Raw genomic sequence first — 57,671 nt, forward strand, 5'->3', positions numbered from 1 at the left:
GGTCGTTGGCTCATCGGCAATCAGTAGTTTTGGACGGCACAACAGCGCCATCGCAATCATCACTCGCTGACGCATACCACCAGAAAACTCATGGGGATACATGGTAATCCGATTACGGGCTTCGGGGATTTTTACTGCATCGAGCATACGCACAGACTCTTCAAAGGCTTGAGCCTTACTCATGCCTTTATGCAGCATTAACACTTCCATCAACTGATCGCTGACTTTCATGTATGGGTTGAGCGACGTCATGGGATCTTGGAAAATCATCGCAATTTGTTCTGCGCGAACTTTGTTCAATTCACGCTCGGGCAAGTTTAAAATTTCTCGCCCTTCAAATTTAGCACTGCCACTGATCTTTCCATTTTTGGCCAGCAAGCCCATTAAAGCAAACACAGTTTGCGATTTGCCAGAACCAGACTCACCGACAATGCCTAAGGTCTCACCTTGTCGCAAAGAGAAAGTCAAATCATTGACCGCAGTGACCACGCCATCCCGAGTCGAGAACTCAACTCGCAGGTCTTGAACATCTAATAAGTTCATTATCTATTCCTTAGCTAAGTTGGGTTATCGGTCTTTAGGATCGAGCGCATCACGCAGCCCATCACCGACGTAGTTAAAACAAAACAGAGTGACGATCATAAAAGTAGCCGGGAAGATAAGTTGCCATATCGCGACTTCCATCGTGTTAGCCCCCTCTTGCAATAATGCCCCCCAACTGGTCATCGGCTCTTGAACCCCTAAACCAAGGAAAGAAAGAAATGACTCGGTTAAAATCATACTCGGGATCAGTAGCGTTGAGTAGACTGCAACAATACCCAGTACGTTCGGCACAATATGACGAGTAATGATTCGCCATTGACTGACACCACAAACATGTGCGGCTTCAATAAACTCTTTACTACGTAAACTTAACGTTTGCCCGCGAACAATCCGTGCCATATCCAGCCAAGCAATCGCACCAATAGCAACAAAGATCAGCACAATGTTACGACCAAAAAAGGTGACGAGAACGATAACCAGAAACATAAAAGGAATCGCGTATAAAATTTCCAAAACACGCATCATCACTCGGTCGGTACGACCACCAATAAAACCAGAAGCCGCGCCATATAAAGTACCAATCAGTACCGCAACAAACGCGCCCATAATGCCGACCATTAAGGAGATCCGGCCACCAATTAAGGTCCGGACAAACAGATCTCGCCCTAAGGCATCAGTGCCAAACCAGTGAGTTGCCGAAGGGGCAGCATGCATGGCATACCAATCCGTTTCATCGTAACTAAAATTAGCTAGCATCGGCCCAAACACCACCAGTAAGGTGATGAAGCATAAAACGCACAGACTCGCCATTGCTGCTTTGTTGCGCATAAAACGCACACGAGCGTCTTGCCATAAACTACGACCTTCAATCTCAAGATTTTCGGTAAATTTCTCTATGGCTTGTAAATGTTCTTGTTTCTTTAACATGCTTTCGCCCTCAAACTAGTAGCGAATTTTCGGGTCGATATAAGCCAGAAGAATATCGACAATCGCGTTAAATAAGATAAATAAGAAACCAATCAAAATGGTGATTCCCATCACTAAGGAATAATCTCGGTTAAATGCCGCGTTAACAAACAAACGACCAATCCCGGGTAAACCAAAAATAGTTTCAATGACCACCGAACCGGTGATGATGCCAACGAAAGCAGGCCCCATATAAGAGACAACCGGCAGTAAAGCGGGTTTTAACGCATGTTTAAACACGATATAGCGATAACTTAATCCTTTGGCTCGAGCGGTACGAATAAAATTACTGTTTAGGGTTTCAATCATCGAACCACGGGTGATTCGAGCAAAAGTCGCCACGTACAACAGCGACATACCAATCACTGGTAACGCCATATATTTAAAGGATCCATCGAGCCAGCCACCAGCCGGAAACCAACCTAATTTGATGGAAAAGACATAAATTAATACCGGCGCTAATACAAAGGAAGGCATGACGACCCCCAGCATTGCGGTCGACATAATCGTATAGTCTATCCAAGTATTGTGCTTTAACGCCGCAATCGTACCAATCGAGACACCGATAATAATGGTAAAGATAAACGCCGCGGCACCAATTTTTGCCGACACGGGCAGTGAACTCGCGACCAACTCATTCACGGTATAATCTTTATATTTAAACGAGGGACCTAAGTCACCACGCAAAATATTACCGAGATAAGTGATGTACTGCACCGAAACAGGCTTATCTAGACCATATTTAGCATTGATATTGGCCATAACTTCTGGTGGTAAGGGGCGCTCACTAGAAAACGGATTTCCCGGTGCAAAACGCATGAGAAAGAAAGACAGGGTGATCAATACCAACATGGTTGGTATTGCCTCAAATATCCTTTTTACGATGAATTTAAACATAAACTCACTCTTTCCAATCTGTGATAATAAAAAATACAAACGACACTGCATGCACTATTACGTACATGCAGAGTCGAACAACAGGTGGTTTAACCACTCAATTATTATTTCGCTATGAGGTAAAGATCTTTAGTGTAGATTTTTTCTTCAGCGTTATTACTCGGGAAGCCACCGACCTGTGGTGATAACAAACGAGATTTAACATATTGATAGATAGGGGCAATCGGCATATCACGTGCAAGCAGTTTTTCTGCCTGAGCATAAATCGCCTGACGCTCTTTTTCTGAGGTTGTCGCCATGGCTTTGGCCATTAAAGCATCGTACTCTTCGTTATGGTATCTTGGGTCATTCGAGCTGTTGCTTGACTTCATCAAGGTCAAGAAAGATGACGCTTCATTGTAGTCACCACACCAACCAGCACGAGTTACGTCAAAGTTACCTTCACGGCGTGAATCAAGATAGGTTTTCCACTCTTGGTTCTCTAAAGTGACATTAACGCCAAGACCTGAACGCCACATCGATTGAATCGCAGTAGCAACTTTACGGTGGTTTTCTGAAGTGTTGTACAGCAAGTTAAAGCGCAGTGGATTGCTGCGATTATAACCCGCTTCTTCTAGTAATTTTTTCGCTTCGGCCAAACGTTGCTGTTGAGTCATTTTGCCGTACGCTGGCATCTCTGGTTGGAATCCAGCGGTAATTTCTGGCGTTAAGAAATAAGCTGGCTTTTCACCTTGCCCCATAATCGCATTGGCGATGACATCACGATCAATAGCAAAAGAGAGTGCTTTACGAACTCGCACATCATCCAAAGGCGGTTTTTGGTTATTGAAACCATAGTAGTAAGTGCATAAGCTTCCTACGACTGAAACCGAATCAGCGTGATCACGTTGTAGGCGGCGGAAATGTTCAATCGGCACTTCGTTGGTAATGTGAATCTCGCCAGATAAGAAGCGATTCATCTCTGCGACTTGGTTTTCAATCGGTAAAAACGTGACTTTGTTAATCACTGTTTTTGCATCATCCCAGTAATTGGGATTGCGTTTTAGCTCTAAACGCTCATTGACCACCCAGCGGTCCAACATATAAGCGCCATTGCTGACATAATTACCCGCGCGAGTCCACTCATCACCATGTTTCTCTACCGTCCCTTTGTGGACAGGTTTCATTGTGGTATGGCCAGTCATCATCACGAAATAAGGCAGTGGCGTATCCAATTCAACCACCAAAGTATGATCGTCTAATGCTTTAACGCCTAGTGTAGAGCTGGCTTTTTCTCCGGCAATGATCTCTTTCGCGTTTTTCATCTTGGTGTATTCCATATACCAAGAATAAGGCGAGGCGGTAGCAGGATCGACCGCTCGCTGCCAGCTGTAAACGAAATCTTGCGCAGTGACAGGGTCGCCATTCGACCATTTCGCATCTTTACGTAGATAAAACGTATAAGTTTGGTTATCGGAGGTTTCCCAACGCTCGGCAACACCAGGAATGGTATTACCATCAGCATCTTGGTTAACTAAACCTTCGAGCAAGTCACGAATCACGTGCGATTCTGGTACGCCTTCGGTTTTATGCGGATCGAGAGAAGCAACTTCAGTGCCATTACCACGGATAAGCTCTTGAACAGGAGCAAGTTTAGTCCCTGCTGGAACATCAGCAGCGAGCGCAGAGAAAGAGGCCGTAGCGACAGTTAAACCTGCGCCAAGTAACAAGGCTTGTGTGATTTTATTTTTGTACATGCATAAACTCCAAGTTTTTATTTTGCATCCATGACTCTTTATTAAGCCTTCAGAACGGCCTGAATGAGGTGGCTTAGCGCAAAAACCAAGCAATATAACCTAGACCTAATAAAGAATTTCGCACATTAGCAATCATCGAAGTAATTTGCCAATAAAATGTAAAGCTAACCAATGATATCCTTAACCCACATCAATTATTAGGCAATTACTCCAATATAACGCCGTACCGCTGCGCGTTTGCGGTTACGCCCTAGTGACTAATAAACGACCACTTACTTAACCGGACGCTTTTTAATCGACAAGGGAAACAATCTTTAGATAAGTCGGGCATAAGCACTGCTTGAAACCCGATTAGCAGTATCTTTCGCCGTCAATTTAGCAAAAAATTAACATTTAAACAGTAGAACGTCTAACTTATTGTAATAATCCCCTGTTAAAGCCCTGCGTTCTGTGAAGAGGGTCACTACCTTGCACTAAGCTGATCATATTGCCCCATCACATTGCATTCACGGCAAGAATTATTACTACAAAATCGATTGGTTGGAACCACTGTGGCGATACTCAGATCACAAGCAGTTAACCCATCGTACGGGTTAGTATTTCAAGTATTTGGGGGCGAAAAATAAAAAATACCGCGCCAAGTAAGCACAGTCCTGCCCAGACAAAATCCAAGCGGAAAGGCTCTTTCATATAAATCAGCGCAAAAGGCACAAACACCGATAAGGTAATCACCTCTTGTAATATCTTCAGCTGGCCTAAATTCATCACCGTGTAACCAATACGATTGGCGGGTACTTGAAACATATATTCAAATAGGGCGATTCCCCAACTGATCAATGCAGCAATGATCCAAGGTTTATGGGCTAAATCTTTTAGGTGGGCATACCAAGCGAAGGTCATAAAAACATTACTGATCAATAACAGACCAATAGTGACCAGCATCGGTGGTAGAGCAAACATGATGAACTCTCCGGATCAAGTAGAAAAACCAGCGCAGTTTGCGCTGAGATTTTATTCTCGTCAATCTGTTCAAGCGTAATTTCGAACCAACTGGGAACGATACCGAAATGTAAACTAAAAATCTTAACTTTACCTCGTATATTTATAGATGATCACATTTCAAGAAGCGAAATATTCTACTATTCAGTTGCCTCTTTTTACTCCCTAGCCCATCAGCTAAACTGGAACAAACCATTATCTGGAGAAATAACAATGAATAAAATTTGGGTTACAGGGGATGCTGTCGTTGATTTAATTCCCGAAGGCGACAAGCATTACTTAAAATGCCCCGGAGGAGCCCCTGCCAATGTTGCCGTGGCTATTGCAAGATTAGGTGGCCAAAGCGCTTTTTTTGGTCGAGTCGGGAACGATCCCTTTGGTCGATTTATCCAACAAACGTTAACAACGGAACAAGTCGATTGCCAACATCTTATTCTCGATGAGCAGCAACGAACCTCAACCGTGGTGGTTGATCTGGACGACTCTGGTGAGCGTAGTTTCACTTTTATGGTCAAACCGAGTGCCGATCAATTCCTACAGCCAAGAGATATCCCAAACTTTAAACAAGGTGACTGGTTACACGCTTGCTCTATTGCTCTGGCTAACGAACCAAGTCGCAGTAGCACATTTGCAGCTATAGAACGAATTAAACAAGCTGGCGGTTATGTCAGTTTTGACCCTAATTTGCGCGAAGAAGTCTGGCAGAATCCGGATCAAATTATCGAGGTCGTGATGCAAGCGGTCAGTAAGGCTGACGTGGTGAAATTTTCTGAAGAAGAGCTGACATTTTTAACTCAAACCAACACCATTGAACAAGGATTAAATGTCTTAGCTCCCCTCTCCCTACCGTTGGTGGTTATAACACAGGGGGCCAAAGGGGCTCTCGTGGTAAGAAACCAACAGCAAGAGATCGTCACTGGTAAAGTCGTACAACCTATCGACACCACAGGAGCAGGCGATGCATTTGTCGGTGGTTTGTTATACCAATTAGCCACAAGCCATCACTGGCAAGAAAATATTACTCAAGCCATCCAATGGGCACATGGCTGCGGGGCATTAGCCACCACTCAAAAAGGAGCGATGACGGCTTTGCCTAACCAGCAAGCATTACTTGAGTTTATTAACTGCTAGGGTCTGTTTATCTTTCGAGCTGATTTTTGCCGCCATCGCGGAGCCTAAAATAACGGCTGTTGAACCAACAGCCGTTAAATTTAGTGGGCAAAAGGACTAATGGTTGCCTGAAGAGGAAAATAATCCGCTTCAACCTCAGCGCCGAATAAAGCGATTTGCGTAGCATCCGGCGCGGTAAACACGCGGCTACTCATCACTTGCTCTCCTTGATTGATAAAGATTTCAATCGACGAATGATCAACCAGAATGTGTAAATCAACCCGCTGAGTGGTCAGACTGATTTCTCGTATCGTATCCCCTTGACGGATCTCAGTGTGACTGCGATCTAAGCGTAAAGTGTGGCTCTGTTCATCTAGGGATAACACCACTTGCTGATGACGATTTTTCATCAGATGTAGCTCACTCCCCCAAGGTAAAATAACCTGTAGCTCATAACTTTTACCGCCAATGTCGATACCCTGCTCGGTCAAATGTAGTGAGCGTTTTTCGCCACGTAACTGAGTGAGTTCACGAATCGGGCTCTGTATCACGCAACCATTTATCCACCGTAACTCACGTAACGCGGTTAATTGGTGGATCCAGCCATCAGCACAACTAGGATGATCAATCTCGTCTGGTAACCCCATCCAGCCACAGAGAATACGTCGTCCATCTGGTGTCAGTGCCGTTTGCGGCGCATAAAAATCAAAACCGCTATCCAGCTCCCAACCCTGTAAAAACTGTAACTGTCCTTGCTGATTGTCGGCAACGGTGAAAATTCGATTGTGGTGTTCAATGGTGTGATGAGGATTGGATGAGCGGATACCTTGTGGACCAAAAACAACCAAGCTTTGGCCATCCAGTTCAAACATATCTGGGCATTCCCACATATAACCATAAGGCGCTAATTCTTGACCATACAATCCATCAAATTGCCAATCGTGTAAGTTATCCGAATGATAAACGGCCAAACAACCCGATAATTGCTGAGTTTGCGCGCCGAGCAGCATCTGCCAGCGACCCTGTTTATACACCACTTTAGGATCGCGAATATGCTCAGTAACTCCATCTGGTAGTGTGCGGATAACCGGGCCTAGTTTAGTGAAACCACCTTCAGAGTCAGCTTTGGCAATACACTGCATGGTCTGCCGCTGTCTATCCTGTCCTAATCGAGTATTTCCGGTATAAAACAGCCACAAATCGTCACCATCACTGACTGCATGACCGGAAAATACACCGTGACTGTCAAACCAGTCAGATGGCGTTAAAGCAATCGAATGCCAACGCCAGTTGATAAGATCTTGGCTTTTAAGTAGCACCCAATACTTATCTTTATGCTGGCAAGCAAACGGGTGCCATTGATAAAACAGATAATATTCACCCTGATGATAAACAAAACCGTTGGGATCATTAAGTAAACCTTGCGGGGGAGAAATGTGCCACTGCGGACGATAGTGACTTGCTATCGCCAAGGAGCAAGCTTGAGCACGCTTAAGCTGGCGCTCTGCAATAGAGCGTCCAACAACCACTAACTCTTGCTCAGAAATAACCGCTGGATCCATTTGATTGGTAGTAGAAAGTTGCCACTCTCCTAATACCTCTTCCAGTACAACAGTGGTAGGCAGCGGCTGCTTAACAAGTTGTCGATTATCTACCGCAACCGTGACCCAGCCTTGAGGGGCTAAAATACGGGTAACATTGGTGATTCCGCCAGCGAGCTCAATCAGAGTATCAAGATTCATTGCCTTTCCTAACCTTATTCGGGAACGTTCTCAAAATATAAGAGATAAACGCTTAAAGCAAGTTTTTACCTTAGATAGCTGGCATTATAAATTATCAATGTGAGATATAGCGCGATCGAATATAATCGCCATTTAACAAGTCTCACGCTCAACGTTTTGGAACGTCAGCACCACTTTACTCATTTCTAAACCTTGACCAGCGATGCGATCAAGCAGCATCTTCGCGGCATTTTCTCCTGCTTTATCAAAAGCATAATTAAAGGTAGATAGACTTGGAGTACTGACATAAGCCAACTCATCATTACCGACCCCCAATATTTTCACCTGCTGACCCGCAATTCGACCGCTCTCATGCAGGGCCTTAATGGCCCCAATCGCTAAACGATCAGTTGCACAAAATAGCCCATCAAGTTGTGGGAAATCTTTTAGTTGCTGCTGAGCTAACCGATAGCCAGACTCAATCGAAAAATCGCCTCGTGCATGAAACAATAACTGACGTTGATGAAGGGCTAATGACTGCTCAAGCCCTTGCGAACGAAGGACATCTACCGCCACATCATCACTTTGCACACCAATAAAGCCAATATGCTGACACCCAGCGGCAACTAATCGGTTACCAGCTTCAAAGCCAACACGTAAATCATCATGCACGACACTCGGAATATTGTATAAAGAGCCATCCTGCCCCACTAAAACGACCGGAACCACCGATTGCTGAATAGCTTGAACTAAGCTTTGATCAAGGTGAGTCGCATAGAAGATGATTCCCTCTACCCGCTTCTGATTAAAAATTTGTATATATTCTAATTCTTTAGCATGAATTTGATGAGTGTTAGCCAGCAACACATGCTTGCCTGCTTGTTCAAAAATGGCGGTCAAACCATCAACACCTTGCGCGGTAGCATGAGAAGAAACTCGAGGCACAATCACGCCAATTAAATTGGTCTTTTGTGATTTAAGATCTTTAGCGACCTGATTGACCATATAACCACATTCAGCAACAGCTTTTAACACCTTGATTTTTGTAGATTCTTTTACACCATACTCGTCATTCATCACTCTTGACACGGTCGATTTTGATACCCCAGCCAAACGAGCTACATCATGCAAACTTGCCATTTTTTCTTATTCCATCATTACATTGGGATTGATTGCAAAATCACTGCGCTATTATCGCTTTTATTACGTGATTCTGCCTTTGTTTTATTCATTATCACGGTAGATTTTGGCGATCCTATTCACAGATCTATTGATTTCCTTTTGACCTCTAGCCAATTGTTGATGATTATTACACTTGCAAACGTTCCCAACAAATAAAACATAACGATTGAAACTACGCACTACCCAAACAACTTGAAATTACAGACAAATAACATCGCCGTCGCTTCAAGTCGCAAGGGATACCTATTATTCACAATAACCGGGGTGAGTTATGAACTATCCAGTCATAGCAAAACAACTTATTGAGCTGTTGGGTGGCAAAGCCAACATTCAAGCACTCGCACACTGTGCCACTCGACTTCGCTTAGCGATCAATGATGAATCACTGATTGACGAAAAAGCCATTGAAGATCTCGATGGTGTAAAAGGTCAATTTAAGGTTGCAGGTCAGTACCAAATTATTTTCGGTTCAGGCATTGTTAACCAAGTTTATGCTGAAATGGCCAAGTTGACGGGCCTTGCTGAGATGTCCACCAATGATGTGGCTTCAGCTGGTGCACAAAAGCAGAATATTGTCCAACGTGCAGTGAAAGGCTTATCGGATATTTTCGTTCCCATCATCCCAGCGATTGTCGCGGGGGGCTTATTAATGGGTCTTTATAACCTATTAACGGCACAGGGTTTATTTATCGAAGGGCAATCACTGATTGACGCCAATCCCGGTCTGGCTGATTTAGCGAGTATGATCAATACCTTCGCCAACGCCCCTTTTGTTTATTTACCGGTTTTATTGGCTTTTTCTGCCTCACGTAAATTTGGCGGTAATCCTTTCCTTGGCGCAGCTTTAGGCATGCTCATGGTTCACCCTGATCTTCTCAATGGCTGGGGATTTGGTAGCGCTTCATTAACTGGTGATATTCCTACTTGGAATATTTTAGGCTTAGAAATCCAAAAAGTCGGCTATCAGGGCTCGGTATTGCCCGTCTTAGTCGCTACCTTTATTCTGGCTAAAGTAGAAAATGGGTTAAGAAAAATCATCCCTTCAGTACTTGATAACCTATTAACGCCAATGCTAGCCATTTTTATCACTGGTTTTCTGACCTTTACTGTCGTCGGTCCTTTAACTCGTGATGTCGGATTCCTGTTAGGCGATGGCTTAAACTGGATGTATGAATCAGCGGGCTTTATCGGTGGCGCATTATTTGGCTTCGTCTATGCACCATTTGTAATCACAGGCATGCACCATAGCTTTATTGCCATTGAAACTCAGTTGCTTGCTGATATCGCTATCACCGGTGGTACGTTTATTTTCCCTATCGCAGCCATGTCTAATGTGGCGCAAGGTGCTGCTGCTTTAGCCGTAGGATTGACCACCAAAGAGACTAAAATGAAAGGGATAGCGGTCCCCTCTGGCGTCACCGCGTTATTAGGTATTACTGAACCAGCGATGTTCGGGGTTAACTTAAAACTGCGTTATCCGTTTATCGCAGCGATTTGCGGAGCCGCTATCGCCAGTGCCTTTATTACTTTATTTACCGTAAAAGCACACGCTCTAGGCGCAGCGGGTTTACCGGGGATTATCTCCATCAGTCCTGATAAAATTGGCTACTACGTGGTCGGTATGGTCATCGCCTTTGTTGCGTCATTTGCTCTCACCTTGTTGCTCGGTATGCGTGAAAAAGCCAAACTAGGTGCTCGTGCTAACGCGTAAGGTATCCCCCTTAACTGCAAAAAAGATTAAGACGCTTGAAATACCCAAGCGACAAATAGAGAACAGTTAATCTTACGCTTTGCCCGCTCTTTGAGTGGGTATTTTTTATCGATTGATTGTTATTTTAATGCTTGCTATAACACCCGTTAGCACTTACACACGACTTAATGTGACAGATAGACGACAACGTTAAGTATGCAAGATTGCACCCATATAGTCGGGGAGCCTTAAGGCTGAGATCGCATTGCGAGACCCGTTGAACCTGATTCAGTTAGCACTGACGTAGGGAACTATTAACACCAATAACGATGTTACTTACAAAGACAACGGGGCGCACACTCGATTGCTCTTAGGTGACATTGACCATTTTGGTCCCATTGGTCAGTTCCTATGCGTCATCTGTAGGAGCCTGTCATGACCAACACCTTATCTGCTCTTTCATCCATCCCAATCGTATTAACTATTGCTGGCTCAGATAGCGGCGGCGGTGCGGGGATCCAAGCCGATATCAAGGCCATTTCCGCCACGGGTAGCTATGCTTGTAGCGCCATTACTGCCATCACCTCACAAAATACCCTTGGGGTAACGGCAATTTTACCGATTGCCATTGAACACATTGCCAGTCAACTGGATGCGATTTTTAGTGACTTTACCGTGGCAGCGGTAAAAATTGGTATGCTGGCTGACAGCCAAATTATCCATATCGTCGCTGAAAAACTCCGCCACTATCAACCCAATATTATTGTGATTGATCCTGTGATGGTCGCCACAAGCGGTGATGCATTACTTGCCGATCAAGCCGTCAACGACTTAAAGCAGCAGTTATTACCACTAGCCACTGTTATCACGCCTAACTTACCTGAAGCTGCGGTATTAACTGGCTGTACGATACCAAAACACGACCAGCAACTTGATGAGATCATCGCAGCATTACAGACTTTGCCAAGCCAAGCGGTGCTGCTTAAAGGTGGCCACTTTATTGCATCAGCAAATAGTCACGATTGGCTGATCTGCGGCTCGCGGGTGACGTGTTTTTCAGGGCGAAGAATCCACACCAGCAATACTCATGGTACAGGTTGTACCCTTTCGGCGGCGCTTGCTTCTTACCTCGCGCAAGGCTTAAGCCTTGAGCAAGCCGTAACGCGAGCAAAACATTATATCTCGCAAGCCATCTTACATGCTGACCAGTTGCACGTAGGTAAAGGCCATGGGCCAGTACATCATTTCTATGCGCTTCACAGCAAAAATGGTATCGATAATAAAAAATTGGAACCGGTTACAGAAACCGGTTTCAATTGAGTAAAAAACGATCTAGACTAGCCACAGATTAAGCCTATTTCTGGTAAAATTATTAAGGGGTAACCTATGACACAGTACAGTTTTCCGAAAGATTTTCTCTGGGGCGGCGCAGTAGCGGCTCACCAAGTAGAAGGTGGCTGGAATAAAGACGGTAAAGGCGTGAGTGTGGTTGATGTGCTTACTAAAGGGGCGCATGAAGTACCGCGAGTGATCACCGATAGCGTAGAATCCGATCAGTTTTATCCTAACCATGAAGCGATTGATTTTTATGGACGTTATAAAGAGGATATCGCGCTATTTGCTGAGATGGGCTTTAAATGCTTTCGCACATCGATTGCTTGGACACGAATTTTTCCGAACGGCGATGAAGCCACACCTAACGAAGCTGGGCTGCAATTTTATGATGATTTGTTTGATGAGCTATTGAAATACGGCATTGAACCCGTCATTACCCTCTCGCATTTCGAAATGCCGAATCACTTAGTGAAACAGTATGGAAGTTGGGCGAATCGCCAAGTGATCGACTTTTTTGTGAAATTTAGCCAGACCGTGATGGAACGCTATCAACACAAAGTTAAATACTGGATCACTTTTAATGAAATCAATAATCAGCGTAACTGGAAGCTGCCGATTTGGGGATATTGCAACTCAGGGATGATCTACACCGATTACCCAAACCCTGAACAGATGATGTACCAAGTGCTGCACCATCAATTTGTTGCCAGTGCACAAGTGGTCAAATTAGGTCATCAAATAAACCCTGATTTTAAAATCGGTAGCATGATCCACATCATGCCGCTCTACCCTGCCACTTGTCGTCCAGAAGACGTATTACTCGCACAAGAGCTCATGCGCGAAAAGTATCTATTTAGTGATGTTCAAGTGCGTGGCTACTACCCAAGTTATCTGATTAAAGAATGGCAACGTAAAAATATCCAAATCGATATTGCCCCTGGGGATGAGCAAATTTTACGTGAAGGCTGCGCTGATTACCTCGCGATCAGCTACTACATGACCAATATTGTCTCAACCCAGAAAGAGGAAGGACAAACCACCTCCTTATTTGAAAATAGCCGTCTCAATCCATATCTACCTGCTTCTGATTGGGGTTGGCAAATCGATCCCGACGGTTTACGCGTTGCCCTATCTGAACTGTATGAGCGTTACCAAAAGCCGATTTTTATTGTCGAAAATGGCCTTGGCGCGATTGATGAAGTACAAGCGGATGGTTCAATTAATGATGATTATCGAATTAACTATCTCAGCGAGCACATCAAAGCGGTGGCTACCGCCATTAACTACGATGGTGTTGACGTGATGGGCTACACGCCTTGGGGCTGTATTGATTGCGTGTCGTTTACCACTGGTGAATACAAGAAACGTTATGGTTTCATCTATGTCGATAAGCACGATGACGGTACGGGAACCATGGCGCGCTCGAAGAAGAAAAGCTTTTACTGGTATCAGCAAGTGATTGCCAGTAACGGACAAATTATTTAATTACATCTATACCCAAACCACTTACCGTTGCCGCTAGGCGGCAAGTGAGTAAGTCCCCATGAGCATAAATAGACTATGTGATTGGGGCGAACGAACGTAGCCAACACCCCTGCAGCTTCAAGTCGGAAGGGTATACACTCACCAGCCCTTTGCACGCTCAAGTGACAAAGGGCTGGATCAGTTAGGAGTAATCGTTGTCATGGCCACCATTAATGATGTATGCAAAGCCGCCGGAGTTTCTAAAGCAACCGTATCACGAGTGCTGAACGGCAATGGCCAAGTAAAAGAATCTACCCGCCAAGCGGTTCTTGCTACCATGCAACAACTCGGTTATCAACCCAATACCTTGGCGCAAGCGCTGGCCACCAATACCTCTCATGCGATTGGTTTAAGCTTACCGCATTTTCAAAGCAGCTATTTTGGTAGCATTCTGCATCATGCCGAACAAGGGGCTCAGCAAGCGGGCAAAAAATTGCTGGTAGTGAATGGTAAAAATAGTGCTCAAGGTGAGCGAGAAGCGCTGCAAACATTGGCGAATCAACGCTGTGACACGATTATGATCTATAGCCGCCATTTAACGGAAAGCGAGCTAAGTCAGTGGCAACAAACGCATGCCATACCGCTCGTGGTATTAAATCGACACTTTTCTACTTCAACAATAGCAAGCTTTGGCTTAGATCAAACTCAATTAGCGACCCTTGCTATGCAGCACTTATTAACCCTTAACCATCGAGCGATTGCTTGTATTACTTCACCGCTCAACAGTGAAACAGGACAGCTCCGCTTCGCCGCTTATCAGCAGCAGCTCGCGCAATCTGATATTGACCCCAAGCCTGATTTGATCGCCGAAGGCGATAATAGCCTTAACTCGGGCTACCATGCTACCCAGCAGCTACTCACTCGAGGTGTCCACTTTAGTGCGATTTTTGCCTGTAATGATGATATGGCGATTGGCGCCATTCGCGCTTTACATGAGCACGGCCTGCACGTACCACGGGATATTGCCGTTGTTGGTATTGATAATGAACCTGCAGCGGCCTACGGCATTCCAAGTTTATCAACCGTAGCGCTGCCGATTGTCGAGTTAACTCAGGCTGCCACACAATGCGCGGTGATGCTTGCTAATAAGCAGCCAGTGACCTCATTGCATCATACTTATCTTGGCCAGTTAATCGTGCGTGAGTCGTCACTGTCCGCTTAATTTTCAGCGTAAAACGATCACATTGCGCCGATTAAATGATATAACCGAGACTGCCTTTTGCACTATTGTTGATAAAACGCAAAGCAACACCTTGCAGGTCAGTCAATGATGGTCTTTTCACACTTGATCCGCTCTCCTAGCGGTTAAGTTTTCTCTAAAGTAAGGAATATGTATGTCTGATATCGCAACCAGTATTGATGCCATTCAACCTATGGTGGAATCTTCTTCTGGCTCTATCTGGGGTTATGTGGTCGGTGGGCTAGTTCTTGTCGTGGCCGCTGGTTATTTTGGCTTTAAAAAGATCAATCAGCCTGCCTTTGTGATTAAACAAATTCGCAAACGCAACCGCAAAGAAATGCAAAAACAAGGGATAGAAAGCACCGAAGCGCTGGCCGATTTGGATCATTTGTTGGATGTCGTTCAGCAACACGCTATCGAGAATGGCATGAGTGGCACGGCTATGGTTCAACTGCTGGCACCACTCAACGATAAAGCCAAAATCAACTCTGCTGCTGGGTTTTATCAAGCGATGGCTTATATTGCCAAAAACATCAATCAGCCACAGCTAGTGAAAAGCTTACAAAACAAATCTAAACAAGTGAAATCCAGCTCGCCACTGATGGCCGGGCTACTGAAACGCGCTGGGGTTTAATTCTCGATTTCTGTGGCTTGCTATAATCACCAGCAGGCCATAGCAACAACCATTCCGTTCATTCGTATAGCTTAACCTAGCTCACACTTTTTCACTCTCCCTTCGATCTACGCCCTAAATTGCTGAGTAAGGGATGAGTTGCATTATCTAACCATTGTCTACCCTAAAGCGGTTTCTTATTGATAGCAGTTAGGTTTTAGACGATGCATCCAGAATATTCCTCTTCAAAAATAAACGTTTATCAAGTCTTTACTCGTCTATTTGGTAATACGCAAACCGCCAACATCCCCTGGGGCACAAAAGCGCAAAACGGAGTGGGTAAGTTTAATGATTTTACGCTTAAAGCCTTGCAAGAAATTGCTCAATTAGGGACAACGCATATTTGGTATACCGGTGTTCATCATCATGCTTTAGTGGCCGACTACCGCCAGTTTGGCATCAGTGATGATCACCCAAGCGTAGTCAAAGGACGCGCAGGTTCGCCTTACGCGGTGAAAGATTATTACTCAGTCAATCCCGATTTGGCCGATAACCCCGCGCAACGTAACCAAGAGTTTTTGGCCTTAATTAACCGCTCACATCAGGCTGGCTTAAAAGTCATTATTGATATTGTTCCGAACCATGTGGCGCGACACTATCAAGGATTAAACAATCCTCCCGGCGTCGAAGACTTCGGACAAAGTGATAATACTCAACTTGAGTATGCCAGAGACAATAATTTTTATTACCTACCCAATCAGGCGTTTCAAATGCCCGATCTGCCCGATCACTTAGCACCATTAGGGGGTGAAAATCATCCGCTCCTGGCTGAGCCTTATCAAGAGTTTCCAGCCAAATGGACCGGCAATGGCTCGCGGCAGGCCAAACCGGATGTGGACGATTGGTATGAAACGGTAAAGATTAATTACGGCATTACTCCTAGTGGAGAGAAAGACTTCGCCGAACTGCCAGAATCTTATCGCTGGCTTTCTCATCAAGCGCATTTTACTTTTTGGCAGCAGCAGTCAGTGCCGAACTCGTGGCTTAAGTTTCGTGATATTGCGCTCTACTGGTTAGAACAAGGGGTTGATGGGTTTCGTTATGACATGGCGGAGATGGTACCGATTGAGTTTTGGAGTTTTATGAACTCAGCGATCAAGCACGTTAAACCTAATACCTTTTTAATGGCCGAAATCTATCAACCTGAGCTTTACCGTGATTATATTCAGTTAGGCAAAATGGATTATTTGTACGATAAAGTCGATTTATACGATGGGTTAAAAGCCATCATGCAGGGCAAAGCATCAACCGCGATCATTGGCAGTATTGAGCATCAAATGCGTGATATTGAACATCATATGTTGCATTTTTTAGAAAATCACGATGAACAACGCATTGCCTCGGCTGACTTTGCTGGTGATGCTGAACAAGGGCGACCAGCGATGCTGATCTCTACCTGTTTATCCAGTGCGCCGACCTTGATTTATTTTGGTCAAGAGGTGGGTGAACCAGGGGCGGAACATGCTGGATTTGGTCAGCCGTCACGCACCTCTATTTTTGACTATATTGGCGTACCTGAGCATCAAAAATGGCTGAATCACGGTCGATTTGATGGTGGGCAATTAAGTGATAAGCAGCGCCAGCTACGTCAATTTTACTGCCAGCTACTCAACTTAGCGAAAAGCAGTCCTGCGCTGATGGGCGATTATCACGATTTATACGCTGAAAATTGGCCACATTTTGCAGAGCAACAACATACGCTGTTTGCCTTTGCCCGCTCTTGCCCTGAGCAAAAATTGATTATTGCGGCTAACTTTAGCACCACGGCAAGTAAAACCGTGCCACTGCATTTACCCCAAGAGCTGATTAAACATTGGCAATTGAGCGAGGGAGAATATGCCTTAATCGATCATCTCAATCAGCAACCACTCACACTGGTGGTAACGAAGCAGCGCAGTTATGTCGAGATAAATTTTCAGCCGCTTTCCACGCATTTTATTGAAATTGACCCTGAACACTTAGCTTTGTAAGCCAGTTGCTGATCTGCTCCCTGCTGAGAAAAACAGCAGGGAAATTGTACGATGATGAAGGAGTATAATATGCGCGCCCCGTTTCTTTTTCACGGCCAAACTGAATCATGGGTTACTCGCCACCAAGATTCATTAACCTTAACCATAGCTATTGAACGCTCATTTCCATGCCGCCAAATTCTCGTGCGTCATGAGCCTGATAATGAAGAACATTTAGTCGAGATGGTCAATATAACCACTCATGAACGGCTCACTTATTGGCAAGCAACTATCCCGCTAAATCAAGATCGCGCGGTGACTCACTATGTTTTTAAGGTACTCTCTGAACAAGGTCAGTGGTGGCTAGATGCGAAATCTGTCTCCGCGCGAATCCCGAGCCGTGAGTACCACTTCAAGTACAATGCACAACATCAGCCGCCATCTTGGGTTAGTCGACAGGTTTTTTATCAGATTTTTCCGGATCGCTTTGCTAATGGCAAACCGGAAATCAGCGTCAAAAGCGGAGAATACTGTGTCAGTGGCGGCAGCAAACCGGTGATTGCTAAAGCATGGGGGGAGCCCGTTGATAATCATCAAGGCAATGGCGGCTGTGAATTTTATGGCGGCGACCTATATGGGGTAGAAGAAAAGCTTGATTACTTACAAGATCTTGGCGTTACTGCGCTGTACCTCAACCCGATCTTTCATGCCCCTAGTAATCATAAATACGATTGCATGGATTACTATCATGTCGACCCACATTTAGGTACCAATCAACACTTTGCGCAGCTGTGTGATAATCTTCATCAGCGAGGGATGAAAATTGTGCTCGACGCGGTTTTTAACCATACTTCTACCGAGCATCCGTGGTTTAATTTACAGGGTTGGCATCAAGAAGTAGGCGCTTATCAATCGGTCCAATCCGCTTATCGTGATTACTATTTTTTCCAAGGCGACACTCAAGAATATATCGGTTGGAAAGGAGTCGCTAGCTTACCGGTGTTGAACTTTCAGCATCCTGACGTCAGAGCGGCTATTTATCAATCTGATCAAGCGGTAATTAAACATTGGCTAAAGCCTCCGTATCAAATTGATGGCTGGCGCTTTGATGTTATCCATATGCTCGGTGAAGGTGAAGGTGCCAAAAATAATGCTCATTACGTGCAAGCCTTTCGTGATGCGGCAAAACAGATCAACCCGGATTGCTATGTATTGGGTGAACATTTTTTTGAAGCGACTCAATGGCTACAAGGCGATCAAGAAGATGGCGCGATGAATTATTATGGTTTTGCGCATCCTTTACGGGCCTTGCTCACGCATTTAGATATTGCTTTTCACCCTATCGATATCCAAGTAGCGCAGTTTCTCGATTGGCTAGCAGAAGCCAGAGCCAAAATCCCGTGGGCGAATCAGTTAGCGCAACTCAATCAATTAGATAGCCATGATACCGCACGATTTATGGAGCTGATCGATGGCGATCAACCGTTATTTCATATCGCCAGCACTCTACTTTTCACCTATGTGGGTACGCCTTGTATTTATTATGGGACGGAGGTTGGATTAAGAGGCAGCCATGACCCCGACAACCGTCGTTGTATGCCTTGGCAGCAAGTGACAACATCACCTTATTTTGCTTTCTTTCAACGACTGATTGCGCTACGAAAACAATATGTCGCTTTGCAGATAGGCGATTTTCAACTGCTGTATCAAGATGAGAGCAGTTTTGTCTTTGCACGCTGCTATGCGGAGCAAAGCGTTCTGGTTGCGATTAATCTTGGTCATGCCCGTGACGTATGTTTGCCCCTCTGGCAGTTGGGGTTAACCAGTGGGGAGTTTAGCAATGCGCTAAGCGCACAACATTATGAGTATCGACATGGAGAAATGCTCATCACGCTTGAGGCCAAAAGCGCGATGATTTTAAGCTAGCCAGTACCAAGCAAGCCAGTTGTTAATTCCGGCTTGCTTGGGTTCAGTTACTCCGCTTTACTAAGTACAATCTGGCACTCGGTTACCGTTTCTGCTTCACTTTGGCTGGGTAAAATGCCTAACGTATGTAAAAAGCCTTTCAACATAATGGCATAGATAAACATCATCGGCAGACCGGCAACCACACACAGTGATTTAATGGTCTCTATACCGCCGCCTGCTAAAAATACACTGAGACTGATCAAACCAATGGCCGCCGCCCAAAGTAGCTTCACTCGATTATCAGGATCGCCATTCAGTTCAAGTTGATTGGTGGTTAACATCGCCGTGGCGACACTGGCGCTCGACATGGTGGTCAACATTAAGAAAAACTGGATGATTAAAAACAAACCGAGGATCCAACCACCGCCGGGTAAAGTTTTGATCAAAGCGACCACAGCGTAGGTTAATCCCCCTTCCGCCATCCACGCTTGAACGGGTAAGCCACCTAGCATTTGCGCCCATACTGCATAACCACCGAAAATAGAGATGAAAAATGCGCAGCCTAAAGCGCCCATCGAAAGGGTATAAAGGATCACCTCTTGAATAGTACGACCGCGTGAAATACGGGTGATAAAGAGCCCCATCATGATCAAATACGCGTAATACCAAAACCAGTAGTATTGCGTCCAACCTTCAGCAAAGCCACTTTGCTGAACCGGATCGGTCCACAAAGACATTCTAAAAAAGCTATCTAGCATCACGCCTAATGAATCAGTAAAATTATTAATTATAAAAGCAGGCTGAGTGACCAGCAGAACAAACAGCGCAAACACAATCGCCAAGGTCACTGTCCAATTTGAAATTTGATTAATGCCTTGATTAAAGCCCACGAACATCACCGCGACTAATGAGCTAACAAACAACGCAATAATGATCCCTTGAAGACCAAGGCTGTTATTGATCGCCAATAAATCGGCAACCCCAGTACTCACCAGCGTCACGGTTAACGCCAATGAGCTAGCAAAAGCAGCCAGCGTGCCAAAAATCGACAACAGATCAATACTTTTGCTGACCAGCGGATGATTGCCGACCACGGATGAACATAGACTCGACACTTTTAAAGTGCGCCTTTTCTGCACATAAAAAGCATAGGCAAAAGGAATCGCGGGGAAACAGTAAATGGCCCAGCCAGTGATCCCCCAATGAAAAATCGAATAGGTCACAGCCCACGCGGCGGCTGGGTAACTATTCGCCTCAGCAAATAACGGCGGCGATTGTAGGTAATACATCGGCTCACCAATCGCCCAGTAAATCAAGGATGCGCCAACACCAGCGGTGAATATCATCCCACCATAAGAAAAATTGCTGTATTCGGTTTTTTCATCACCCAGACGGATTTGGCCATGTTTGGAAAAGGCGAGCCAAAGTAAAAAGCCGACTAACGCCAAACTGGCTAGTTGCACCAACCAGCCAAACCAGTGACTGACCCACGCCATCGCTTGTCCAGCCATGGCTTGTGAGTTGGCAGGATAAAGGGCTGAAACGGTCAGTAATACCAATACCAAAATAATCGCCGGGAAAGCTAAGCCATAGTTAAGATTTTTCAAGCGCCTGCCTCCAATCCTGTAAAGCACGAATATGGGTTGGGGTAATACCGCAGCAGCCACCAATCACGGTTGCGCCTAGTTCATACCACTGCTTGGCAAACTCAACGTAATCTTGCGCGCTGAACTCACGCATCGCCTGAACGGTTTGATTAGCCGCATGTTGCGCTTTAATCGGCGCAAAGCTATTGGCATACACCCCGATCTCGATACCGGTTTTATCTCCATTCAACGCATTTTTCGCTTGCGAAATAGCATCCGCCATCACTTCAGGTACTGAACAGTTAAATAACATCCCTGCCCCTCCTGCCGCAGCAACTTGCTGAGCGGCATTCGATACCGACTCTCCAGAACGCAGCAGCGCCACATCGCCATCATCTTGCAAAGTAAACGAGTAATAACAAGGCTTACTTGATTGCCCTAAGACCTGCTGAATCATGCTCAACTCTTCTAAGCTGGAAATGGTTTCGGCAATCCAGATATCCACGTAAGGATCTTGCGCCGCATACAGGGCTTGGGTGATCGCCTGCGCTGGTTGCGCTTGAAACAGATCGGGGCGATAGCTGCCCATTGCTGGCGGAATTGAGCCTGCTACCTGTACGGCATGTGACGCTTGCTGTGCAACCTCAGCAGCAATGTGCGCCGCTAAACGGGCCAATCTTGCGCCATCGCTGTGATACAGTGCTTCACCTAAATGAAAAGGCACACAGGCATAACTATTGACGGTAATGATCTCAGCACCGGCTTCAATAAAACTCTGATGCGCTAAACGGACATGATCTGGCGATTCAATCAGTGCTTGGGCACTCCATAACGGCTGTGAAAACGGCGCGCCTATGCGTTTTAATTCCCGGCCCATACCGCCATCAAGAAGGGTCAATCTGCTCATATTCTTGTATCCATACTGCTTTATTGGTTCAAGCATTGAAGCATACTGTGAGCAAGATCATAGTGAATAAGCTTCAAATACAACATGAAAAATTTTCAGGTTAGATATTTGATTTCAATCGACATTTTAGAGCTAAAAGTCTAATGCTTGATCTTCGTTCAATATTTGCCCGGCCAATATGATTGACGGAATCAATCATTATGTTAAATTCACCGCGAATACCCCCGTTTTATTTGCTGCCATAAAGAGCTTCTTATGATAAAAAAAATAATCCTAATTGCCGGATTGGCCCTCGCCCTGCTAGGTTGTAAATCCGAAGATGATAGTGCTTTACGCGCTCAACAGCGCGCTGATGCTATCAGTAATGAAAAACGCGATATCGCCTACTATTTAAGTCAACATTATAATTTATATTCAAGCTCACTACAGAGCACACTGAATAACCATAATTTAAGTGTTTCGATTGCCGATTTAGTGAGTGACGATCAAAGTCCAACATTAAGTGCTCGTGTTAAACAAGCGGATGAAACGATTCGTACATTACAAGGTATCGAAGCGTTTACCGATGAGTTATTAGAGCTTCGCTTAGCCGACGGCACCATGCTCAAAGATCTGCAACAAGGCCAACTGCCATTATTCGCCTTTGAACCCAAAGGTAATGAGCAAACCTGGCAGTTTATTGAAGCGTTCGACATTTATGGCAATATCCACCAGTTGGACGTCTATCAATTACCAAGCTTTCCTGTATTTGTTGTCGATAATAACAGCGCAAAATCACTACAGGCAGGCTTACAAGCTATGCGTCAGGAACTGCAAAAATTGGGACAACAACCCATCAGTCAATCTGACGACCTCCTATCGACATCGCAAGCGCGTAACCTTAGTGTGGCGAATAAATCAGATGTGCAACCTCTCTCAACCACGGTATTGAAAAAAATCCGCCTTGAAGATGACAAAGAGCCTTGGATTTTGGGTAAAGCTGAAATTTATGCTTTGGTAACAGGGGTTGATCCTAGTCGTGATAAACCGACGATTGATGTGGTTGACATGCCTTATTTGGATTATGACAAGATAGATTACTATCCTAACCAAGTAATGATCCATTGGGCGCGCTATCGTTGGGGAGCGGTTGATATCGTATTAATGGAGCAAGACAGTGGTACCGATTATAAAGAACTGGCTAAGCTGTTGGTTGAAGCCGCAGAAAAAGTGCTACAGTCAATTCCTGATCTTGAAGCTCAAGGGTATTCAGTGATTGCCAATATCACAGGTAAAATTATCGATGCCATCCCCAGCGGATTGCTGACTAACGATGATGATTTTGTTGATGTTTTTTATACTATTCAACAAGATAAGCCTTATATTGATCATCCAGGGGCAACCAATAACGCACTGGTCACGTTAGAGCCTTTAACCATTGATCCTACTCGTTAATTTCAGTATTTCGTTTCCCTAAAACCGAAAGCTTTGCTTTCGGTTTTTTTCTGCCGCTTGATAGATATTTATGCGATTTATAATGGATAAATAATCATTATAAATCGCCATGCTGTAAATCAAGCAGACCAAAAAACGTACAGTTTTTTTTACTTAATAGTCTATCAATATCATTGAATTAACCAATAAATAACAATTCAGTAAATAAAAACAAACACATTCACCCAACTAATAATAGCTTTATTAATAAACTATAAAACTGGCGAATGGCTGCCGTTGTAATGATCCTTGATGAGTGGTATTTGCCACTAACATTTTACAAGGATAAAAAAATGTTTAAGAAAAATGTCAAACGTACAGTACTGGCTGGGTTATTGTTGCCAACTTCAATCTCACTGGCAATAGCATCTCAGCTTAAGGATCAAGAAGTACCGAGTTTTACCCCCTCTGTTGCTGTTGAAAATCATCAAACAGAACAACGCTATTTTGTTACCTACGTGCCTGGGGCAACCAGCGGACCAATGCGGATGAGTCAAAACGGCTTAACAGAAACAGATTTCTCTCTGCAAAAAGCCGCCGATATATTAAGTACTCAGCAAGTAACGGTCATCAATCACCTCGAGTCATTACATACTTCAGTGGTTGAGATGACGCCAACTCAAGCCAAGCAACTGCTCGATAATCCTGATGTGGCGATGATCGAAGTCGACCCAATACGCTATTTATTCGATGCTGAGATTGAGCCTTACGCACAACAGACCCCATACGGAATCCGTATGGTACAAGCCGATCAACTCTCTGACGTTTATGCGGCTAATCGTAAAGTTTGCGTCATCGACTCGGGATATCTTCGCAACCATGTTGATCTACCGAGCGCTGGAGTCACAGGCAGCACTTTCTCTGGCCATGGTTCATGGTTCACTGATGGCAATGGCCATGGAACTCACGTTGCAGGGACAATTGTCGCACTGGATAATAATGTCGGAGTTGTTGGGGTGCTACCGTCTGGCTTAGTCGGCCTACACAACGTAAAAATCTTTAACGATTCCGGTGTCTGGACTCGCGCTTCGGATTTGATTCAAGCTATCCAATCTTGTCAAAGTGCAGGCAGTCATGTGGTAAATATGAGTTTAGGTGGTAGCCAAGGCAGCGTAACCGAACAAAACGCAATGCGTAACTTTTACCAACAAGGGATGCTCTTAGTTGCAGCAGCAGGTAACTCAGGAAACAGCGGCTTCTCATACCCGGCGTCTTATGATGCAGTGGTCTCAGTTGCGGCGGTTAACTCAAGTGGTAATGTGGCTAACTTCTCACAGTTCAATTCACAAGTTGAACTCTCGGCACCAGGAGTTGGGGTACTATCAACCGGTAATAATGGCGGCTACTTAAGCTATAGCGGAACCTCAATGGCTTCACCTCACGTTGCAGGTGTCGCAGCGCTGGTTTGGAGTCACTTTCCACAATGTCGACCAGAGCGAATCCGTCAGTCACTCAGTCAAACGGCTCTCGATCGTGGTGCCGCAGGTAGAGATAATTTTTACGGTTGGGGGATAGTTCAAGCGAGAGCTGCCTATAACTGGTTATCTCGCAATGGCTGTTAATTTCTAATATTGAGAATATGAACAGGGTACTGAGTACCCTGTTTGTTATTTTCCAGAGACAAATCTAACCGTCTAAATTAATTTGTTTAATCAATTCTTCTTGTACACGGTCTGCCTCAGATAAGGGAATTTGACAGGTTCCAGCGGCATGATGACCGCCGCCACCGTATTTGAGCATTAACGCACCAACATTGGTTTTAGAACTACGATCAAAAATTGATTTACCAGTGGCAAAAACAATATTCTGCTGTTGAAAACCCCACATTTTGTGAATCGAGATATTACAGTGAGGAAAGAGCGCATAAATAATGAATCGATTACCAGCATAAATCACTTCTTCATTAGTTAAATCCAATAAAACAAGATTACGATAGACTTCTCCACAGCGCTGAATCTGTTCTTTAAATTTGATTTCATGCTCGCGATAAAGATCTACCCGCTCCTGTACATCAGGCAGTGCCAAAATTTGTTCAATGCTTTGGGTACGACAATTCTCAATCAAATTCATCATTAAGTTATAGTTGGATACTCGAAACTCTTTGAATCTGCCGAGCCCAGTGCGAGCATCCATCAAGAAATTTAATAAGTTCCAACCTTGGGAATCGAGCACTTCATCGCGAGTAAATTGGGCCGAATCTCCTTTATCAACCGCCGCCATCATCTCTATCCATCGCTCCGGAAATACTGATTCCCCTCCATAATGATCCCATACAACTCGCGCGGCAGAGGGTGCATTCGGGTCGATAACATGATTGGGGCGAGAACCTTGATTACGAATGGTTTCTGATAAATGATGGTCAAATACCATATGTGCTTCTTTGACATAAGGTAAATTGGTAACAATATCGTGCTCGGTAATCTCTATCAATCCATCTTGCATATCTTTCGGGTGTACAAACTTAATTTCCTCGATCAAATCAAGCTGTTTGAGCAATACGGCGCACACCAAACCATCAAAGTCACTTCTCGTGACTAAACGGAATTTTTGTTGTTGTGACATGGCTAATTCCTTTATCTATTTTTTTGTTATTCAACGCTGAAGAGACCGGAAAAAATAAATACAGCACTCTTTAATATCATCGAGCTTAATAAAGCTCACTAATGCTTAAAAAGCAAATGGAACACTCTCTATCTGTTTATAAATCGACCCTCTAATGAGGGTCAAGATTATTAATAGGCGTATCTATCTAGTTATTAAGTTCGAATGTGTTTAATCGCCGCATTTAAATCATCGACATTACGCTGCAAATCGGTAACAACAGGACCTAGTTGGTTAATAGCAATATTCATATCCGAAGACAGCGATTTAATATTACTGAGATTACTCGATATCTCATCGCTCACTGTTAATTGCTCTTCCGTTGCTGAGGCGATAGAGGTATTAAGCTTATGGATTTCAATGGCTGAGTTTTGTATGGTGCCTAATGCTTCGTTAGCCGTTGCCATATTGCCACGTGTCGATTGCATTTTATCGGCACTGGAACGAATGGTTTTGGTTGACTGCTCTGCTTTTTCTTGCAACGCAGAAATCATGGTTTCAATTTCTCCCGTTGACTGTTGAGTTCGTTGCGCAAGAGATCGAACTTCATCGGCAACCACCGCAAATCCTCGCCCTTGTTCACCAGCTCGAGCCGCCTCAATCGCCGCATTTAATGCCAGTAAGTTGGTTTGCTCGGCGATAGCCTTAATCACATCAAGGACATTGCCGACATTATTCGATTCATTCGCTAATTGCTGAATAACCTCTGACGTTTTGGTAAATTCGCTTTCCAACTCACCAAACTCATGAGTCGTTTTATTAAACACCTGCTTACTGGTACTGGCTTCTTTTTCTGCGCTACCGGCGTACTGCTCAGCCATGGTGGTACTTTCGGCAACAGTAGAGAGTGCGGAGGTCATCTCTTCCATAGCAGTAGCCGCCATTTCAAGTTCTTGACTTTGTTGATTGGCTACTTTTGCATTTTGCTCAGTCACATCACGAATCGTATCTGAGATAGCAGAGATAGTATGATTAACTTGGTTAATTTTGGTAATGGTCGAAGAATAGCTAACCAAGACTTTGTTGATGGTTGAACCGATAATCCCTAATTCATTATTACTTTTATCATTCACTCGCAGGGTTAAATCTGAATCGGTATCGACTTTTTGCAGTAGCGTTGCCATGCTATCTATTGGTTTCACGACCTTACGATTGACAATGAAGTAACCAAGAATGGCAATCACAAAGACAATCACTAATGAGATATTACCGATCAACACCGTACTTTTTACTTTCTGTGCGGCCTCATTCATCTGTTGACTGGTACGATTCTCCAGTTCAGTAAAAAACTTATCAATGGGAGCCATGATTTTAGCTTTCTCTTGATGGTATTGATTACTGTGCAATAACTCGATAGCCATATTACGATCCGGCGCTCTTCTCACCGTGTAATTGCCACTTGCATCAGCAAACAATCCTTTTACCGCGTTCATGGCTTTGACTTCCATGTTCACTAGCGCATCGGAGTTAGCTTGTGCTTCTCTCAGTAAGCGAAACTCTTGTTCAGTAAAACCTAGATCACTCATCATTTGATTAAGCGAGATAGTCTTACCATCTCGTTTCGGTTTTTGGCCATGTTGTAAAACAAGATCCCAATAAATGGTGTGGTAATTCTCTGGGCGGGGTTTCTTTCCGTTACGAATATCTAAAATATCCATATACATTTTTTCGTACTTTTCATCACCCGTGACGACATAAGTTCGTCCTAAACGGGTTAAGTCATCCGAGCTTTGGCGAAGTTCGTCTGCAGCTTGATAAGATTGATAGCGAACTTGCGCCATACGCTCAACTTGGTGCATGAGTCCATTGAGCTGCAATACGGTTAATACACTAATAATAATACCCGCACTAATCACAGCAAATACGAGCTTCATAGTATTGTTGATAGTCATAACACTGCCTCTTGGTTTTTATCAACGAAAATAAATTAAGCCGTATTGTTTTTATTATTACTATCAGCATAGAACACGGTGATGAACCATGAAGGATTTTTTTCTGACTTGTGAGAGAGAAAGACGTGCCCATTCTCGCTTGTACCCTCTTCAACAGAAAGACGTTAAAGGTAGAAATAACTAGTATGTTTGTGGGTAATGAATACACTATACCTGAGACTGAACAGTGCATAGGAATCGCCACTATCATGAATACGTTTACCCATTACCAAAGTCCTTTTGGGATCATGACGCTACAGGCTTCTCCACAAGGATTATTGGGCGTTTGGTTTGCCACCGAAACTACCATGCCAACAGAATTAGGTATCGAATCCGCACAATGCCCGTTACTTATCGACACCATACAACAGCTAGAAGAATATTTTACTGGCCAGCGTACCGAATTTTGTTTGCCTCTCGCCGCCAAAGGAACGTCATTCCAGCAATCGGTTTGGCAAGCTCTTGGGAAAATACCTTATGGCGAGACATGGAGCTATCAACAGTTGGCAGAAGCCATCGGTAACCCAAAAGCGGTCAGAGCAGTAGGATTGGCCAACGGAAAAAATCCACTTTCCATTATCGTCCCTTGCCACAGAGTCATTGGTAAAAATGGCAAACTAACGGGTTATGCGGGAGGCATAGAGCGCAAAGCGGGCTTGTTAAAATTAGAAAGGAATAGATTTAATTAATTATCAAATTTATTTACTTTGCTTCTATGCTCATTGACTTCACAGATGAGTTGCACCAGAAACAAAAAGCGCGAGTAATTTTCATTCTGCTCACGCTTTAAATCAAGAAGGTATTACGCTAATTAGCGCTGAATTTTACTCACCATCAATATCGCAATTAGTACAACTTTGTAGGGCGATTTCGTGTTCAAATACAATCGAGTCACTACCATCAGCCAATAGCTCTGCGATCTCATCCGCCACTTCTTGCTCATCTTCAGCTTCAACTTCAACTTGCTCAGCAAGCTCTTGTTCAGAATAACCGTAAAAATTAAGCAATAAGTAATCTCGCGCCTCGTCTTTCGTACACGTCACCTTAACCGAAAGATCCGGTTCGATGTTGTCTTGCGCCGTGATTGTCGCCACTTGTGCTAACACATCCTCTTTCATCGTCGTGGTTAACCAACCCAAATCAGTACTCACTGTAGTTTTTTTACAGTTAAAACAAGGGAGTGGATGAAAATAATATTGAAAATTAGTCATGGGTTATTTCTTCTTTGTTTGTTATCCAGCAAGATTATCCGCGTTTTGATAAAAAATACCATCTCTATAAGCATTAAATAACCTCTCCCTAAAAACGTCTCTCTGTAAGGCATAATGAGAGATCCATACTACTTAAATTTAGCGCTACCCACTCGTTAGTAGAACGGTATAATAACCACCACAGAACAAACGATAATAAATATCAATTGCATTTACATGATAAATAAAGGTTCCTATAATCAGCCGCTTTGATAATAACGATAAAAGTAAATAGTTACCATGCTCACTGATTTTCCTATTTCTTGTAAAATAAGCTTAATCTCGTTGGTTGTATTCCACAGCATTCCTCTTCACGCGACTGAAAAAGCCGATGAATCCATTGAAGTGCTTGGTGTACGTTACGCCAAACCGATCACCATCGCTAAGCCCGCACAAACCACTATTGATTTTGATCAGATTGAAGAACAGCAATACGCCAACTTCGCAGAATTGGTTGGATCAGTGCCTGGCGCGACACTGGATGGTGGGGCACGCTCCGGAGGTGAACGGATTAATATTCATGGCTTCAGCGACCCTAGCGACCTTGCAGTGTACGTTGACGGTGCTCCGATCGGCTTTCAACAGTATCGCTATGGAACCTTCTTTTTTGATCCATTCTTAATTGGCGAAACAGAAATTATTAAAGGCACTCACGATTACCGAGCAATCAATGGTAAGTTTGGTGGGACCATTCGCGTTAAAACGAAAACGGTTGATGACCTCCTAGGCCACGGACAGAACTTCGGTACTCGTGTTTCTACCGGTTACAATACCAACGGTAATGAAAATAGCCAAACCTTAAGTGTCTACGGACGCACTGATACCGGTTTTTATTTCTTAGCGAATGGTTCAATCAAAGATTCTAAAGATACACAAGTGGGTGGCGGTGAAACGGTTGAGTATTCAGCGTTTGAACAAAACAATCTACTATTGAAAACGGGTTATCAAAGCTATCATCATCAATTGAATATTATTAGTACACGCTACCGCGATGAGGGACGTAAACCTTGGGCTAACCGGCGTGGAAAAATGCCAGAAATCTCTGACTTCAACATCAAAAAATATGGTTCACTTGAAGCGGCACAGTACGCAAATACGGCGTATAATACTTACCAAGACAATACCACCACCTTGTCATACCGCTTTATTCCTTCTAATCCTTATATCGACTTCACCCTAACCGCAGCGCGTTCCAAAAACGAACGTCATTGGGTGCGGCCAGATATTGCCTTTGAAAAAATGTTTGTTTCCGTTGGCAATTATGGGCACGAATCTTGGCTCAGTTATCAACGCGACTACTTAGATATTTCCAACCGATCGAGCTTTATCGATCATGAGCTGGTGGTAGGGCTACAATATGAAAAAACGGATCGTCAGTCACTCGTTTATAATGCATCTTATAAAACGAAAGCAGAGAAAAACTATGGTTGGTATACGCCCTACTTTGAACCATCAGGTGAACAATCCACTTATGCCGTGTATGTTGCCGATCACTATCGCCTAAGCGATGCACTGCGCATTATTCCCTCATTGCGCTATGAGTACATAGAAAGTCAGGGTGAAGGTAACTCGGCACCCGATTACAATAATCCGAATGCCGGACATGATTACAGCAAAACTACACATCAAGGTTTAAGTCCTCGTTTAGAAGTGCACTATCAATCAACGCCAAATACGCTGCTTAATTTCTCTTATGCCTATGCGCTCAAAGCACCCACCATTGATGACCTCTATTCAGTGCAGTTTGCTATGGCCAGCGCCCCCGCCACAGCACGTGATTTAAAGGTATCACGTATTCATGCTTATCAAGCAAGTGTCATTCACAATACCAAGGATCTCATTGGTGATAATAGTACCCTCGCCACAGAGCTGACGGTGTTTTTCAACGATATCAATAATAACGTTAGCAATCGACAAGGGGTAAACTTAGACAAAGAAAGCGATAAGTTACAAAGCTGGAATACTAATCTCGATGGCTACACAATTTATGGTTTCGATTGGATTTCTCAATATCGTTGGCGCAATTTCTATTCTGACTTTTCAGCCAGTTATGCTCGCGGTAAAAATAAAGGCAGTTTAAAAGATTCGACGGGAGCCGATGAGAACCGCCCCAATGTACCACCTCTTAATATCAACCTAGGCATAGGTTATGAGTGGATAGACGGTTTACGCACTGGATGGAAGGTGCGCTGGTACGATGCTCAAAACAAAACCGAAAAGGACAGCATGTTATCTAACCTGCCCAGCAGTCAATACACATTGCAAGATATCTACCTTCACTGGGATGTCAAACCAGTCGCAGGGCTACGCACCGGTCTAGTGATAAAAAACTTGACTGATCGCTACTACGAGCCTTATTTGATGAATGGTGTACCCGCACTTGGGCGAGAAATTAAACTACACCTTAGTTATCAATATTAACTCCCTTTCCTGTTTTTCCGGTTCGAGAAGAGAGAGCAACGTGGCTCTCTCTTTTAGATTGATTGCTTACCATCCGATGTGTGAATATTTTGAACCGCTTGTAAAAAGATAAAAGCTAACTAAGCGCTCCTGCTTGATCACGAGTGACAGCTGGCTTCAGTCTAGCCATATCGGCTGCGCACAGGTAAGGTTTGAGCGCCATGAATTTCTCTTCTGGCCAATTGTACACTTTCAACGCCAGCAGCTCGTTAATCACGTTCGCTTGAAAACGATATTTGACCAACTGAGCAGGAGAGCCAGCAACGATACTGTAAGGGGCAACATCTTTGGTTACAACGCTATTAGCCGCCACAATGGCACCTTCACCAATCTTAACTCCCGGCATAATCATCGCCCGCATGCCTAGCCCTATTCCATCACCCAAAGAGTGATAAAAATCACCGTTTGTAGTCATAGCAAAGTCAAAATAGCTATCGTACAAATTTTCAGCTGTGCCACAATTTTGCCATTCGCCTCCCTACACTGTTTGAATTTGATCAATGATCAACAATCAAATCATTCACAATGACAATACCATTTATATGATGCGACTCAATTCAATAACAATAAGAGAAGTGTCATATGAAACCATCCTACCTTATCGCTTACGCTGCGCTGATCAGCGCCGGTTTTACCACCAGCGCGCAAGCTGACGCCATCTTGCATGCTTTTAACTGGAAATATAGTGATGTGACAGCCCACGCAGAGCACATTGCCGCAGCGGGTTACAAAAACGTGCTGGTTTCACCAGCGATGAAATCCAGTGGCTATGAATGGTGGGCTCGCTATCAACCTCAAGATCTTCGAGTGATTGACTCACCGATCGGTAACAAAACTGATTTTAAAGCCATGGTTAACGCCCTACGTAGCCATGGTGTGGGTGTTTATGCCGATGTAGTGCTCAATCACATGGCGAACGAAACTTGGAAACGCAGCGACCTCAACTATCCCGGCAGTGAAATATTAACCAACTACGCAAATCAAGCGAGCTACTACCAACAGCAAACTCTGTTTGGTGATTTAACCCAAAATCTTTTCTCAGCGTATGATTTTCATCCTGAAGGGTGTATTACCGATTGGAGCAACCCCGGCCATGTGCAATATTGGCGTTTATGCGGTGGCCCGGGAGATCGCGGCTTACCGGATTTAGCAGCCAACGATTGGGTCCTTGAACAGCAAAGAGCTTACTTGCGCGCACTAAAGCAAATTGGCATCAGCGGCTTCCGTATCGACGCAGTGAAACACATGAGTCAATACCACATCGATCAGGTGTTTACTCCTGATATCATTGCCGATATGCATGTTTTTGGCGAAGTGATCACCAGTGGTGGCCTAGGCGATGCAACTTATGATGCGTTTCTAGCCCCTTATTTAAATAACACTAATCATGCCGCTTATGACTTCCCGCTGTTTGCCTCCATTCGAGCCGCATTTTCCTATCAGGGTTCCATGACCTTATTGCATGATCCACACGCTTATGGACAAGCATTGGATCATGCACGGGCGATTACCTTTACCATTACCCATGACATTCCAACTAACGATGGTTTTCGTTATCAGATCCTCGATCCGCAAGATGAACAGCTCGCTTATGCCTATATCCTAGGCAAAGACGGCGGCACGCCGCTGATTTACAGCGATGCCCTCGCGGCGAACGAAGATAGAGATAATGGTCGCTGGGCGAACGTTTGGAATCAACCAACTATGCTGCAAATGTTACGTTTTCATAACGCAATGCAAGGCCAATCGATGACCATGATACATAGCGACCAATGCTTGCTGGTGTTCAAGCGTGGCAAACAAGGGGTGGTCGGCATTAATAAATGTGGTGAAGCAAAGCCCATTACCATCGATACCTATCAACATGAATTCAATTGGTATCGCCCTTATCAAGATGTATTAAGCGATGACGAGTTTATTGTGAATAGCCGTTACCACATGTTATCAATCCCGGCACGTTCCGCTCGGATGTGGATGCAGTGATTGCCAGATTACTATGGCCTAAATACAAAAGGAGTGATTTAAAATCACTCCTTATCTTTCTTAGGCATTCACTGTTATAAAAATCAACCTTGACTCATCACAGCTCAATTTGTCTATTCACACCCGACTCTGTGGCGAAATCATCATCATGACTGACGAGAATAAATCCGCCACGATAATCATATAAAGCTTGCGCTAGGGTGATTTTAGAATCCAAATCGAGATGGTTATCTGGTTCATCAAGTAGCAGTAATGGCTGCTGCGGTTGATGACTGGCTATCAACATGGCTAATTTCATCTTCTCACCGCCGCTTAAAGTCCCACCAAGACGAAAGACACACTCTCGACGAAAACCAATTCCCGCGAGCAATGTTCTGGCGTCCTCCGCTTTCATGCCATCACACTGCTCTAGCAGGTTATCGAGCATTGACAATTGCGGCACAATCACCGCGAAATGTTGGTCAAGATAATACATTGGCGCGCTCCGTTGCAGCGAGCCTTGCTTAAGCGAAAACTGACCGAGTAAGGTTTTCAACAAGGTTGATTTACCACTGCCATTAGCGCCGGTAAGGTGAATTTTTTCATCCGCTCTCATTTGCCAACTGATGGGTTCATTGCGCCCGAAAGCCAATACCACATCGAATAAGGCAACAGCATACCGCAGTCGATTAACGGTATCTGCCAAATAGAGTTTTTGCTGGCGAATAGACTCTTTCCTCGCCTTTAATGCTTGTTGTTTAGTCTCTAAATGAATTTGACGCCGCTGCTCATTTTTAGTGCGATTAGCGCTGCGAGCGGTGGCTCTATCTTGCTGAAAATCCAATAAGCTTGTCGCCTGACTGCCCGTTTTACGTAATTTGTTCCCTTGCGCTGCTCTTTGCTGTGCTTTTTCACGATCTCGCTGCGCTTGTATCACCAATTTTCGTTGCTGCTTATCAAGATTGGAAAGCTGGCGATCTAGCGCCTGCAACTCGTGACGTTTTTGCTCGGCGTACACTTCATAATTCCCGCCAAAGACTTGTAGGCCAAGGCTAGATAACGCCCAAATCTCCTCCATCTCTCGCAACAGTAAACGATCATGGCTAATCAGCAAAATAGCCCCCTTGAAAGCCCTCATCGCCTCAAGCAACCACTGCTTGGCCGCCCCATCAAGATGGTTAGAGGGCTCATCAAGGATCAGTAATTCAAGCGGACTACTCAACAATTGCCAAAGCTGCAATCGCGCCCATTGTCCACCGCTCAGCTGTGCACAAGCAAAGTGAGGATCAGCCGGTAACCCCATGGCGTTTAATTGCTTTGTCAGTTGCTGCGGCAAATCCCACTGCTCGCCAATCACATCGAACCAATGCCCTGAGCAATCACCGGACTCAACGTGTTTTAGCGCCTCAAGGACATCGGCTTTACCTAAAAACTGAGCAATAGACAGGCCGCTAGCCAATAAGTACGAAGGTTGCTGACGATAAATGGCCATCGACTTCGTTCGAGTTATCGTACCACTCGATGGTGGTAGGTCACCGCTTAACATCGCCGCTAATATCGATTTACCTACACCATTACGGCCAACTAAACCGATACGCTGACTTTTGATAGCCAATGACAATGATTCGAACAGCCTATCGCCATTAGCAAATTGATAGCTGATATTATCAGCCTGTAAAACTGGCATGATTTGCCTCCTGTAAGTCAGGGACAATCGCCGCCGCTAAGCTGTAACGAAAATAAGATTCAAAGCCAACACATACCCTGATTGAAGAGCTATGCGGGTAATAATGAGGCAAAGAATGATCGGAAAGTGAGCTACGCCGACTAACCCTGTCGATCCAAAAATAAATGAAAAAATGGATAACAGGCTCAGTTATTCATGTGGGCGTACTCTCCTAAAGAAATGAGGCAACCAGATTAGGAGATTTCAGCTAAAGAAGTCAAGAGGATAAAAAAGGGTTAGCTTAGCAAAGCTACCATTAATCTTGTGCTTGGTTTCACTGTGGTGAGCTTAGTCGTCGTTTCTTTGCGCTTTAAGAAATCACTCGATTAGACTAGATCGCACTAACTAGCCAAAAGCCCAAAGAGACATCAACAAAAATGCCACTCTGTTCAATACAAATGGCATTTTATTATCCCGGCAAGAGCTAACGATGAGTGGTTATTGGTACTTCTTACCTGCTGCAGCGACGAACGCCATTTCTACTAAGAGTTCAGGATTCGCCAATTCAACTTTGACGCAAGCACGGCTTGGTGCGCAGCCTTCAGGGAACCATGCCTCCCATACTTCGTTTAGCGCATCGAAGTTAGCAAAATCCGTCACGTAAATCGTCACAGATAGAATGCGCGACTTATCACTGTCAACACTGGCTAACATTTGCTCAGCTTGGTCAAAAATCTGTTGTACTTGCCCTTTCATATCCGCAGTGGTATCGGCTTCTGCCACCTCAACAAAATTGGCAATGCCGTTGAATACCGTAACATCAGACCAACGTTTGCATGGATTAATACGATGAATTGTCATGTTATTTCTCTTAATTATTGTTTCTCAACCAAGCACACAGGTGCACCAACATCACACGAGTATCCGGTTGGAGTGATAGCGCCAGTTTCCGGATTCCTATGAAAGCTAGCGACATTATTCGAATGTTGATTAGCAACGAGCATCCACTGCCCGTCACGGGATAAAACAAAATCTCTTGGAAACTTACCGCCACAATCGGACATCGCAATTTGAACTGGGATATTACTCGTTACATCAAATGTACTGATCACGTTTTGCCCACGGCATGAGACATAGACAAAACGCTCATCCGCAGAGAGACGAATCGCAGACGCCGCTTCTTTGTTTTCTTCATCGGCTAGCAGCTTAACTTGCTGAGTCAGATTCCATTGCTCGTCGTGCTTGCAAAGTACCACCAGCGTTTCGGACAATTCACACACCACGTACGCAATAGACTCTTCACGGTTGAAAACCAAATGACGAGGACCTGACCCAGCAGGCATAGCGACGCTTTGTGTGAGTGAAAAGTTGCATGCCTCACCATCATTTTCAAAGTCATAAAAATGGACACTATCTGTGCCTAAATCGACCACAGCAAGTTGCTTGGTGTGATTAAGAAACGTTGCTTGATGCGCATGAGACGAGGCTTGACGAGCAATATTGGGACCACTGCCTTCCACATATAATTCTGCAATAGATTTCAACGGTTTACCACACTCATCAATGTGGTAAACACTTACATTGCCGGAACCGTAGTTGGCCACAGCAAGTAGCGGGGCTTTGATGTCGACATAGCAAGGATAGTCGCCTTCAATTGGCAATGCATAGCTGTCTGTATTTTCAGCAAAAATCAGCTCTGCACCTTCCAAACGTTCTACTTCATTAAAGGTGTATAAGCCATGTTCGGTAACCGTAAGATAAGACGGATTGCGTGTCGTTCTCATCGCGTCTGGCACGAGGTCGTTATTGATTGTCAGTAAGCCAGTAGTCGAATCGAGAGAGACACACGCGATACCATGACTTTGACTTGGTGAATCAGTATAGGTGCCCACATAAAAATGTAAGTGACCATTTAATGTCATGAGAAAACCTTTCGGAGATATAATAATGCTAAACCGATAAGATTCCGCCTGTGATACCAGACGGCAATCTCTTTTAGTTATCAATCAGTTAAAGTGTGAAGCAACTGCTCAGTTGGTACGACAATAGCGACAATAGTTTCATCAAAAATAATCGCATTTTCATTGATGATACGTTGATACGCTTCAACATCAGATTGGCCAATACCACTGCCCTGCTTAGCAAGTTTAATCAAGGTTAAACCTAAATCGGCAACTTTAATGGCAGCTTCTGCAACTGGCACTGTTTCTACCGACGCCACATTTGCCGCGAAAATAGGTTTGGCTTGCTGCGCCGCTAATTTAATATTTTGATAATGCATCGCTAACGCATCCAACGCAGTTATATCACCTTGAGCATAAGCCACGACCAAATCTTGCATCTCGTACACTGCTAGGCTTTCTACTGGCAGTGCGTCCGCAAAGCGGTTTAATCGTTCGTACTGGTTGTATAAATCGCCTTCGTTTGGTGTAGAGATCCACTTCTCCCAGTGACGAGCGTAGTATTGAGCTGGCTCAATGTACTTCGCTAACGTTTGTAGCGGTGTTTCGTCCGCACCATTGGCAAGACGTTTCAACATCATATTGGCATCGGCATGATGACGCAAGCCAAGGGAAATCTCAGACCATGTATCGATTACCTTCATGCGCCTGTACATACTGCGTTCATCGGTCAGGTCTTGACTCGACCATAGACGCTCAGCAATGGCGTAGCTTCTCGGCCATAAACGTTGCTCGATGGTCATTGAATCGAGGTTCTCTCCCCAAATGGTGATTTCTCCCCCCAAGATTAGCTGCTGTTCTTTCTCGGTCAGTTCTGCCGGATAACCGCCATTAGGCTCGGGAATTACACTGCCTTCCATGTCACTGCTCGCCACTAATTCTCCAGTCGTAGGCCAACGAACATTGCCAATCAACTGGTAACTACTATCTTTCAACTTGCCATCCGCAAAGTCATAATTGAACTCGGTATAAGACATAAAGTTATCGAAGTGGCCTCTAAATTTCACACCCGGTAGGTACTCAATGATGAATACCTCTTCGCGAGACTTACCGTTGTAATCGGTAAACGCACGGTAGCTGCCGTCTGTCGCTTTAATAATGGTTAGATTACCTGTACGCGGACCACCTTTGTTGCGCGGTTTCACCCAATTATAAGTCGCGAATTTCTCATCTTGATATAGTTGGTCATCTACCGTAATTCCTTTTGGTATTGGGTCATTGCGGTAGTGATAGCTGGTTGGTTGCGGCTGGTCTAGGTAATAACCAGTTGAGAGAATACCTTGGTAGCCCTCTTTTGCTGCTCGACCAATACTGTCGTGCCCTTGCCAGCTTTGAATCACAATCGAAGTGGGAAGATCTTTGTGCCAGATTTCATCCCAACCTGTCATCTTCTTGCCACGTGCTTCCAGCATTTGTTCAACCTTAGTGTTCAAATACGATTGCAGACCACGCTCACCATCTAAGTTATTGTCTTTGATAAATTGCTGAATCTTAGGGTTGTCTTTCCACTGTTGGTAATTAGGCTCATCACCACCGATATGGAAATACTCATCTGGAAAGAGCTCGACCACTTCGTCAAACACGCTCGCCAGCATCTTGTAAAGTTCGGGATTGGTAGGGTCCATTAACGGTTCAAACACACCCCAGCCACGTTGGTGCGGATAAGATTGCTCGCCCATACCAGACATCAATTCAGGGTATGCGTGCGCGACTGCCGAAGCATGTCCCGGCAAAGAGATTTCGGGGATAACTCGAATACCAAGGTTACGCGCATAATTCACCACATAGCGGATTTCATCTTTAGTGTAGTAATCACCATCTGCGGTGTCTTGCCACAGTTTTTGGTAATTATCGAGTTGGATACGGATCGCTTGGTCATCCCACATATGCCAATGGAAGACATTCATTTTTGCTGATGCCATCGCATCGAGTTGGCGAAGGATCACATCGAGTTCAATAAAGTGACGGGAAGTGTCGTAAGAAACACCACGCCAAGGAAAACGCGGCTCATCTTGAATCGACACTACAGGAACAAAGTACCCTGTCGCATCCGTAGTCACTAACTGCAAAAAGGTTTCTAAACCATGAAAAGCACCGTAAGGGCGTTCGGAGCGAATGATGATCTGACCATTGCGCGATTCCAGTTGATACGATTCATCACTGTTAATGTCTTGCACCTCTGACTTCGGCGCATTGCGAATATCAATCACCAAGGTTGCATCTTTTTCCGACTCGGTATGCCAGTTCAACATTGGTAAGCCAGTTTGGCGATATAAACGCTCCATGGTGCGCTTTATGTTGAACTGCACCCGCGGTGAATCGTAGCCTTTGATGTAAATACTGAAGGATTTATCCAGTGAGATTTTCCCCTGCCCCAGCTCTACATTTTGTGGGTAAGGCATTAGGTTAAGATCGGTGTTGGGAGTCATCGCCATCGCTGCCGTTGGAATTGTGATTAAGCCTGAAAGGAGTAGTACTAATGTTCCTTTGTTCATCCGCGCCATCCTATCGTTGTTATTCAACCCGAGTCACTCTGTTTCAAAGAAGCATGTGACTCGGTCAAAACACTTTTTTGAGTTATGCGACCAGCTCCACCGCTTCACGAACCAGCTTGCCAACCTCGTCCCACTGTTCGTTTTCAATTAAGCTCGGTGCAACCATCCAAGTACCACCGCAACAAACCACACGGTCGATGGCTAAGTAATCATTGACATTATTTTTGCCAATACCGCCCGTCGGCATCAAACTCACATCGACATAAGGTGCCAGTAGCGATTTCACCATCGCAATACCGCCACTCGCTTCCGCAGGAAAGAATTTGAGGAAATTCAAACCCAGCTCAAGTGCTTGTTCAACCTGACTTGGACTGTTCACACCCGGTACGATTGGCATGTTGATTTCTTGGCAGCGACGTACCGTATTTGGATTCAACCCCGGCGCGACAATAAACTCTGCACCCGCGTCTTTCGCTTGGGTAATTTGCTCTGGCGTCAGTACCGTACCAGCACCGATGCACATTTGCGGATAAGCGTCACGCATGGCTTTAATCGCATCGGCTGCCGCTTCTGTTCGAAACGTCACTTCTGCGACTGGCAGACCGTTTTCTACGAGTACTTTCGCCAATGGGATCGCGTGCTCAACCTTGTTGATTTGGATAACTGGAATAACTTTGAATTGCTGAAGTAGTTTAATCATTGCTTGGGACATAATACGTTCTCGGAAGTTATCGAATGAGATGAGTCATGGCGTCGTTTGGAATGATCGCGCCAGGATATTGAATAACGGTTGCGGCTAGTGCGTGACCGAGTTGAGCAGACTGCTCACAGCTTTGTCCGGTCAATCGCCCAGCCAGATAACCAGCGGCAAAGGAATCGCCAGCGGCACAGGTGTCGATCACTTTCTCAACCTTCTCGGCAGCTACGTAAGCGCTTTGCTTTTCTACGTTTTGATGCCTGAGATTTTGTTTGTCATCACCTTGCGACCAAACCAGTTTGCATGGTTCGCAACCACGTTTGATCACGATTTCTGGGCAGCCAAAGCGAAGGCAGCGTTGCTCGGCACTTTCTTCTTCCCCCCACACTAAGACATCATCGTCTTCTGTGATAAGTGCAATGTCGACTAAAGGCAGAATTTGGCTGTACCAATGTTTCGCCTCTTCTGCAGACCAAAGTTGAGGACGGAAATTATTATCAAAGATAATTTTGCCTCCACCTTGTGAGAACAGACTTAACGCCTTTTTAAGCCTTACCTTGCTATCGTCATTTAAAATCGCAATGCTGATGCCACTTAGGTAGAGGTAATCCAGTTCTTGGTTCGTAATCGCAGACTCTAATTTATTGAGCGAAGAGGTAGAGAAGTAGCTTTTAACAGCTGCGCTGTCACGCCAATAAAGAAAGCTGCGCTCGCCTTCTTGATCTGTCTGCACCATATACAACCCCGGCAACTGAGCTGGGAAGATCTCAACAAGATCAGTTGCAATGCCTTCTTGTTGCCAGTTTTCCAGAAGTTCTTGAGAAAGTACGTCTTCCCCAAGACCGGTCGCGTAAGACACTCGGACTGGTTGCTGACTAGTCAGGCGAGAGAGGTAAAGCGCAGTATTGAGCGTGTCGCCCCCAAAGCCTTTGCGAATTGGGTCGCCGCTCAGTTCAATCATACATTCGCCAAAGAAAGCAATTTTGGTATGGGATGAATCCGTCATCGTTCACCTAATTTGGATAGATTTAGAATGGTGGCTCGGGGGGAACCACCCGTTTGTTAGGCGCTTATGAACGAGTTTCCGATCGAGCCGGAAACTCTCTTCTGTTAAGCATTTTGATTTGCCGCAGTTGTGCGGTTTTGTAGAGAAGCATCTTGTTCCAGAAGACCTTTATCAGACAATTCCATTTCCATCAGAGCACGCTCATCATCAAGGATTGCTTTCGCTATTTCTGGTGAAACTTGGTTAGCTGGAGTCACTAGGCTTACTACCACACCTGCGGTTAGGGCAAATAAGCAAGATGGAATCACTGGGTTGCCCCAAAAAGTGGTCAGGTCTGGGCTCATCATTACTGCAAATGAAGCGATCGATGCGCCTGCCAATGTTGCCAATGCACCTTGCCAGTTGTAACGCTTCCAGAAGCGACCCAACATACCGCAGACAAACATACCAGACATGACTGTCGAGATCATCTTAGTGATGTAGCTGATGATGTCGTTCGAGGTTAGTGCGAACAGCAATGCACAACCGATCACTACAATCAAAGCCAAGCGAGAGTAATTCAACATGGACTCTTTGTTTGGCACGCGACCTGTGAACATAACGTAAACATCACGCAGTAAGATAGACACGCCCGCAATCGCATCTGAACTTGCACTCGACATGGTTGCCGATAAGCCCGCAATCAGAACAATAAGACCGACGCCTGCTGGCAATATCGTTGCTGCGATATACGGAAAAGCAAAGTTAGCGTTGTTCAGTTCAGGGTTCATAGTATGCGCCGCCATGCCAATAACTGCTGGGATGATTGAGAAGAACAAGTACAGCACACCAGACGCCACGAATGAACGACGGATGGTTGATACATCTTTACCTGAGTAAATACGTTGGCGGAATGAAGGCGTTGCAAGTACACCCACACCAATCACGACAGCAAGAGAAACCGCAGGAATTAAACCAAGCTTATCAATCGCAAGGAAGCTAACTGCTTCTGGGTCCATAGCAGAATAAAGGTTGTCTAAACCACCTATGTGCTGCACAGACAGTACCGCCATTAGAATGAAGCCGACAAACAAGATGATGGCTTGAATGGTATCCGTCCAAACTACGGCAGTGTAACCGCCAATCACAACATAAATGGTAAACGCTGCTGCGATAATCATCTTCGCAGTGCTGAGCTCAATATCGGCAATCCACGCTAAATACATACCACCCCCAAGGATGTGTGCGCCCAGCCAGCCAATACAAGCGATAAAGATAAGCAGACCAACCACGTTCTTCACGATGCGGTTTGCACCCACGTAGTAGGCGAGCTCTTCACTCATCGTCATGAAATTAAGTTTACGAACCGGTGCAAACCACAGCGCCAATAATAAAATACCAATTGCGCCGCCAATGCCGTAAAGCGCACCAGCCCAACCGTTTGAGTAACCAAAGCCGACCGCGCCCATACTTGAGCCCGTGCCAACCATGGTTGCTATCGTGCTACCTAATACGAGAAATAGAGGAAAGCCTCGACCACCGAGTAGAAAGTCTTCACCTGATTTTTGGTTACGAGAAACAAACCACCCCAACCAAATTAAAAATAAGACATACGCACCGAAGCCGGTAAGAAACAGTGTACTGTTCATTGAACACCTCTTATATAAAATCCATCTTTCAGATTGATATAATTCCAGCAGCAAGCATTAGATTTTATTCCATATATTATCTAATTTTATTTTTATAGCTTTCGATAAATATATTACGCACTACTGCTTTATGAAATTATATTTATGTAGGGAGTGAGAGTGCCAAAAGGGTAATAACAGGAAAGTAATTATTTCCGGCACTCTATTTCATTTAATTAGGTATACTCAAACGACTTGAAGTTGCAGGTAGGCGGCAAGTGAGCGAATCCCCATGAGCATAGGCAAACTATGTGATTGGGGTGAACGAACGTAGCCAACACCGCTGCAGCTTCAAGTAGGAAGGGTATAAAGTGTAATTTCTATCGGCGATCTTCGCGATAGCAAGTCACATCGACCTCGACTTTCACGTCCACCACGAGATCACACACCATGCAAATACGTGCAGGTGGGTGATCACCGAAGAACTCTCTGAATACTTTGTTAAACGATTGGAAATAACGAGAATCTGTGAGTACCACTTTTACGTGTACCACGTCAGCTAGCTTGTAGCCTGCTTCTTCCATAATATCGACGCAGTTTTGAATCGCTAAGCGAGATTGGTCAACGATGCCGCCTTCTACCACTTCGCCGTTAATCATTGGTGTTTGACCTGATACATATAAGAAGCCACCCGCTTCTGTTGCACGTGCAAATGGTAAATGTTGACCGCCAGTACCTATGCCGCCTTCTACACCATAACGTTTAATTGACATAATATTCTCCAGTGATAATGCTTAATTTATAAAATTAATTAATTTTATAAATTATTGATAGGTGTTATTTCTATAAATAAATACACCATTTCTATTGTCGGTGACTTTATCTTTTAAATAAGATAGCTCACCATTTACAAATACAGATTCAATACCTTGCGCGACAGAAATTGGATTTTCGTACGTTGCAGTATCTTTAATTGTATTTGGGTTAAATAAAACCAAATCTGCGTAAGCGCCTGCTCTTATTTCTCCACGATCTTTTAATTGGTAACGTGTGGCAGACATACCCGTCATCTTATGAATCGCTTCTGCCAATGGGAAAAGCTGCTCTTCACGACAGTAATGCCCCAAGACTTTCGGGAATGTGCCCCACAAACGTGGATGTGGATGCGGGTCGTTTGGTAATCCATCTGAGCCCACCATGGTCAACTTATACTTAAGTACACGTTTAACGTCGCTTTCAACCATACAGTGATAAACCGCGCCCGCAGGTTGCAACGCTTTTGCCGCTTCCATAAGAGGCAGGTGCATCTCGTCAGCAATGTCTTTCAGCATCTTGCCAGCGTGCTCTGGTTTGCTTTCAGACCAGGTAATGAAGATATCAATTTCATCCGTAACCTGTTTTAAATCCAGTGTCGAAGAGCTAGCGGAATATGGGTAGCAATCGCAAGACACGTCTTGATGCTCAGAAACCTTGTCCATCAAATCCAGCACTTCTACCGTACGTCCCCAGTTGCCTGCACCTGCACATTTAAGATGAGAAATCACCACTGGCACTTTGGCGTACTGCCCTGTTTCAAAGGCTTCTTCCATTGCACTGATGATTTCTTCAAACTCGGTGCGCATGTGTGTGGTGTAGATACCACCGTGATGACCGAGAATTTCCGCTAGACGCATGACTTCGTCCGCGTTCGCCTGCTTGGCACTCGCATAAGCAAGACCCGAGCTTAAACCCAATGCCCCTTCTTCCATCGCTTGCGTCAATGTTTGGCGCATTTGGTCGATTTCTTCATCGGTTGCAGTGCGCAGTAAATCGTCCATCACATTGTTACGTAATGTCGTGTGACCAACTAACGCCGCGACATTAACCGCAGGGTTCGCCGCTTGTACCGCCTTCGCATATTCCGCAAAAGTTGGGTATTTGAAATCTTCCTGCTTGCCCAATAGATTCATTGGGTCTGGCGGAGTACCACTGAGTACCGCAGGGCTTGCGCTAATTCCGCAATTGCCTACGATAACCGTCGTCACGCCTTGGCTAATCTTTGCTAAGCAATCGGGGGAACGAATCACATTGATGTCATCGTGCGTGTGCACATCAATAAATCCCGGAGCCAACGCAAGACCTTGACCGTTGATAACCTTCTTTGCAGAAAGCTCGTCTAGCTGACCCACTTGCTCAATACGATCTTGATGAATTGCAACATCAGCCATGAATGGTGCTGCACCTGTACCGTCAAATACCTCTACGCTTTTGATAATGGTGTCGAACAGCATACTTCACTCTCTTCGTCCGAAATTAACATGATTCCATCTTAATAATTCTTGAAATTTAAACAGTGAAGAAACACACAAAAAACTCAGATTTGTTTGATACTTTTTAACATATTGTTTATGGTTGTTAGCAACAAACACTTAATATCAATCAGTTAAACCATGTTAGAAGTAGGTGCGCTATGAAAGACAATCGCCAAAAGTGTGATAAAAACTATCATAATGAGTTTGTTACCACGCCAGGTTACGGAGAAAAGGCTCAACCTGTTGCGGGCAATTCGACAGGATTACACAGTTTGATCCATGAAGAGATCACCCTGCCCGCTGCAGTAATCAAATCTTCTTCATTAAAGAACAACCTCGATTGGATGCAGCGTTTCGCCAATCAACACAAAGTGAAGCTGTCACCGCACGGTAAAACCACCATGACGCCTGCTTTCTTTCAGCAGCAATTAGAAAACGGCGCTTGGGGCATTACCGTAGCAACGCCGGCTCAGGCAGAGATTGCGGCTCTCGGCGGAGCGAAAAATATCATCATGGCGAACCAACTAGTGGGGCGCGCGAATATGACCATCATCGCCAACTTGATTAAATCCCATGGGATCAACTTCTATTGCTGTGTGGATTCAAGCCGAAACATCAAAGCGCTAGAACGTGCGTTCTCTGAACATCAATTGCCGCTTAATGTACTGATTGAGTTTGGTGTCGAAGGCGGTCGCTGTGGATGCCGAAACCAGCAAGATGTGGTTGAGCTCGCTACTCTCATCCACCAGCAACCTCACCTTACGCTTAAAGGTATCGAGGTCTACGAAGGCGTCATCCATGGTGACAATGCTGAACAGGACATTCGTGACTTTCTCAACACCATATTAGAAATCGCGGCTCAGCTACAAAGCAAAAAGTTGATTGAGTCCAAACCTCTGGTTACTGGTGCAGGATCTGCTTGGTATGACGTGGTTTCTGAATGCTTCGCCAACCTAGAAGATTTTGACGCCATCATTCGCCCAGGTTGCTACGCGATTCATGACACAGGCATTTACCTAGACGCACAAAATAAAGTCATGCAGCGAGCTGAAAACAACCAAGGGGCTGCGTGTGATTTAGGCGGTGATTTGGAATCGGCTCTAGAGCTTTGGGCTTATGTCATTTCTCGCCCTGAGCCAACTAAGCTAGTTGCTGGCTTCGGTAAACGTGATGTTGCATTTGATGCCGGATTACCAATCCCTGAACGCGCATACCGCGATGGTGAGCCAATCTCTGTTCAAAGTGCGATAACTACCGCAGTGATGGATCAGCACGCCTTCATCGAAGTAGACGCAAATAGCGACCTTCAAGTGGGTGATATAATTGCCTTCTCAACCTCTCATCCATGTTTAACATTTGATAAGTGGCGTGCCGTGGCAATTTGTGATGATGAGTATCAAGTCACTCATTGGGTGAAAACATGTTTCTGATGATGAGCTTAGTGAAGCTTTTCGCTATACTTCATGCCAAACCTGTAGAGGCGGCACAATCGCCTCCATGTAAAAGATAGGAACACAGCTTGAGTTTAGAAATCGATATTATTTCGCAAATCACTGAGCGTTTCAGTGCGCTGCGCGATGCCGAAAAGAAGGTCGCTAAGTTGATCCTAGACGACATTCAAACTGCCGCCAATGCCAGCATTACTGAACTGGCAGAAAGCGCAGAAGTGAGTGAAGCCACCATCACCCGTTTTGCCAAAGCTATTGGCTGTAAAAACGTGCGAGATATGAAGATCAAATTGGCACAAACTTTAACGGTTGGACAACGATTCATCCTTGAGCCTCCCGATCAAAGTGGCTACCAAGGTATCTATGAGTCGATCAAGCAATCCCTTGACGTAAACCACCGTTTGATTGTTGAAGAAGATATCGACACTGCCGTGAACTGGCTACACAACGCAAGACAAGTGATCTGTATTGGTATGGGTGGCGGTTCAACCATTGCAGCACAGGAGATGCAGCATCGTTTGTTCCGTCTGGGCTATCCTGTTGTGGCCTATAATGATGGTTTGTTATCGCGCATGATTGCGGCGACTGCAGACACAAACGATGTGTTAGTGATGATCTCAGCCACAGGCTATACCCCTGCGATCATTGAAACCGCGCAATTAGCAAAGCAGTACGGCGTAAAAGTCATTGTGATTACTCCGAAAGACACGCCTTTGACCGAGCAAGCCGATTTGGTTCTGCCTATCGAGCACCAAGAGACAGATTTCATCTACAAGCCATCCGCTTGTCGTTACGCGATGTTGGCTTTGGTTGACGTGCTTTCAATGTCATTAGCCGTTAATCATAAGCGACGCTCTCGCGATAAACTGCGCCGACTCAAGGTTGCTCTCGACTCTTATCGTGGCGGTTTAGAAAGGCAGCCTCTCGGAGATTAAACCGAGGTAACTCCTTCCGATGACAGTCGATTCCGAAAACGACAAAGCCCGATGTTCAACATCGGGCTTTTGTTTATTCGTTAATCGGTAAAGGGACGATTGGAAGATATCCGTTACTCACCATGCTAGACCGTATTCAGTAGTATTCACCCATGTTCGTGCTGTCTGAAATAATAACGCCTTCAAAGCCCATATCTTGACGCAGCAGTTGCTGTAAAATCGTCGCCGATAAGGATCGCATCCAACTGTGGCTACGCCGACTAACCCTGTCGATCCAAAAGTAAATGAAAAAATGGATAACAGGCTCAGTTATTCATGTGGGCGTACTCTCCTAAAGAAATGAGGCAATCGGATTAGGGGATTTCAGCTAGAGAAGTCAAGAGGAGAAAATCAGAGTTACTCCTCCTGATTTTGTTATTGATGTGAACGTAAGAACGTCGCACAGATTGTCGCCATTTCGTCACGCTGATAGTGAAATCGGCGATCAGAAGAGCAGATAAGTAATTAGAATAATCCATGCCATACTGCGGTTGCGCCGCTGACTAAACAAAGTACCAGCGCTGCAACGCGGATTTTTTCTTTCGGCAATGAATACGTGGTTTTACGGGCTAACAGATAGCCTAACCAAGCAGCGGGGATCAACGGTAAAGTCAGCAGTACATGGTGCCACGTTAAAAAACCCGTCGGCCACTGCACCATTAACGAGATGATCGAACTAAATACAAAGAAAGCCGATAAATTACCGCGCAGTTGATTAGCTTCTTGATGCTGAAGCAACAGCGCCATCGGAGGGCCACCGATGCCACTACTGGTTCCAAATACGCCAGAGAAAAATCCCGCGATGCCCATCCGAGTTGGATTTGGTTCAATACGCAGCGGCAGCAAACTCACTGCTACCGCAAACAGCACTAGCAAACCCAGCCACAGAGCCAAGGCCTGAGTAGAAATCCACATCAACAGTAAACCACCGACAATCGAACCCGGTATACGCCAAATTAAGGCCATTTTTAACCCACCAATCGAAATGCTCTCTCGATGTTTCATCGCATTAAGCACCGAAATAAATAGCGCGACCAAACAGATCGGCGCTGGCACATAATCTGGAGAAATCAGGAACAACAACGGCGATGCAACCACAGCTAGTCCAAAGCCGATCGCGGTCTGTACAAAGGAGCCTATGAAAACCAACATTATGGCCATCCACACACTCGCGTCTAAATATTCCATTTCGTTGCCTTGAACTATCATGTATCGAATGGCACTGACGGTATCAGTTCAGCAATATTTCGCAATAGAAACGTTTTGCCCAAATTGACCATGTCACGGTGCACAGACGAAAGCGCTGTCTCGTAAGCACTTAGTAATCACTATTCTGCCAGACACTTTCATTCTAAAACGGTAAATCCAGTATTTCGATCTGATTAAAATGTGGTTCTGCAAGGCCTTTTAAGTAGTTCGCTACATTCAAACTTTGTGAGTATCCGCTTTGACTGCCAGAGATAAGAGTCCGTTTCATATCAATTTCTTTTTAAACTGAAAGCCAGTGTTGTTGAATAAGTGGTTGAGATGGAACGCGGGATAGCCAGCACGATGGAGATAAAAATCGCCCCTGCCCCAAAAATTTGCGTCCAAGTGAGTGCTTGATCGAGAACGACATAACCCAGTAAGCAAGCCGAGACACTGCTCAAAAAACCAAGAAAAGACACAGTGACCGTTGGCAGTTGCTCAATACCACGGAACCAGAGAAAGTAAGCCAGCATAGCGCCAACCACACCCAGGTATCCGTAACCGAGGTAGTTAAGCACAGTAATTTGCTCTGGTACGCCTTCAATCCATAGGGTCGTGGGCAGCAAAAACAGGCCACCAAACAATAATTGCCAGCCGGTAAATCCGAGTGTGGACATGCCTTGAGGACGCCCCCATTTTTTGGTCAGAACGACACCAGAGGCCATACTGAATGTTCCCAAACAGGCGATCAATAAACCTTGTATGCTCAAAGATGCGGTTTGATTAAGCACTAATAGTCCAATCCCAATAACACCAATTCCCCCCGCAGCCCACTGCAAAGGGGTGATGCGTGTACTCAGAAGAATCCAACTCATCATCATCACCAACATAGGTTGGAATGACATCACCAATGCAGCCATTCCTCCTGGTAATTCAGTCGCTGCAAAAAATAAGCAGTAAAAGAAGAAACCTATATTAAAAAAGCCCAATACAGGTAAACGCCACCACCAATTTCCAGCTGGTAAAGTTCGAGCAAACAGTACTAGCAATATCCCAGCAGGCAGTGCTCGTACTAAAGAAGCCATGAGTGGCGAATTTGGCGGTAGTACTTCGGTGGTTACGATATAAGTGCTGCCCCATACGATAGGTGCGATAGCAGTAAGCAGCATCGTCTTGATTCCTGACGTTGTATTCATTTTTGACCCTATTTAGTAGTGTTACCTTCCATAAAAGTATCTCTTAAAAAAGATACTTTTTGGAAAATAATAGAGAAATGGTTTTTAATCAAGTATCTTTTCAGAAAGATATATTTAGAGGGAGAGATCATGTCATCAGATAACACCATGCCAAATGACAAAGTGGATGCCATTCTTGCACAGTGGCACAATGTCAGACCGGATCTAGATTGTTCTTCGATGGGTGTTGTTGGCCGATTAAACCGCACTTATGGACTTTGGAAACCTCAATTAGATCAAGTATTCCAACGCTTTGATTTAAGCTCAGTTGAGTTTGATATTCTGGCGACCATACGTCGTAGCAATACCGCCATCACGCCTACTGAACTATACCAAACCTTGATGCTCTCTTCCGGTGCGATCAGTACACGCATTGAACAACTGGTGCAACGCGGCTTAGTGCAGCGTATTGCCAGCGATCAAGACAGACGAAGTTGTAAGGTGATGTTGACCGAACAAGGACAAAGTTTGATCGACCAAGCCTTGAATGCCCATGTCGACAATATGAATCGCATGTTGAAAGTGCTCACGGAACAAGAACAAATACAATTAGAGCAGATCTTAAAAAAATTCTGCTAGCAGAATAAAAACCGAAAGAGCAAAACTGATTGAGAAGGTGCGTAGATAGCAGATAAATAAGGCAAAGAATGATCGGTGAGTAAGCTGCCTACGCCGATCAATCCTGTCAATCCAAGAGTAAATTCAAAGATGGCTAACCCTCTTCAACCAAGACGACCACTTCAAGTCGTTAGGATAAATCACACTTACGAAGATAGAGATTCAGAAATTGCTGACTAAAATCAGCACCTTCTGTGGTTTGTGCTATACGTTAATGAGTCAGATATCAAAACAACGATAACTTATTAAGTGAGCACTTCATGTCTAACGATGCGATTTATGACCAAGCCCCTTGGGCCAAACTTTACACTCCAGAGCAATTGGCTTTGCATCAAGGTCATGCTAAAGCCAGCCATGCTTGGCGCAGTATTCCTGAAATGCTCAGTGAAGCAGCGGCCAAATACCGCCAACGTAAAGCTTTTACCACCTGCATGCCCAATGGCATGAATGGCTGCCTTACGTTTGGACAGGTGGATGAGATGTCGACCGCTTTTGCTCATTACCTACGCGGCGAGCTTGGCTTGCAAGCTGGTGATCGCGTTGCGGTGCAAATGCCAAACTGCTTAAGCTTACCCGTTGCCGTCATGGGCGTGCTTAAATCTGGCTGTATCTTAACCAGCGTTAACCCACTGTACAGCCGACGTGAAATGAAACATCAGTTCAATGACGCTGGGGTAAAAGCTATTGTCATTTGCGATATGTTCACCGATAAACTGCAAGACGTCATCGAACAGACGCCGATCCAGCATGTTATCGTGACCTCTTTAGCCCAATGGTTTCCTCCGGTGGTACGCGGCATTCTTAAGCTGGTCTTGAAATATTGGAATAAAGTGATCCCACCACATCAGTTAACTCATCATTCCATCGATCAAGCGATTCACCTTGGCCGTCTATGCCAAAAAAACGACAAGCTGGATGTGCAAAAGTATTGGCAAGATTTAACTCGCGATGACACCGCGCTGCTCCAATACACAGGCGGTACCACGGGCGTTGCGAAAGGAGCGATGCTCAGTCATGGTAACTTGCTCGGTAACGTAGAGCAGATGGATAGCTTGGTCCAAGGGCATGTCACGAGCGGCCAAGAAACCGTACTCACTGCCCTACCGCTGTATCATATTTTTGCTTTCAGCGTTAATTTGTTGGAGTTTTGGCATCAAGGTGCGCATAACATTCTAGTGCCTAGCCCAAGGCCTATCCAAAACTGTCAGCGCGCGTTTGATAACTACCCTATCAGTTGGATGACTGGCGTGAATACCTTGTATAACGCGCTACTCAATGAAGAGTGGTTCACGACCTTTCCGCCTAAACACCTTAAAGCCGCGTTAGCCGGCGGCACAGCGTTACATGCTACGGTTGCCGAACGCTGGCAAAAAGCCATTCGCTGTCCGCTAGTGGAAGGTTATGGCCTAACCGAAAGCTCGCCAGTGCTCTGTTTTAATCCCTTAACCGATCCACGTCCTGACTGTATCGGCATTCCAACGCCTGGTACTCAGTTACGCTTAGTGGATGATGACGGTCATACTGTCCCGCTTGGCGAGCCGGGAGAACTGATTGCTAAGGGTGTGCAAATCATGCAGGGCTATTGGCAGCAACCGGAAGAAACCGCTCATGCGCTGCGCGAGGGTTGGTTATACACTGGGGATATCGCCATCATGCATCCTGATGGCCGCTTACGCTTAGTCGATCGGAAAAAAGACTTGATCCTTGTCAGTGGTTTTAATGTCTACCCCAACGAAGTGGAAGAAGCGATTGCTGGCTTAGAGCAAGTGATGGAGTCAGCCGTCGTCGGCGTTCCCGACCCGCTCACGGGCGAACAAGTTCAAGCTTATGTGGTGTTGCGTGAGCAAGGATTAGATGAAACCAGCGTGAAAAAACACTGTAAAAAAGAACTCGCCGCTTACAAGGTTCCGAAAAAAGTGGTCTTTGTTGATGAGCTACCGAAAACGCCCGTCGGCAAGGTTTTGCGCAAAGATGTTCGTGCCATGGCCCTTGGCCAACCCACCCGCTCTGATCATTAGGAGTCCACCATGTTAAGCGCTTTTGAAGAGACCCTATTATCAGTGATGATGATCATCATAATGTTTGGCATGGGTGCAAGCCTAACCTTTCGTGATTTTCGTATCGCCTTTAAACACCCTAGGGCTATCGTTGTTGGATTCAGCTCGCAGTACGCACTGATGCCTTTCATTGCTTTTGCTTTAGCTTGGCTACTTAACCTCACCCCGGCGCAAACGGTCGGCATGGTATTGATTGGTTGTATGCCAGGTGGCACCACCTCAAATATCTTTGCTTACTTTTCACGCAGTCTACTTAGTTTAAGTATTATGATGACCATCTGCTCAACCATAGCGGCTTTTGTGATGGTTCCGCTGCTGATGCAATTCTATACCCAAGGAATTGATGACTCACTGCGTATCCCACCCGATCAAATTGGTCGCTTATTGTTTGCGCTCCTTATCCCCACTCTGATTGGTATCTGGTTGCGGCGTAAAAATGCCAATATTGGCGCTGTGGTTGAACTAACGGGTGGCGTGTTAGGGGCATTGGTGATTATATTCTTGCTGGCCACTTGGGTGCCACGTAACTGGCAACTGCTACTCACCACTCATTGGACGGTTTATGTTGCCGTTATCATGGTCGGGTTGATTGGTTTTAATTTTGGCTATTTCTTCTCACGCTTGCTTGGCCTTAATCCACAAAAAGCGCGCACGGTATCATTAGAAACGGGGATTCAAAATGGGCCTCTCGCGGCTTTGGTGGTTAGCTTAAGTTTTGCCGGAGAATTGCAGCAACAAATCTTGTTAATTCCGGTCATGTATTCGCTGTTTATTGTTATCAACTCCACGGTAGTGACTTTCTTTTACCGTAAGCGCACCTTTAGTGAAGAGCTAGCACGCGATCAAGCAAAAATCGAACCCGCCAGTAGTACTAGTTCATCAAGTCAGTAAATATGCTGCTCACCTCAGTTATCTCTATCAAGGCCGCTAAGCGGCCTTGTTAATAACGAATGGCATGACAATTAGATGCGGCAATCAATAGTCCTCATCACAGTATTGATTGATGCCTATGGGGATTTATCTGTGCTTACCAGCAACAGTAAGTGATTGATGATGCAAGAACTAAAAAGTAAGCTTTATTGATAAGAAAAAGGATTAAATAACCAAGCTTAATCTTGGTTACCCAATTGTTTATCACACCATTTTTCAATATCGGGTGCATAGAGAGCCAATAAACCAATGCTCATCGCAATACCACAAATAATGTAAATCGCTACCATGTTGTCTCTCCCCGTTGTGTCTGCAAACCCATAAACTGGCTGCCCTAGCACCATGTGACTAAAACGCTCAGCGGTTTATATTCTAGCGAAATACGTGGTTATTGGCTAACACACGACAACTTCGCTAATAGTTCGTTGCGAACAATTTCAGCGCCAGCGCTTAATGAGTGAAGTTTCGCTCGTGCAACCGATCGAGACAAGGGCGCCATACCACAGTTTGTGCATGGATAAAGCTTATCGGCATCGACGTATTTCAGAGCATTACGCAGGGTGGCTGCTACCGCTTCTGGCGTTTCAATATGGTTTGTTGCAACATCGATAGCACCGACCATCACTTTTTTGCCCCGTACCAGTTCTAGTAACTCCATTGGCACATGAGAGTTATGACACTCTAAAGAAATAATATCGATATTCGATTGTTGCAGTTTAGGAAAAACCTCTTCGTATTGACGCCACTCACTGCCTAAGGTTTTTTTCCAATCCGTATTGGCTTTGATCCCGTAGCCATAACAAATATGTACCGCGGTTTCGCATTTTAACCCATCGATGGCTCGCTCAAGCGCCTCAATTCCCCAATCATTGACTTCATCAAAAAAAACGTTGAACGCCGGCTCATCAAATTGAATGATATCGACACCAGCCGCTTCTAGCTCTTTGGCTTCTTCATTAAGAATTTTCGCAAACTCAAACGCCAGCTCTTTACGAGATTGATAATAACCATCGTACAGAGTATCAACCATCGTCATCGGCCCAGGCAGTGCCCACTTGATGGGCTTATCCGTTTGAGAACGCAAAAATTTTGCATCTTCTACAAACACCGATTTTTGCCGCGATACAGGGCCGACAACGCTTGGCACGCTAGCATCGTAACGGTCACGGATTTTCACCGTTTGTCGATTTTCAAAATCAACGCCATGCAAATGTTCGATAAAGGTCGTCACAAAGTGCTGACGGGTTTGTTCGCCGTCACTGACAATGTCTACTCCTGAGATTAATTGTTCATGTAAGGCAATACGCAAAGCGTCATATTTACCGTCTATTAGCTCTTGTTGCTCTAATTTCCAAGGTGACCAAAGCACTTCTGGCTGAGCTAACCAAGTCGGTTTTGGCAGACTACCTGCCGTCGAAGTTGGGAGTAATTTTGTCATAATGTTGGCTATTCTACTGTTTAGTTGACGATTAAGCGCACTGAGCGACCCATTGTTCAAGAACCGATTGATAAGGTTTGATGAAGACTTCTTCCGCATACTTACCTTGTTTTATCGCCAGTTGGGTGCGCTCTTCGCGGTCATAGACAATATCCGTTAACGAGTGGGCATCGCTTTTCAAGTTCGCTTCATAACGTTCACCAGCTACCTGGTTGGCAAAGTAAATCTCAGGGCGATAAATCTTTTGAAAAGTTTCCATGGTGCTGATGGTGCTAATCAGTTCCAAATTGGTGTAATCGTTCAGCAAATCGCCAAAGAAGTAGAAGGCAAAAGGCGCAACACTGTTTTTCGGCATAAAGTAACGAGCTTTTAAGCCCATTTTCTGGAAATACTGTTCCGTTAACGATAAATCCGTCGGCTGGTATTCCACCCCCAATATTGGGTGTTGGTTATTGGTGCGGTGATAGACTTTGCTGTCTGACACACTCAAACAAATCACGGGTGGCTTGGTGAAGTTTTGTTGGTAACCTTCTGAGTTAATGAATGATTTAAATAAGTTACCATGCAAAAGACCAAAATCTTCTGGTACAGAGAATTGCGCTTTGCCTTTATTGTAATCCAGTAGACGCACACTAAAATCGTAATCACGAACATAAGAAGAGAAGTTATTGCCGACAATACCTTCAATCCGTTGCCCCGTTTTGCTATCCAAAATACTGGTTTTTAGCACTTCAATCGATGGAATGGTTTCGCTGCTATTTTCTACTTTGATATTGGCGGAAATAATGTCTAACTCGACCGAGTAACGATCACCTGTTGGGTTATCCCAACAAGCCAACTCATTAAAACGTTGGTCTATCATGCGTAATACGCTACGCAAGTTCTGTTGACGATGTTCACCACGCGCCAAGTTAGCAAAGTTCGTGGTGATACGAGTGTTGTCTGCTGGATGATAATTTTCATCAAGACGAGTCTTTTTAATGGTAAAAGTAAAATGTTGAGTCATCAGCGTTATCTTCCGTGTCAATCAGATGAAACCAAATGATCATCCGTTCAATTCATGACTCAGTTATAACTCGCCCTTAATTAAGTTAACAATGTTGTTACTTAATGTTGATTGTGAAAAAAATTCATGTTCGGTGTGCTTCAATAAAAAATAGTAAGGCAGAAGATGACGTTGGATCTGTCATCAAATCGCTCTGCAACAACCCCGCATCTGGTCTACAGCCCCTATGTTCACCTGAGCGAGCCATCACACTATTAGCATCAAACTCTGCTGGTTACTTTATGAAGCTCGTTTTAGGACAAAACTTTGTCAGTGATTTTGCTAAATTAGCATTTAACGGATTGCCAAAAGTATTGTAAGCCTCTATTTTGGTGGCCTAACAAACTCATCCGCTCTAGGGGGGGGAATTTAGTCTGTCACGTCTACATATATGTAACTGATTATAAAATGGAGAAATATAATGAGAAGAGCACTAAACCTTACTGATACTTGTATTAAAACATTAACTGCTGTTGAGGTGGAATTATTTCGTTCTAATCAACATGAATTAAACGGTGTAGTTGAATTAAAGAAAATCTTAGGCCAATCTAGACAATCTTTTGAGGCCATTTTTTCTGTTCGAGGCGAAGATAGTTATGTTAAGAGTTTTGTTACTTGGTATGATGCGCGCGAAAATAACCCTACACGCTCTGAGCACCGCCTTTACTTTCAGAATAATGAGGTTATGAATCGAGCTAAAGAAGGTAGTACTCTAATCTTAGGTTGGGATGATGCTAAGCGATTTTGGATAGAGTTAGTTCTGTAGTTTTCGTTGCGAGCCTGTAATTTAAATTGTGTATCTGCTTATAATTAAGCCAGTCATGGCTAAGGATAAGCAATATGGATAAGAAAGCTCTAGAAGCTGGTTCCTTCCGATCTTGATGACTTCAGAAAAATGCTCTGAAACCGCTCTCAATGCTGAACTCGATGAGCACCTTGGTTATGAAAAGCACGCTCCCGCTCGCACTGACAACAGTCGGAACGGTTATTCATCAAAACGGTTGATTACCGATGATGGAGAGATCCAATTGGATGTTCCGCGTGACCGCGATGCCTCCTTCGTGCCCAAACTAGTCCGAAAACACCAAACACGATTTCAATCTATGGCCGACAAGATTTTAAGCTTATACGCCAAAGGCATGACAACACGTGAAATCGTCGCCACGTTCAAGGAAATGTATGATGCTAAAACCGTGGCCAATTTTAGTTGACCACTTCACAATTTTATTGAGGTCAAACTCAGGCTTCTCAAAGCCCACCAAACTCGTATTCCAGAGAGGCTTAACTCACCTAAACCGAGCTAAAATGTTAGCTCGGCTTTTATAGCAATAAGGCTGTATACAATTACATATATTGCTTAAGTAGCTTTGCGACTGCCCTAAAAACAGGAACTACAACAGAATTGCCAAATTGTTTATATGCAGCGGTATCT

Annotated in this window: 46 protein-coding genes, 3 pseudogenes and 1 riboswitch (2 of these 50 cut by a window edge); of the genes and pseudogenes, 20 read left to right on the plus strand and 29 right to left on the minus strand. The window is 44.8% G+C overall.

Annotated elements, in window-relative coordinates; genetic code table 11:
- The 5 genes from BSR11_RS04645 to BSR11_RS04665 form a co-directional block, all read right to left on the minus strand.
- On the minus strand, positions 1-543 hold the 5' portion of the coding sequence (locus tag BSR11_RS04645) for an ABC transporter ATP-binding protein (protein ID WP_072669300.1). The gene continues 429 nt to the left of window position 1, outside the view; the window shows 543 of its 972 coding nt (coding positions 1-543); it begins with the start codon at positions 541-543; the stop codon falls past the left edge of the window.
- A gap of 24 nt (positions 544-567) precedes the next feature.
- Positions 568-1,470, minus strand: a complete 903-nt coding sequence (gene oppC / locus BSR11_RS04650; RefSeq protein ID WP_072669301.1) for an oligopeptide ABC transporter permease OppC — start codon at positions 1,468-1,470, stop codon at positions 568-570.
- Between the two features lie 15 nt (positions 1,471-1,485).
- Complete coding sequence (gene oppB / locus BSR11_RS04655) at positions 1,486-2,406, minus strand: oligopeptide ABC transporter permease OppB (RefSeq protein ID WP_072669302.1); 921 nt, start codon at positions 2,404-2,406, stop codon at positions 1,486-1,488.
- Between the two features lie 104 nt (positions 2,407-2,510).
- Positions 2,511-4,142, minus strand: a complete 1,632-nt coding sequence (locus BSR11_RS04660) for an ABC transporter substrate-binding protein (RefSeq protein WP_072669303.1) — start codon at positions 4,140-4,142, stop codon at positions 2,511-2,513.
- A gap of 576 nt (positions 4,143-4,718) precedes the next feature.
- Positions 4,719-5,102, minus strand: a complete 384-nt coding sequence (locus BSR11_RS04665; protein WP_072669304.1) for a DMT family protein — start codon at positions 5,100-5,102, stop codon at positions 4,719-4,721.
- 252 nt (positions 5,103-5,354) lie between these two features.
- Between BSR11_RS04665 and cscK the strand changes: the two genes are divergently transcribed.
- Positions 5,355-6,272 carry a fructokinase gene (gene cscK, locus BSR11_RS04670; protein WP_072669305.1) on the plus strand — a complete coding sequence of 306 codons (918 nt, stop codon included), beginning with the start codon at positions 5,355-5,357 and terminating at the stop codon, positions 6,270-6,272.
- Between the two features lie 80 nt (positions 6,273-6,352).
- On the opposite strand, the gene BSR11_RS04675 is transcribed toward cscK, so the two are convergent.
- The gene (locus BSR11_RS04675; RefSeq protein WP_072669306.1) at positions 6,353-7,993 is read right to left on the minus strand and encodes a glycoside hydrolase family 32 protein; all 1,641 of its coding nucleotides are present in this window, start codon (positions 7,991-7,993) and stop codon (positions 6,353-6,355) included.
- Between the two features lie 132 nt (positions 7,994-8,125).
- A complete protein-coding gene (locus BSR11_RS04680) occupies positions 8,126-9,112 on the minus strand; it encodes a LacI family DNA-binding transcriptional regulator (RefSeq protein WP_072669307.1) in 987 nt (328 codons plus the stop codon).
- A gap of 313 nt (positions 9,113-9,425) precedes the next feature.
- On the opposite strand from BSR11_RS04680, the gene BSR11_RS04685 reads away from it, so the two are divergent.
- The 7 genes from BSR11_RS04685 (at position 9,426) to malZ (ending at position 19,431) form a co-directional block, all read left to right on the plus strand.
- On the plus strand, positions 9,426-10,865 hold the full coding sequence (locus BSR11_RS04685) for a sucrose-specific PTS transporter subunit IIBC (RefSeq protein WP_072669308.1): 1,440 nt from the start codon (positions 9,426-9,428) through the stop codon (positions 10,863-10,865).
- A gap of 208 nt (positions 10,866-11,073) precedes the next feature.
- Positions 11,074-11,171, plus strand: a riboswitch (TPP riboswitch).
- A 108-nt stretch (positions 11,172-11,279) separates the two neighbouring features.
- Complete coding sequence (gene thiD / locus BSR11_RS04690) at positions 11,280-12,164, plus strand: bifunctional hydroxymethylpyrimidine kinase/phosphomethylpyrimidine kinase (protein ID WP_072669309.1); 885 nt, start codon at positions 11,280-11,282, stop codon at positions 12,162-12,164.
- Positions 12,165-12,230: 66 nt separating this feature from the next.
- On the plus strand, positions 12,231-13,664 hold the full coding sequence (locus BSR11_RS04695; RefSeq protein WP_072669310.1) for a 6-phospho-beta-glucosidase: 1,434 nt from the start codon (positions 12,231-12,233) through the stop codon (positions 13,662-13,664).
- A gap of 199 nt (positions 13,665-13,863) precedes the next feature.
- A complete protein-coding gene (locus BSR11_RS04700) occupies positions 13,864-14,865 on the plus strand; it encodes a LacI family DNA-binding transcriptional regulator (RefSeq protein ID WP_072669311.1) in 1,002 nt (333 codons plus the stop codon).
- Between the two features lie 172 nt (positions 14,866-15,037).
- Positions 15,038-15,517, plus strand: a complete 480-nt coding sequence (locus BSR11_RS04705; RefSeq protein ID WP_072669312.1) for a hypothetical protein — start codon at positions 15,038-15,040, stop codon at positions 15,515-15,517.
- A 203-nt stretch (positions 15,518-15,720) separates the two neighbouring features.
- The gene (locus tag BSR11_RS04710; protein WP_072669313.1) at positions 15,721-17,526 is read left to right on the plus strand and encodes an alpha-amylase family protein; all 1,806 of its coding nucleotides are present in this window, start codon (positions 15,721-15,723) and stop codon (positions 17,524-17,526) included.
- Positions 17,527-17,595: 69 nt separating this feature from the next.
- Positions 17,596-19,431, plus strand: a complete 1,836-nt coding sequence (gene malZ, locus BSR11_RS04715) for a maltodextrin glucosidase (protein ID WP_072669314.1) — start codon at positions 17,596-17,598, stop codon at positions 19,429-19,431.
- A gap of 47 nt (positions 19,432-19,478) precedes the next feature.
- Here malZ and BSR11_RS04720 read toward each other — a convergent pair whose 3' ends face one another.
- Both BSR11_RS04720 and BSR11_RS04725 read right to left on the minus strand, forming a co-directional pair.
- Complete coding sequence (locus BSR11_RS04720; protein ID WP_072669315.1) at positions 19,479-21,020, minus strand: BCCT family transporter; 1,542 nt, start codon at positions 21,018-21,020, stop codon at positions 19,479-19,481.
- Positions 21,007-21,906 carry a homocysteine S-methyltransferase family protein gene (locus BSR11_RS04725; RefSeq protein WP_072669316.1) on the minus strand — a complete coding sequence of 300 codons (900 nt, stop codon included), beginning with the start codon at positions 21,904-21,906 and terminating at the stop codon, positions 21,007-21,009. Before BSR11_RS04725 ends, BSR11_RS04720 begins: the two co-directional genes overlap by 14 nt.
- 255 nt (positions 21,907-22,161) lie before the next feature.
- On the opposite strand from BSR11_RS04725, the gene BSR11_RS04730 reads away from it, so the two are divergent.
- Together BSR11_RS04730 and BSR11_RS04735 are read left to right on the plus strand one after the other, a co-directional pair.
- Entirely contained in the window at positions 22,162-23,340 is a 1,179-nt protein-coding gene (locus BSR11_RS04730; protein ID WP_072669317.1) for a DUF3103 domain-containing protein, read from the plus strand.
- Between the two features lie 332 nt (positions 23,341-23,672).
- On the plus strand, positions 23,673-24,941 hold the full coding sequence (locus BSR11_RS04735) for a S8 family peptidase (RefSeq protein WP_072669318.1): 1,269 nt from the start codon (positions 23,673-23,675) through the stop codon (positions 24,939-24,941).
- Between the two features lie 64 nt (positions 24,942-25,005).
- Here the strand turns inward: BSR11_RS04735 and BSR11_RS04740 are convergent, their stop codons facing one another.
- On the minus strand, positions 25,006-25,941 hold the full coding sequence (locus BSR11_RS04740) for an exopolyphosphatase (protein WP_072669319.1): 936 nt from the start codon (positions 25,939-25,941) through the stop codon (positions 25,006-25,008).
- Between the two features lie 194 nt (positions 25,942-26,135).
- Positions 26,136-27,872: a methyl-accepting chemotaxis protein gene (locus BSR11_RS04745; RefSeq protein WP_072669320.1), complete on the minus strand. Its 1,737-nt coding sequence runs from the start codon at positions 27,870-27,872 to the stop codon at positions 26,136-26,138.
- 248 nt (positions 27,873-28,120) lie between these two features.
- Between BSR11_RS04745 and BSR11_RS04750 the strand changes: the two genes are divergently transcribed.
- Entirely contained in the window at positions 28,121-28,600 is a 480-nt protein-coding gene (locus BSR11_RS04750; RefSeq protein ID WP_072669321.1) for a methylated-DNA--[protein]-cysteine S-methyltransferase, read from the plus strand.
- A 135-nt stretch (positions 28,601-28,735) separates the two neighbouring features.
- On the opposite strand, the gene BSR11_RS04755 is transcribed toward BSR11_RS04750, so the two are convergent.
- Positions 28,736-29,122 carry a hypothetical protein gene (locus BSR11_RS04755; RefSeq protein WP_072669322.1) on the minus strand — a complete coding sequence of 129 codons (387 nt, stop codon included), beginning with the start codon at positions 29,120-29,122 and terminating at the stop codon, positions 28,736-28,738.
- 279 nt (positions 29,123-29,401) lie between these two features.
- Between BSR11_RS04755 and BSR11_RS04760 the strand changes: the two genes are divergently transcribed.
- Positions 29,402-31,582 (plus strand): TonB-dependent receptor domain-containing protein, encoded by a 2,181-nt coding sequence (locus BSR11_RS04760; protein WP_072669323.1) that lies wholly within the window; start codon positions 29,402-29,404, stop codon positions 31,580-31,582.
- Between the two features lie 115 nt (positions 31,583-31,697).
- Here BSR11_RS04760 and BSR11_RS04765 read toward each other — a convergent pair.
- A pseudogene (locus BSR11_RS04765) lies at positions 31,698-31,976 on the minus strand (LbetaH domain-containing protein); the annotation flags it as partial.
- A gap of 227 nt (positions 31,977-32,203) precedes the next feature.
- On the opposite strand from BSR11_RS04765, the gene BSR11_RS04770 reads away from it, so the two are divergent.
- Entirely contained in the window at positions 32,204-33,604 is a 1,401-nt protein-coding gene (locus tag BSR11_RS04770; protein WP_072669325.1) for an alpha-amylase family protein, read from the plus strand.
- 97 nt (positions 33,605-33,701) lie between these two features.
- Here the strand turns inward: BSR11_RS04770 and BSR11_RS04775 are convergent, their stop codons facing one another.
- The 9 genes from BSR11_RS04775 to BSR11_RS04815 form a co-directional block, all read right to left on the minus strand.
- A complete protein-coding gene (locus BSR11_RS04775) occupies positions 33,702-35,270 on the minus strand; it encodes an ATP-binding cassette domain-containing protein (RefSeq protein WP_072669326.1) in 1,569 nt (522 codons plus the stop codon).
- Positions 35,271-35,747: 477 nt separating this feature from the next.
- Positions 35,748-36,110, minus strand: a complete 363-nt coding sequence (locus BSR11_RS04780; RefSeq protein ID WP_072669327.1) for a RidA family protein — start codon at positions 36,108-36,110, stop codon at positions 35,748-35,750.
- A gap of 14 nt (positions 36,111-36,124) precedes the next feature.
- Positions 36,125-37,171 (minus strand): lactonase family protein, encoded by a 1,047-nt coding sequence (locus tag BSR11_RS04785; protein WP_072669328.1) that lies wholly within the window; start codon positions 37,169-37,171, stop codon positions 36,125-36,127.
- An 80-nt stretch (positions 37,172-37,251) separates the two neighbouring features.
- A complete protein-coding gene (locus BSR11_RS04790; protein WP_072669329.1) occupies positions 37,252-39,705 on the minus strand; it encodes a beta-N-acetylhexosaminidase in 2,454 nt (817 codons plus the stop codon).
- Between the two features lie 82 nt (positions 39,706-39,787).
- On the minus strand, positions 39,788-40,417 hold the full coding sequence (locus tag BSR11_RS04795) for a bifunctional 4-hydroxy-2-oxoglutarate aldolase/2-dehydro-3-deoxy-phosphogluconate aldolase (RefSeq protein WP_072669330.1): 630 nt from the start codon (positions 40,415-40,417) through the stop codon (positions 39,788-39,790).
- A 16-nt stretch (positions 40,418-40,433) separates the two neighbouring features.
- Complete coding sequence (locus BSR11_RS04800) at positions 40,434-41,408, minus strand: sugar kinase (protein WP_072669331.1); 975 nt, start codon at positions 41,406-41,408, stop codon at positions 40,434-40,436.
- A gap of 104 nt (positions 41,409-41,512) precedes the next feature.
- Positions 41,513-43,036, minus strand: a complete 1,524-nt coding sequence (locus BSR11_RS04805) for a sodium:solute symporter family protein (protein ID WP_072669332.1) — start codon at positions 43,034-43,036, stop codon at positions 41,513-41,515.
- Positions 43,037-43,395: 359 nt separating this feature from the next.
- A complete protein-coding gene (locus BSR11_RS04810) occupies positions 43,396-43,788 on the minus strand; it encodes a RidA family protein (RefSeq protein WP_072669333.1) in 393 nt (130 codons plus the stop codon).
- A gap of 51 nt (positions 43,789-43,839) precedes the next feature.
- Positions 43,840-45,285, minus strand: a complete 1,446-nt coding sequence (locus tag BSR11_RS04815; RefSeq protein ID WP_072669334.1) for an N-acyl-D-amino-acid deacylase family protein — start codon at positions 45,283-45,285, stop codon at positions 43,840-43,842.
- Positions 45,286-45,464: 179 nt separating this feature from the next.
- Between BSR11_RS04815 and BSR11_RS04820 the strand changes: the two genes are divergently transcribed.
- Both BSR11_RS04820 and BSR11_RS04825 read left to right on the plus strand, forming a co-directional pair.
- A complete protein-coding gene (locus BSR11_RS04820) occupies positions 45,465-46,736 on the plus strand; it encodes an amino acid deaminase (protein WP_072669335.1) in 1,272 nt (423 codons plus the stop codon).
- An 89-nt stretch (positions 46,737-46,825) separates the two neighbouring features.
- Positions 46,826-47,689 (plus strand): MurR/RpiR family transcriptional regulator, encoded by an 864-nt coding sequence (locus BSR11_RS04825; RefSeq protein ID WP_004395533.1) that lies wholly within the window; start codon positions 46,826-46,828, stop codon positions 47,687-47,689.
- Between the two features lie 148 nt (positions 47,690-47,837).
- Here BSR11_RS04825 and BSR11_RS17055 read toward each other — a convergent pair.
- The 4 genes and pseudogenes from BSR11_RS17055 to BSR11_RS04845 all read right to left on the minus strand — a co-directional run.
- A pseudogene (locus tag BSR11_RS17055) lies at positions 47,838-47,924 on the minus strand (glycoside hydrolase family 3 N-terminal domain-containing protein); the annotation flags it as partial.
- A gap of 269 nt (positions 47,925-48,193) precedes the next feature.
- Complete coding sequence (locus BSR11_RS04835; RefSeq protein WP_072669336.1) at positions 48,194-48,916, minus strand: sulfite exporter TauE/SafE family protein; 723 nt, start codon at positions 48,914-48,916, stop codon at positions 48,194-48,196.
- Positions 48,917-49,079: 163 nt separating this feature from the next.
- Positions 49,080-49,205, minus strand: a complete 126-nt coding sequence (locus BSR11_RS04840; RefSeq protein ID WP_422636398.1) for a hypothetical protein — start codon at positions 49,203-49,205, stop codon at positions 49,080-49,082.
- A 1-nt stretch (position 49,206) separates the two neighbouring features.
- On the minus strand, positions 49,207-50,112 hold the full coding sequence (locus BSR11_RS04845) for an EamA family transporter (RefSeq protein WP_072669337.1): 906 nt from the start codon (positions 50,110-50,112) through the stop codon (positions 49,207-49,209).
- Between the two features lie 147 nt (positions 50,113-50,259).
- Between BSR11_RS04845 and BSR11_RS04850 the strand changes: the two genes are divergently transcribed.
- The 3 genes from BSR11_RS04850 (at position 50,260) to BSR11_RS04860 (ending at position 53,717) form a co-directional block, all read left to right on the plus strand.
- A complete protein-coding gene (locus tag BSR11_RS04850; protein WP_072669370.1) occupies positions 50,260-50,730 on the plus strand; it encodes a MarR family winged helix-turn-helix transcriptional regulator in 471 nt (156 codons plus the stop codon).
- A gap of 299 nt (positions 50,731-51,029) precedes the next feature.
- On the plus strand, positions 51,030-52,787 hold the full coding sequence (locus BSR11_RS04855; RefSeq protein WP_072669338.1) for an AMP-binding protein: 1,758 nt from the start codon (positions 51,030-51,032) through the stop codon (positions 52,785-52,787).
- A gap of 9 nt (positions 52,788-52,796) precedes the next feature.
- Positions 52,797-53,717, plus strand: a complete 921-nt coding sequence (locus BSR11_RS04860) for a bile acid:sodium symporter family protein (RefSeq protein ID WP_072669339.1) — start codon at positions 52,797-52,799, stop codon at positions 53,715-53,717.
- Between the two features lie 427 nt (positions 53,718-54,144).
- Here the strand turns inward: BSR11_RS04860 and BSR11_RS04865 are convergent, their stop codons facing one another.
- Positions 54,145-55,194, minus strand: a complete 1,050-nt coding sequence (locus tag BSR11_RS04865) for a methionine synthase (RefSeq protein ID WP_072669340.1) — start codon at positions 55,192-55,194, stop codon at positions 54,145-54,147.
- 31 nt (positions 55,195-55,225) lie between these two features.
- Positions 55,226-56,200, minus strand: coding sequence for a DUF1852 domain-containing protein (locus BSR11_RS04870; RefSeq protein WP_072669341.1), 975 nt, complete (start codon positions 56,198-56,200; stop codon positions 55,226-55,228).
- Positions 56,201-56,660: 460 nt separating this feature from the next.
- Here BSR11_RS04870 and BSR11_RS04880 point away from each other — a divergent pair, with 460 nt between their 5' ends.
- Entirely contained in the window at positions 56,661-57,005 is a 345-nt protein-coding gene (locus tag BSR11_RS04880) for a hypothetical protein (RefSeq protein WP_072669343.1), read from the plus strand.
- A gap of 136 nt (positions 57,006-57,141) precedes the next feature.
- Positions 57,142-57,426 (plus strand): annotated as a pseudogene (locus BSR11_RS04885) (transposase); the annotation flags it as partial.
- Positions 57,427-57,583: 157 nt separating this feature from the next.
- Here BSR11_RS04885 and dcm read toward each other — a convergent pair.
- Positions 57,584-57,671, minus strand: partial view of a DNA (cytosine-5-)-methyltransferase gene (gene dcm, locus BSR11_RS04890; protein WP_072669344.1) — the end only. It continues 1,583 nt past the right edge of the window; 88 of the gene's 1,671 nt are visible here — the last part of the coding sequence; its start codon lies beyond the right edge, outside the window — the gene reads right to left on this strand; the stop codon is at positions 57,584-57,586.

The organism is Vibrio injensis, assembly GCF_001895205.1.
Lineage (GTDB): Bacteria > Pseudomonadota > Gammaproteobacteria > Enterobacterales > Vibrionaceae > Vibrio > Vibrio injensis.

Bases quoted from the DNA above. Each gene is read 5' to 3' on its own strand.
- oppC (WP_072669301.1), bottom strand. From the start codon at position 1,470: ATGTTAAAGAAACAAGAACATTTACAAGCCATAGAGAAATTTACCGAA.
- oppB (WP_072669302.1), bottom strand. From the start codon at position 2,406: ATGTTTAAATTCATCGTAAAAAGGATATTTGAGGCAATACCAACCATG.
- BSR11_RS04660 (WP_072669303.1), bottom strand. From the start codon at position 4,142: ATGTACAAAAATAAAATCACACAAGCCTTGTTACTTGGCGCAGGTTTA.
- BSR11_RS04665 (WP_072669304.1), bottom strand. From the start codon at position 5,102: ATGTTTGCTCTACCACCGATGCTGGTCACTATTGGTCTGTTATTGATC.
- cscK (WP_072669305.1), top strand. From the start codon at position 5,355: ATGAATAAAATTTGGGTTACAGGGGATGCTGTCGTTGATTTAATTCCC.
- BSR11_RS04675 (WP_072669306.1), bottom strand. From the start codon at position 7,993: ATGAATCTTGATACTCTGATTGAGCTCGCTGGCGGAATCACCAATGTT.
- BSR11_RS04680 (WP_072669307.1), bottom strand. From the start codon at position 9,112: ATGGCAAGTTTGCATGATGTAGCTCGTTTGGCTGGGGTATCAAAATCG.
- BSR11_RS04685 (WP_072669308.1), top strand. From the start codon at position 9,426: ATGAACTATCCAGTCATAGCAAAACAACTTATTGAGCTGTTGGGTGGC.
- thiD (WP_072669309.1), top strand. From the start codon at position 11,280: ATGACCAACACCTTATCTGCTCTTTCATCCATCCCAATCGTATTAACT.
- BSR11_RS04695 (WP_072669310.1), top strand. From the start codon at position 12,231: ATGACACAGTACAGTTTTCCGAAAGATTTTCTCTGGGGCGGCGCAGTA.
- BSR11_RS04700 (WP_072669311.1), top strand. From the start codon at position 13,864: ATGGCCACCATTAATGATGTATGCAAAGCCGCCGGAGTTTCTAAAGCA.
- BSR11_RS04705 (WP_072669312.1), top strand. From the start codon at position 15,038: ATGTCTGATATCGCAACCAGTATTGATGCCATTCAACCTATGGTGGAA.
- BSR11_RS04710 (WP_072669313.1), top strand. From the start codon at position 15,721: ATGCATCCAGAATATTCCTCTTCAAAAATAAACGTTTATCAAGTCTTT.
- malZ (WP_072669314.1), top strand. From the start codon at position 17,596: ATGCGCGCCCCGTTTCTTTTTCACGGCCAAACTGAATCATGGGTTACT.
- BSR11_RS04725 (WP_072669316.1), bottom strand. From the start codon at position 21,906: ATGAGCAGATTGACCCTTCTTGATGGCGGTATGGGCCGGGAATTAAAA.
- BSR11_RS04730 (WP_072669317.1), top strand. From the start codon at position 22,162: ATGATAAAAAAAATAATCCTAATTGCCGGATTGGCCCTCGCCCTGCTA.
- BSR11_RS04735 (WP_072669318.1), top strand. From the start codon at position 23,673: ATGTTTAAGAAAAATGTCAAACGTACAGTACTGGCTGGGTTATTGTTG.
- BSR11_RS04740 (WP_072669319.1), bottom strand. From the start codon at position 25,941: ATGTCACAACAACAAAAATTCCGTTTAGTCACGAGAAGTGACTTTGAT.
- BSR11_RS04745 (WP_072669320.1), bottom strand. From the start codon at position 27,872: ATGACTATCAACAATACTATGAAGCTCGTATTTGCTGTGATTAGTGCG.
- BSR11_RS04750 (WP_072669321.1), top strand. From the start codon at position 28,121: ATGAATACGTTTACCCATTACCAAAGTCCTTTTGGGATCATGACGCTA.
- BSR11_RS04755 (WP_072669322.1), bottom strand. From the start codon at position 29,122: ATGACTAATTTTCAATATTATTTTCATCCACTCCCTTGTTTTAACTGT.
- BSR11_RS04760 (WP_072669323.1), top strand. From the start codon at position 29,402: ATGCTCACTGATTTTCCTATTTCTTGTAAAATAAGCTTAATCTCGTTG.
- BSR11_RS04770 (WP_072669325.1), top strand. From the start codon at position 32,204: ATGAAACCATCCTACCTTATCGCTTACGCTGCGCTGATCAGCGCCGGT.
- BSR11_RS04775 (WP_072669326.1), bottom strand. From the start codon at position 35,270: ATGCCAGTTTTACAGGCTGATAATATCAGCTATCAATTTGCTAATGGC.
- BSR11_RS04780 (WP_072669327.1), bottom strand. From the start codon at position 36,110: ATGACAATTCATCGTATTAATCCATGCAAACGTTGGTCTGATGTTACG.
- BSR11_RS04785 (WP_072669328.1), bottom strand. From the start codon at position 37,171: ATGACATTAAATGGTCACTTACATTTTTATGTGGGCACCTATACTGAT.
- BSR11_RS04790 (WP_072669329.1), bottom strand. From the start codon at position 39,705: ATGAACAAAGGAACATTAGTACTACTCCTTTCAGGCTTAATCACAATT.
- BSR11_RS04795 (WP_072669330.1), bottom strand. From the start codon at position 40,417: ATGTCCCAAGCAATGATTAAACTACTTCAGCAATTCAAAGTTATTCCA.
- BSR11_RS04800 (WP_072669331.1), bottom strand. From the start codon at position 41,408: ATGACGGATTCATCCCATACCAAAATTGCTTTCTTTGGCGAATGTATG.
- BSR11_RS04805 (WP_072669332.1), bottom strand. From the start codon at position 43,036: ATGAACAGTACACTGTTTCTTACCGGCTTCGGTGCGTATGTCTTATTT.
- BSR11_RS04810 (WP_072669333.1), bottom strand. From the start codon at position 43,788: ATGTCAATTAAACGTTATGGTGTAGAAGGCGGCATAGGTACTGGCGGT.
- BSR11_RS04815 (WP_072669334.1), bottom strand. From the start codon at position 45,285: ATGCTGTTCGACACCATTATCAAAAGCGTAGAGGTATTTGACGGTACA.
- BSR11_RS04820 (WP_072669335.1), top strand. From the start codon at position 45,465: ATGAAAGACAATCGCCAAAAGTGTGATAAAAACTATCATAATGAGTTT.
- BSR11_RS04835 (WP_072669336.1), bottom strand. From the start codon at position 48,916: ATGGAATATTTAGACGCGAGTGTGTGGATGGCCATAATGTTGGTTTTC.
- BSR11_RS04840 (WP_422636398.1), bottom strand. From the start codon at position 49,205: ATGAAACGGACTCTTATCTCTGGCAGTCAAAGCGGATACTCACAAAGT.
- BSR11_RS04845 (WP_072669337.1), bottom strand. From the start codon at position 50,112: ATGAATACAACGTCAGGAATCAAGACGATGCTGCTTACTGCTATCGCA.
- BSR11_RS04850 (WP_072669370.1), top strand. From the start codon at position 50,260: ATGCCAAATGACAAAGTGGATGCCATTCTTGCACAGTGGCACAATGTC.
- BSR11_RS04855 (WP_072669338.1), top strand. From the start codon at position 51,030: ATGTCTAACGATGCGATTTATGACCAAGCCCCTTGGGCCAAACTTTAC.
- BSR11_RS04860 (WP_072669339.1), top strand. From the start codon at position 52,797: ATGTTAAGCGCTTTTGAAGAGACCCTATTATCAGTGATGATGATCATC.
- BSR11_RS04865 (WP_072669340.1), bottom strand. From the start codon at position 55,194: ATGACAAAATTACTCCCAACTTCGACGGCAGGTAGTCTGCCAAAACCG.
- BSR11_RS04870 (WP_072669341.1), bottom strand. From the start codon at position 56,200: ATGACTCAACATTTTACTTTTACCATTAAAAAGACTCGTCTTGATGAA.
- BSR11_RS04880 (WP_072669343.1), top strand. From the start codon at position 56,661: ATGAGAAGAGCACTAAACCTTACTGATACTTGTATTAAAACATTAACT.